General features: G+C 41.8%; 49 protein-coding genes and 2 tRNA genes (1 of these 51 running past the window's edge). 31 read left to right on the forward strand and 20 right to left on the reverse strand.

Annotated features, from left to right (window positions below):
• Positions 1–659: 659 nt before the first annotated feature.
• The 15 genes from KKC46_13970 to KKC46_14040 all read right to left on the reverse strand — a co-directional run bounded on the left by KKC46_13970 (position 660) and on the right by KKC46_14040 (position 13,987).
• Positions 660–989, reverse strand: coding sequence for a hypothetical protein (locus KKC46_13970; protein MBU1054915.1), 330 nt, complete (start codon positions 987–989; stop codon positions 660–662).
• Positions 982–1,206 (reverse strand): hypothetical protein, encoded by a 225-nt coding sequence (locus KKC46_13975; GenBank protein MBU1054916.1) that lies wholly within the window; start codon positions 1,204–1,206, stop codon positions 982–984. Before KKC46_13975 ends, KKC46_13970 begins: the two co-directional genes overlap by 8 nt.
• Positions 1,207–1,226: 20 nt before the next feature.
• Positions 1,227–1,607, reverse strand: coding sequence for a helix-turn-helix domain-containing protein (locus KKC46_13980; GenBank protein ID MBU1054917.1), 381 nt, complete (start codon positions 1,605–1,607; stop codon positions 1,227–1,229).
• Between the two features lie 619 nt (positions 1,608–2,226).
• Entirely contained in the window at positions 2,227–3,144 is a 918-nt protein-coding gene (locus KKC46_13985) for a diguanylate cyclase (protein MBU1054918.1), read from the reverse strand.
• Positions 3,145–3,168: 24 nt separating this feature from the next.
• Positions 3,169–5,871 carry a response regulator gene (locus tag KKC46_13990; GenBank protein ID MBU1054919.1) on the reverse strand — a complete coding sequence of 901 codons (2,703 nt, stop codon included), beginning with the start codon at positions 5,869–5,871 and terminating at the stop codon, positions 3,169–3,171.
• Positions 5,872–6,181: 310 nt separating this feature from the next.
• Complete coding sequence (locus KKC46_13995; GenBank protein ID MBU1054920.1) at positions 6,182–6,964, reverse strand: ATPase; 783 nt, start codon at positions 6,962–6,964, stop codon at positions 6,182–6,184.
• 24 nt (positions 6,965–6,988) lie between these two features.
• A complete protein-coding gene (locus KKC46_14000) occupies positions 6,989–7,933 on the reverse strand; it encodes a 2-dehydropantoate 2-reductase (protein MBU1054921.1) in 945 nt (314 codons plus the stop codon).
• A gap of 22 nt (positions 7,934–7,955) precedes the next feature.
• Positions 7,956–8,168: a hypothetical protein gene (locus KKC46_14005; protein ID MBU1054922.1), complete on the reverse strand. Its 213-nt coding sequence runs from the start codon at positions 8,166–8,168 to the stop codon at positions 7,956–7,958.
• A gap of 33 nt (positions 8,169–8,201) precedes the next feature.
• On the reverse strand, positions 8,202–9,329 hold the full coding sequence (locus KKC46_14010; GenBank protein ID MBU1054923.1) for a hypothetical protein: 1,128 nt from the start codon (positions 9,327–9,329) through the stop codon (positions 8,202–8,204).
• The gene (locus tag KKC46_14015) at positions 9,326–10,054 is read right to left on the reverse strand and encodes a CsgG/HfaB family protein (protein ID MBU1054924.1); all 729 of its coding nucleotides are present in this window, start codon (positions 10,052–10,054) and stop codon (positions 9,326–9,328) included. Before KKC46_14015 ends, KKC46_14010 begins: the two co-directional genes overlap by 4 nt.
• 64 nt (positions 10,055–10,118) lie before the next feature.
• Entirely contained in the window at positions 10,119–11,507 is a 1,389-nt protein-coding gene (locus tag KKC46_14020) for a tetratricopeptide repeat protein (protein ID MBU1054925.1), read from the reverse strand.
• A gap of 163 nt (positions 11,508–11,670) precedes the next feature.
• On the reverse strand, positions 11,671–11,862 hold the full coding sequence (locus tag KKC46_14025) for a hypothetical protein (protein ID MBU1054926.1): 192 nt from the start codon (positions 11,860–11,862) through the stop codon (positions 11,671–11,673).
• Positions 11,859–12,137 (reverse strand): hypothetical protein, encoded by a 279-nt coding sequence (locus KKC46_14030; protein ID MBU1054927.1) that lies wholly within the window; start codon positions 12,135–12,137, stop codon positions 11,859–11,861. The genes KKC46_14025 and KKC46_14030 overlap by 4 nt, the downstream gene beginning before the upstream one ends.
• 14 nt (positions 12,138–12,151) lie before the next feature.
• A complete protein-coding gene (gene mltF / locus KKC46_14035) occupies positions 12,152–13,567 on the reverse strand; it encodes a membrane-bound lytic murein transglycosylase MltF (GenBank protein MBU1054928.1) in 1,416 nt (471 codons plus the stop codon).
• A gap of 30 nt (positions 13,568–13,597) precedes the next feature.
• On the reverse strand, positions 13,598–13,987 hold the full coding sequence (locus tag KKC46_14040; protein MBU1054929.1) for a hypothetical protein: 390 nt from the start codon (positions 13,985–13,987) through the stop codon (positions 13,598–13,600).
• Positions 13,988–14,397: 410 nt separating this feature from the next.
• On the opposite strand from KKC46_14040, the gene KKC46_14045 reads away from it, so the two are divergent.
• Positions 14,398–15,831: a M48 family metalloprotease gene (locus KKC46_14045; protein MBU1054930.1), complete on the forward strand. Its 1,434-nt coding sequence runs from the start codon at positions 14,398–14,400 to the stop codon at positions 15,829–15,831.
• A 147-nt stretch (positions 15,832–15,978) separates the two neighbouring features.
• Here KKC46_14045 and KKC46_14050 read toward each other — a convergent pair whose 3' ends face one another.
• The gene (locus tag KKC46_14050; protein ID MBU1054931.1) at positions 15,979–16,569 is read right to left on the reverse strand and encodes a nucleoside deaminase; all 591 of its coding nucleotides are present in this window, start codon (positions 16,567–16,569) and stop codon (positions 15,979–15,981) included.
• A gap of 312 nt (positions 16,570–16,881) precedes the next feature.
• Between KKC46_14050 and KKC46_14055 the strand changes: the two genes are divergently transcribed.
• The 17 genes from KKC46_14055 to KKC46_14135 all read left to right on the forward strand — a co-directional run bounded on the left by KKC46_14055 (position 16,882) and on the right by KKC46_14135 (position 41,722).
• Entirely contained in the window at positions 16,882–18,582 is a 1,701-nt protein-coding gene (locus KKC46_14055; GenBank protein ID MBU1054932.1) for a hypothetical protein, read from the forward strand.
• A 14-nt stretch (positions 18,583–18,596) separates the two neighbouring features.
• Complete coding sequence (locus KKC46_14060; GenBank protein MBU1054933.1) at positions 18,597–18,980, forward strand: hypothetical protein; 384 nt, start codon at positions 18,597–18,599, stop codon at positions 18,978–18,980.
• A gap of 18 nt (positions 18,981–18,998) precedes the next feature.
• Positions 18,999–20,804 carry a hypothetical protein gene (locus tag KKC46_14065; protein ID MBU1054934.1) on the forward strand — a complete coding sequence of 602 codons (1,806 nt, stop codon included), beginning with the start codon at positions 18,999–19,001 and terminating at the stop codon, positions 20,802–20,804.
• Positions 20,801–21,469, forward strand: a complete 669-nt coding sequence (locus KKC46_14070) for a hypothetical protein (protein MBU1054935.1) — start codon at positions 20,801–20,803, stop codon at positions 21,467–21,469. Before KKC46_14065 ends, KKC46_14070 begins: the two co-directional genes overlap by 4 nt.
• Positions 21,466–22,467: a hypothetical protein gene (locus KKC46_14075; protein MBU1054936.1), complete on the forward strand. Its 1,002-nt coding sequence runs from the start codon at positions 21,466–21,468 to the stop codon at positions 22,465–22,467. Before KKC46_14070 ends, KKC46_14075 begins: the two co-directional genes overlap by 4 nt.
• Positions 22,464–23,123, forward strand: a complete 660-nt coding sequence (locus tag KKC46_14080; GenBank protein ID MBU1054937.1) for a hypothetical protein — start codon at positions 22,464–22,466, stop codon at positions 23,121–23,123. Before KKC46_14075 ends, KKC46_14080 begins: the two co-directional genes overlap by 4 nt.
• Positions 23,123–23,521 (forward strand): hypothetical protein, encoded by a 399-nt coding sequence (locus KKC46_14085; GenBank protein ID MBU1054938.1) that lies wholly within the window; start codon positions 23,123–23,125, stop codon positions 23,519–23,521. The genes KKC46_14080 and KKC46_14085 overlap by 1 nt, the downstream gene beginning before the upstream one ends.
• A gap of 2 nt (positions 23,522–23,523) precedes the next feature.
• The gene (locus KKC46_14090; protein ID MBU1054939.1) at positions 23,524–23,967 is read left to right on the forward strand and encodes a GPW/gp25 family protein; all 444 of its coding nucleotides are present in this window, start codon (positions 23,524–23,526) and stop codon (positions 23,965–23,967) included.
• On the forward strand, positions 23,964–25,676 hold the full coding sequence (locus KKC46_14095; protein MBU1054940.1) for a baseplate J/gp47 family protein: 1,713 nt from the start codon (positions 23,964–23,966) through the stop codon (positions 25,674–25,676). The genes KKC46_14090 and KKC46_14095 overlap by 4 nt, the downstream gene beginning before the upstream one ends.
• Before the next feature lie 5 nt (positions 25,677–25,681).
• The gene (locus KKC46_14100; GenBank protein MBU1054941.1) at positions 25,682–26,974 is read left to right on the forward strand and encodes a hypothetical protein; all 1,293 of its coding nucleotides are present in this window, start codon (positions 25,682–25,684) and stop codon (positions 26,972–26,974) included.
• 15 nt (positions 26,975–26,989) lie between these two features.
• Positions 26,990–27,490: a hypothetical protein gene (locus KKC46_14105; protein ID MBU1054942.1), complete on the forward strand. Its 501-nt coding sequence runs from the start codon at positions 26,990–26,992 to the stop codon at positions 27,488–27,490.
• A gap of 79 nt (positions 27,491–27,569) precedes the next feature.
• Entirely contained in the window at positions 27,570–28,541 is a 972-nt protein-coding gene (locus KKC46_14110) for a hypothetical protein (protein MBU1054943.1), read from the forward strand.
• The gene (locus tag KKC46_14115) at positions 28,541–29,770 is read left to right on the forward strand and encodes a hypothetical protein (protein ID MBU1054944.1); all 1,230 of its coding nucleotides are present in this window, start codon (positions 28,541–28,543) and stop codon (positions 29,768–29,770) included. Before KKC46_14110 ends, KKC46_14115 begins: the two co-directional genes overlap by 1 nt.
• 1 nt (position 29,771) lies before the next feature.
• Positions 29,772–30,314 carry a hypothetical protein gene (locus KKC46_14120; GenBank protein ID MBU1054945.1) on the forward strand — a complete coding sequence of 181 codons (543 nt, stop codon included), beginning with the start codon at positions 29,772–29,774 and terminating at the stop codon, positions 30,312–30,314.
• 8 nt (positions 30,315–30,322) lie between these two features.
• Positions 30,323–31,885: a hypothetical protein gene (locus KKC46_14125; GenBank protein MBU1054946.1), complete on the forward strand. Its 1,563-nt coding sequence runs from the start codon at positions 30,323–30,325 to the stop codon at positions 31,883–31,885.
• A complete protein-coding gene (locus KKC46_14130; protein MBU1054947.1) occupies positions 31,882–35,121 on the forward strand; it encodes an LXG domain-containing protein in 3,240 nt (1,079 codons plus the stop codon). Before KKC46_14125 ends, KKC46_14130 begins: the two co-directional genes overlap by 4 nt.
• Before the next feature lie 37 nt (positions 35,122–35,158).
• Positions 35,159–41,722 (forward strand): hypothetical protein, encoded by a 6,564-nt coding sequence (locus KKC46_14135; GenBank protein ID MBU1054948.1) that lies wholly within the window; start codon positions 35,159–35,161, stop codon positions 41,720–41,722.
• Between the two features lie 97 nt (positions 41,723–41,819).
• Here KKC46_14135 and KKC46_14140 read toward each other — a convergent pair whose 3' ends face one another.
• Together KKC46_14140 and KKC46_14145 are read right to left on the reverse strand one after the other, a co-directional pair.
• The gene (locus KKC46_14140; protein MBU1054949.1) at positions 41,820–42,965 is read right to left on the reverse strand and encodes a PAS domain-containing protein; all 1,146 of its coding nucleotides are present in this window, start codon (positions 42,963–42,965) and stop codon (positions 41,820–41,822) included.
• A 12-nt stretch (positions 42,966–42,977) separates the two neighbouring features.
• Positions 42,978–46,028, reverse strand: coding sequence for a PAS domain-containing protein (locus tag KKC46_14145; protein ID MBU1054950.1), 3,051 nt, complete (start codon positions 46,026–46,028; stop codon positions 42,978–42,980).
• 579 nt (positions 46,029–46,607) lie between these two features.
• Between KKC46_14145 and KKC46_14150 the strand changes: the two genes are divergently transcribed.
• The 6 genes from KKC46_14150 (at position 46,608) to KKC46_14175 (ending at position 51,990) form a co-directional block, all read left to right on the forward strand.
• The gene (locus KKC46_14150) at positions 46,608–46,820 is read left to right on the forward strand and encodes a hypothetical protein (GenBank protein ID MBU1054951.1); all 213 of its coding nucleotides are present in this window, start codon (positions 46,608–46,610) and stop codon (positions 46,818–46,820) included.
• 145 nt (positions 46,821–46,965) lie between these two features.
• Positions 46,966–48,756, forward strand: coding sequence for a hypothetical protein (locus KKC46_14155; GenBank protein MBU1054952.1), 1,791 nt, complete (start codon positions 46,966–46,968; stop codon positions 48,754–48,756).
• Positions 48,757–48,769: 13 nt separating this feature from the next.
• Entirely contained in the window at positions 48,770–49,594 is an 825-nt protein-coding gene (locus tag KKC46_14160) for a hypothetical protein (protein MBU1054953.1), read from the forward strand.
• Positions 49,595–49,658: 64 nt separating this feature from the next.
• Positions 49,659–51,080, forward strand: a complete 1,422-nt coding sequence (locus KKC46_14165) for a hypothetical protein (protein ID MBU1054954.1) — start codon at positions 49,659–49,661, stop codon at positions 51,078–51,080.
• Positions 51,081–51,220: 140 nt separating this feature from the next.
• The gene (locus KKC46_14170; protein ID MBU1054955.1) at positions 51,221–51,694 is read left to right on the forward strand and encodes a DUF1499 domain-containing protein; all 474 of its coding nucleotides are present in this window, start codon (positions 51,221–51,223) and stop codon (positions 51,692–51,694) included.
• Positions 51,691–51,990, forward strand: a complete 300-nt coding sequence (locus KKC46_14175; protein ID MBU1054956.1) for a hypothetical protein — start codon at positions 51,691–51,693, stop codon at positions 51,988–51,990. Before KKC46_14170 ends, KKC46_14175 begins: the two co-directional genes overlap by 4 nt.
• Before the next feature lie 112 nt (positions 51,991–52,102).
• On the opposite strand, the gene KKC46_14180 is transcribed toward KKC46_14175, so the two are convergent.
• Both KKC46_14180 and KKC46_14185 read right to left on the reverse strand, forming a co-directional pair.
• Positions 52,103–52,176: transfer RNA gene (locus KKC46_14180), tRNA-Arg, on the reverse strand.
• Between the two features lie 9 nt (positions 52,177–52,185).
• A tRNA-His gene (locus tag KKC46_14185) sits at positions 52,186–52,261 on the reverse strand.
• Between the two features lie 179 nt (positions 52,262–52,440).
• Here KKC46_14185 and rpsF point away from each other — a divergent pair.
• The 7 genes from rpsF to icd all read left to right on the forward strand — a co-directional run.
• The gene (gene rpsF, locus KKC46_14190) at positions 52,441–52,890 is read left to right on the forward strand and encodes a 30S ribosomal protein S6 (GenBank protein MBU1054957.1); all 450 of its coding nucleotides are present in this window, start codon (positions 52,441–52,443) and stop codon (positions 52,888–52,890) included.
• Between the two features lie 3 nt (positions 52,891–52,893).
• Entirely contained in the window at positions 52,894–53,175 is a 282-nt protein-coding gene (gene rpsR / locus KKC46_14195) for a 30S ribosomal protein S18 (protein MBU1054958.1), read from the forward strand.
• A gap of 47 nt (positions 53,176–53,222) precedes the next feature.
• Positions 53,223–54,173, forward strand: a complete 951-nt coding sequence (locus KKC46_14200; GenBank protein ID MBU1054959.1) for a YybS family protein — start codon at positions 53,223–53,225, stop codon at positions 54,171–54,173.
• A gap of 117 nt (positions 54,174–54,290) precedes the next feature.
• Positions 54,291–54,734 (forward strand): 50S ribosomal protein L9, encoded by a 444-nt coding sequence (gene rplI / locus KKC46_14205; GenBank protein ID MBU1054960.1) that lies wholly within the window; start codon positions 54,291–54,293, stop codon positions 54,732–54,734.
• A 21-nt stretch (positions 54,735–54,755) separates the two neighbouring features.
• Positions 54,756–56,141: a replicative DNA helicase gene (dnaB, locus tag KKC46_14210; protein ID MBU1054961.1), complete on the forward strand. Its 1,386-nt coding sequence runs from the start codon at positions 54,756–54,758 to the stop codon at positions 56,139–56,141.
• Positions 56,142–56,156: 15 nt separating this feature from the next.
• Positions 56,157–56,444 carry a hypothetical protein gene (locus KKC46_14215; GenBank protein MBU1054962.1) on the forward strand — a complete coding sequence of 96 codons (288 nt, stop codon included), beginning with the start codon at positions 56,157–56,159 and terminating at the stop codon, positions 56,442–56,444.
• A gap of 40 nt (positions 56,445–56,484) precedes the next feature.
• Positions 56,485–57,671: the 5' portion of an isocitrate dehydrogenase (NADP(+)) gene (gene icd / locus KKC46_14220; protein ID MBU1054963.1), read on the forward strand. The gene runs 40 nt beyond the window's last position; the window shows 1,187 of its 1,227 coding nt (coding positions 1–1,187); the start codon lies at positions 56,485–56,487; its stop codon lies beyond the right edge, outside the window.

Genomic DNA, 57,671 nt, shown 5'->3' on the forward strand with positions numbered 1-57,671 from the left:
AAATAGCGCAAGCACGGTTCTGAGAGGGGTTAGCGCCAACTGATGTATGGTTGAAATATTGTGGCACCGCCGGGAAACCAGGCGGAAACGGAGAACACAAACATCGACCTGTAGCATCAGAAGAAACTAATCTACTCGACTTTGTGACTAATAGGATAATTGTTGTCAGGTCTACTCTTAGCTCTTGTTGAAAGATTGATGGAACTTAATTGCCATGGCGGGGTGTGGGATATAAAGCCCATTTGAAAGAAAGAAGAATATCGAATATCGAACAAGGAATAATGAATGTCGAAGGAAGATAAATCTCGGCGGGGTGTGGGAAATAGAACGCATTTGAAGGAAAGAAGGATATTGAATAAGGAAACAACCCCCCTTAATCTCCCTTTATAAGGGGAATTGGAGGATGAGCACTTTTTTGAGGGGGAATGAATATCGAAGAGAAAAGTAGCGGTTGGTAGAATGAAAAAATCAGCCAGCCGCTAACCTTTATATTCAAGCCCAGCCTGGCGTGGCAAATGACTTTTTACATAATCTCGTCTTATCGGATGTGCGCTACCATTTAGAATAGGACCGACAGCGCATGCACGATAACGGCCAATTATGTAATGCTGTGCTTTGGCATGACAGGCTGGGCGTTAAGATGATAGCGGCTACCTTTTTCATTTTATGGCATAAGCCTTGTCATGAGGGCCTACCGTTAAAAAGATAACTGTCTTGTCTTCCAGCCCTTCACAAAGGCAATATGCGCAAGCCGGTATCTTCCGGCATTCTTCGCAGATCGTAAATATGACGCGGAAGTTTCTATCAATGCGAGTGCTGCGGCATCCACGCAAGTTGAGCTTCCCGGAGGTATCTGTAAGCTTTTCGGCATTATGATACGGATCGGCCAGGACTCTTTCAACACGGCGCTTTATTTGCTCCCGCATGGCACTGTACCGTTTTAGATTAGTGACAAACCTTTGCTCATAAACGGCTTGGTAATTACTCACCCCATACCTCGTCGTGGGAATGCAACTTGATCTTATTATGTTTTTTGCGTTTGCCTATTTCTTCCATGTCTTTATAAAGAGGCATTTCCGGCGTGAGTTGGAAAACATCCATGTTCTTTTTTAAGATTTTTGATAATTCTTCCCTGACAACCCGCCTGATCATGGGTTCCAGGGTGCTGGCCAGTTCTTTTATGTTTATGTTTTCTGCATGAGACATAGGGTCTTTTCTCCTTAATATTAGGAACGCTGTGCTTTCTGTTTCAGTTGTTCCTTCTCAATAAAAGAATCCAGCAACTGGATAACTTGACGTTTCTCTTTGATATCCAGCTTTTCAATCTGACTAAACCGTCGCCATAGGCGCATATCTTTGTTTTTGCCTTCCCTCTCAATCTTCTCTATCCCGAACAATTGATCTATAGAGATATCCAGCGCTTTTGCAAGCACCGGCATGACATGGGCAGGAGGATTTTGAGCCTGTTTTTCATAATAAGCGATCATCCTGTGAGATATCCCCGTTTCTTTTCCAAGGCTCCTCTGGGAATACCCTCTTTCAATTCTAAGCCTGGCTAACCGTTGTCCGGATGTTTCTTCTTTGTTCACTTTTTTAATCTCTGACATGGTATTCCTTTACAGTAAATAGCTATCCCAAGGAGCCAGTTTCAAAACGCCCCATTTTGGCCGATCTCAGCGTTGGGCTCAAATTGTAATCCTCGAAATACTCCATGTATTCCTGCGGTTAAAATTTTCGCCCGCCTTGACCTTGACCAAACTGAAACGTTTTGAAAGTGGCTCCAAGCATTATGCACCAGATATTTAGTTGTCATTGGTGGCCTCAATAAAATGATTGTTATTCAGCTACAAATCTTGTAGCAATATATGCAACAAATATCAACTGATAATTTTTTGAGAACGGCATTATATTTTTCTTGAAAGGCGAAGTATTGGGGATGGGGTAAATTTTTAAACTTAGGGTAGTATTTAGTGTCAGTTCAGCTTTAGTCACTTATTGAAAAATTAAGGATCTTAATTGCAATGGCTGGGTGTGGGGTATAGAACGCATTTGAAAGAAAGAAGAATATTGAATAAGGAAACAACCCCCTTAATCTCCTTTTTGCCATATGGCACAATTATAAAAGGGGGAAGTGGAGGATAAGCAATTTTTTGAGGACGAATGAATATTGGTTTGCTTTTCTGATTATAAGTTAACAGGAACATGTAATGTGACAGATAGTATTTATTAAAGCGTTTTCCCTTTAACCTGATTGCGGCCCTGGCTTTTGGCTTCATAAAGCATTTTATCTGTAGTATTTATGAATTCAGCCGGTTCCAAACCATCTTTAGGAGAAGTGGTTGCTACTCCTAAAGAGATTGTTATACAATCTGCCACATCGGAGTATGCATGTATAATTTGTAATGATTCGATATGATTTCGAAGTTTTTCCGCCAGTTTCTGAGCATCATCCTGGCTTACGCCCGGCAAAATTGCTGCAAATTCTTCGCCTCCGTAACGGGCAATGATTTCACCGGATCTTTTTATGCATTGTTTTAATTCTTGAGCTACAAGCTTTAAACACTCATCACCTGCCGGATGCCCGTAATTGTCATTGAATTTTTTAAAATAATCTATATCAAGTATTACTAGTGAAACAAGTGAACCTGAGCGTTTAGCCCTATTCCATTCGGATTCAAATACCTTGTCAAAGTGTCGGCGGTTTGGTATTTCGGTAAGAGAATCTATCGCTAACATATGTTCCAGCATGTCGCTTTTTCTTTTTAGCTCAAGATGTGTATTCACTCTGGCTTTTACTATGGGCATATGAAAAGGCTTTGTAATATAATCCGCTGCTCCTGATTCCAACCCTTTAGTCTCATCTTCAACTTCACCTTTAGCTGTAACAAATACAATAGGAATATTTTGAGTTTTTATATTTTGTTTTAAAATACTACAAACTTCATAGCCGTCCATTCCCGGCATCATGATATCAAGCAAAATTAAATCCGGAGGATTTTCAGACTTGCAGATTTCAATAGCCTTTTTCCCATCGGTTGCAATTTTAATATGGTAATCTGATTTTAGACCTCTTGCCATAACCTGTATATTTATCGGCATGTCATCTACAATCAATATAGTTTGTTTAGATTCATCAAGGAGCATAATTTTCCTTTATTTATAAGAGAGCTATTCAAGGCTCTCCAAAGAAATACCCATATATTCACTCATATTGGATAAAACGGATAGTGCATTTTGATAATCGAATTTATCAAGATATTCTTCAAAAGTTTTTATATTGTTTTCATACCGGGACCCTGAAACTTGTTTTTGCAATGACTCTAACAATTCATCCTCTACAAGATCATTTCTTTTCAAAAGCTGCTGGAGCCTGGAAAATATAGGTGAAAGTGTTTCAATATCAGGAGATGATTCGGGAAAGTTTATAATTTGTAAAGCGTCCATTTTTTTAAGTTGTTTTATTGATGTCAGTACCTGATGCAAAGTATTATCGAAATCACTTAAGAGGCTGACAAAATTTCCACTGTCGCTTTGTTTAAAAGCGGCCTCAAGCTTTATAGAAGCTGATTGCAGATCATAGGCAGAAATGTTGCCGGATACTCCCTTTATATTATGAACCAAAGCTTCTCCCTCTTCAATATCCCCCTTGCGGATTATATCCCGCATCTTTTCCGAAGCGTCATTAAATTCTGATATAAACTGAAGCAGTATTTTTTTATAAAGTTTTTTATTGCCTTCAAATCTTTTTAATCCGGTCTTAATATCAATACCATGTAATGTCTCCGGCAAACAAATATCTTCTTGCTTTTCAGATTTTTTCGATGTCATAAGAGGCAAAATTTTTTCTGCCCCTTCAGGTTTGATCCACTTAGCGAGAGTTGACAACAGCAGGTCATTATCAATCGGTTTTGACAAGTATTCAGTCATGCCTGCCTTAAGGCATTTCTCTTTGTCGCCTTTTCTATCATATGCAGTCATGGCAATAACTGGCAGACCTTTGAAACGCTTTTCTTTTCGTATTAAACAGACAGCTTCGTATCCATCCATTTTCGGCATTTGGATATCCATTAATACGGCATCAACCATTAATACTTCCAAAGCTTTAAGGGCCTCTTTGCCGTTATTTGCAATGGTTACGCGAACACCGGCATTTTCCAGTATTTCTTGCACTATTAGCTGATTTAGTAAATTGTCTTCAACAAGAAGAATATGTGTGCCGGCAATTTTTTGTAAATCCGCTTTATTTAAAATATTTGTTATAGATACTTTCATATCCGAACAACCTGCCGGAGATTGTACGCAGGGGTCTATTTTGTTTTTACTGATTTTAAAATATACCGTAAAATAAAATGTGCTGCCTTTTCCCGGATTGCTTTCAACCCAGATGTGGCCCCCCATCATATTTACAAGACGTTTACATATAGCAAGACCTAATCCCATTCCGCCATATTTGCGGGACGAGGCTCCGTCTGCCTGGGTAAAAGCACCAAACAATATTGGAACAATAAAAGGATCCATGCCTATTCCTGTATCACTGACTGAAAATTGTATATTAACTCCATCGTCATTCTCATTAAGAAGTTTAGCATGTATTGTAATTTCACCGCTTTTGGTAAATTTAACGGCATTATTTGCCAGATTGACAAGAATCTGCTCTAAACGCAAATGATCGCCAATAAGAGTCTGCGGAACATTTGGTTCAATCTCAACAGTAAAATTTATGTCCTTTTTTGCGCATTCATCACCTATAAGGCTTGTAAGATGCTTTACTACATCATCCAATTGAAATTTAGCGGATTTAATGTCGAGTTTTCCTGCTTCAATTTTAGAAAAATCCAGGATATCATTAATAATTACCAAAAGCGATTGAGATGAAATGCTTATTTTTTCCAAATAATTCTCGAGTGTTGGCGTTAACTCGTTTTTTAACGCAAGATCTGTTAATCCTATAATAGCATTTAACGGAGTTTTGAATTCATGGCTGATGTTTGCTATAAATTCGCTTTTTGCCTTGTTTGCCGATTCTGTTTTTATTTTCGTTTTTTCAAGCTCTTCCACCGTTTCGCGAAGATGCTTGTTGAGATGTGCCCTTTCTATATGAGCTGTAAGCCTGGCCAGTAATTCTTCCCTTACAAAGGGTTTGGTAATATAGTCAGTTACGCCTGATTTAAACATTTCCAAAAGCTTTGATTGATCACTTGACCCTGTGAGCAGAATAAAAGGAAGATCATGCAAAAAAAGCTCATTTCTTATTTTTTTGCATAACTCATCTCCATTCAGTTGAGGCATAGATAAATCGCTTATTACCATATCTATTTCTTCTTTTCTGGCATAAAGAATTGTATAAGCTTCAAAACCGTCTCCGGCTTCAATAACACTCACACCTTCCCTTGCCAAAGTAGATGATACTATACTTCTTAATGTCGGGCTGTCATCCACTACCAGCGCCGTTAACTTCATTAAACGGTTTTCAGGTTTTAGAATTTTATTTGCGGCTGATAGTATATCGCCTTTTGAAAATGGTTTTGTGATAAAGTCCGCAGCTCCAAGTTGAAATCCTTTGTTCCTGTCTTTAAGGTTATCGTTTCCGGTTACAAATATAACGGGTACCTGGCATTTCTTTGAATGTTTGAAAATGCCGGAATTTTGCTTGTTTTGAAGTTTCTTGAAAGTTTCAAAGCCATCAAGTGTCGGCATTTCGATATCAAGGGTGATCAAATCCGGCATATATTCACTAAATATTGCAAGAGCTGTTTTTCCGTCACAGGCTTCCTCTAATATATATCCGCCTTCTGATAGTTCTCTTTTTAATATCTTTCTGGTTATAGGACTATCATCCACGACAAGAATTTTTTTTTGATTTTCCGGCATATCACTTATTATCTTTTAATATGGTGCTTTATGTTAAGTGGTTATTGAAAAAATTTAATATAGAGATATTTCTCCCCGGACAGGACCGGTAATATAAATACCTGTTATCTCATCTATCGGCATGATAAAATAAAATCTTTAATTGTATCGGAGATACAGGTAAAGATACTTTCGGTTATGATCTGAAGATTTTGAATTATTTTTGTCAAATATATTGGGATAATAGGGATTATGATCAGCAGGGTAATCTAAAGATTTCGGAAGGAAATTTTTACTTCTTATTTGAGTTGATAGAAATTTGGATTATACCTTAGGGTGTTGTTTCGATTGCGTAAAGAGCTGCTCCGATAGCGCCTGTAAGTTGAGGGTATTCGGGCAGCAAAATCTTTCTTCCTATAATTTTTTCCATCATTTTGACAAGGAAAGGATTATAAGCAACAACCCCTCCCGTCATTACGACATTATCGCCAAGTGAGTCCATTTCAAGCACCCTTTTTATTACGGATAAAAAAAGTCCTTTAATTATATCCGGGACATTTTTCCCCTGCCGGATTTTTCCTAATACTTCCGTAGCTGAAAAAACAGTGCAGTAGCTTCCAAGTTCAACCGTATCAACAGATTGTCTGGCAAGAATGTCCATGTTTTCAAGAGGTATATCAAGGCGTGCAGACATTTCTTCAAGAAAAGCTCCGGTTCCGGCTGCGCATTTTCTGTTCATCACAAAATTTAGCCTTCGGCCATCTTTATCAAGTTTTATAATTTTGTTATCCTGGCCGCCGATATCAATAATTGAAATTTGTCTTGGAAAACAGTGGAAAGATCCTTTCCCATGGCAACTTATCTCCGTTTTTGTTTCATTGGAAAAAGAAACATTTTTCCTCCCATATCCGGTTGCAATGATACGGCTTACATTGTTATTAGATGATTTAGATGCGGCAAGGGATAGATCGAAGCATTTTTTTGCGGTTGCCAAAAAATCTGTTCCCGATTTTTCTACTGCATATCCGACCAGATTTTTACAGGAATCAATTACGGCAACTTTTGTTCTGGATGCTCCAACATCGATTCCAACATACAAAGGATTTGTCTTCATAACGGTAAAGCTGTAAAAAGCTTATTATTTTGGCTCAAGAGCTTTAATAAGAGCCCTTAAGGTTTTATTGTAAGGTGTTTCCATTCCGGTCTGCCTGCCATATTCCACAAATTTTCCGTTCATAAATTCAATTTCAGTTCTGCGGTTGTTTTCAATATCTGTAAGCATGGAAGGTTTGTGATCACCGGCATTTCCCATATATTCTAATGCATAGGGATAAAAATCCCAGCCAAGATCTATTCCGTTTGCCCTGGCAACGGCAACACATTCTTTTACAAGAGAATCTATAATCTGAAATACAAAAGGATCGTTCATGGCCTGGGACATCGTTAGTCCGGTTACTGCGCAAACCGGATTCATGCAGGAATTAAGAATTGCTTTTCGCCATATCATGGAATTTATTTCATCGGTATGTTTGGTATGAAGACCGCATTTTGTCAATATTTCAGCAATTTCAATTGCAGCCTTAGTTGATGTTTTATCAAGTTCCTGTAAATAATGCGGGGGGTGATTAAAAGACATGCGGACATGACATGGTCCGATTAGCTCACATCCGTAATTTACAACCGCTCTCATAACTGGTTTTTTACCGAGAGTTTTTGCTATTTCGGATTCAGTATCTATCCCGTTCTGCCAGCTTATAACATACATACCTTCTTTGTAAAATGCTTCTATGGCAGAGGAAACGAGTGAAAGCGTGTTTGCTTTTATAGCAAGAATTATTACATCAGGTACTTTTTCGCAAAGATCTTCTACGCTTGTACATGTGCGGGATACACTCTGCTGTATATTTTCTGCTCCTTCAATGATAATGCCCGGATTTATGGCCGGTTTCACCAGCTCCGGAACCACATCACATAAGGTTACTTCATATCCGTTTTTTGATAGTAATGCCGAGACAATACATCCAACCGGGCCAGCTCCTATAACTGCGAAATGCTGTGGCTGAAAATTAGATTTATTTTCCATATTATGAGAATTTTTTTGATTCTTAAGATTTTTTACGCGTATAGATTGTTTGGTATTTTTGTGGCGAAGCTTTCATGCATTCAGCACAACCAGACTCTGCATCAGCATCAAAGGGTTCCAAAAGCACTTCAAAGCCTATTTCTTTATACATTTCTAACATTTCTGAAAGGCGTGGATCATCATAAGTTGCTCGCTTTTCCCATCCTTCAAGTGTTAACTGTTCAGAACGTTTCATTTTGTTAGTCTCCAATTTTATGGTTTAAAAAATTTATTTCAGATTACAGTCAAGCCTTTCGGGTGCAACATCGATAACTTCAAGCTTTCCGTCACCGACTTTTTTACCGTCAATCACTTCAGCCAGTTCCTCGCTTGTTCCTTTGTAGAGCAGGCCGAGTTCCAGGATACCGCCAGCTTTACTCCATCCTTCTTTCTTGCTACTTGCAACTTTTTCTGTTTCTTCTATTGCTCCGATAACCAATCTTGATTTCTGAAAAGAGTCCACGCCGGTGACATGCAGTTTAAGGGGAGTGCCATTATTTAAAAAATCCTGGAAGGAATTGGTAATTGCATTTACCAGATATTCATCAACAGCTTTTTTTGCACACATCTGGATTGCTGTCGTTGCCCCGGTAAGAGGACTTATATGGGCAGAGACACCGGTTTTAACTACCGAGCCTAAGACGAGACCTGTCTGAGTCTGAATAACCTTTAATTGAAGGCTTGCCTGTATTGATTTTAACCCTGAACCTGGATAAGCCTCTCCGGCATCCTGAGCGACAGCTTTTCCCACGACAACATACTGTGCTCCGAATTTCAGCCCTAATGCCTTAGCTGCGTTTGTGTTTCCGGCAAGAGCCTGCCTTCCCTGATTATTATTTATTATTGCATCAACCTGAGACTTATCAACAAGTTCAAATCCTTTGGCGCCAAGCAAAGAAGCCATTTCTGTTGAGGCAATTCCCATTCCCAGATTGTCCATACTCTTATAATCCTCTTCGATAAGAATCATCAGTTTTGGATGTTCCATGCTTGCAAGAAGTATCTTCATAGCAATAAGGTCATCTTTGATTTTATCAAGAGAAACCGTTGCTTTTATGATTATTTTAAACAGGTCTTCTTCTTTACTTTCTTTTAGTATCGAAAATCTTTTGATATAGCCCTTGGTTCTTGAAAAAATCTTATCTTTTTTGAGTTCAAAATTTTCTACTTCGGTCTGAGACTGAATAAAAATTCCAACCCCCTGCTCAACAGCCGAACGCTGAGCCTGGCGTATTGCATCTTCTCTTGATATGGTACTTACCCCTTCAGCCTCAATTGTTTTATCTTCTGCAAAAGAATTGCTGTTAAAAATCATAAAAACCGCAAATGCAAACATGAATAATACTGTTTTTTTCATTTGGTTAAACCTTTCACATTATCAACCTGCACCTTATATGCAGGGTCAAGTTTTATACAATTTAAAAATAACCTGTTAGCTTCTTCTTTATTCCCCTTGTCAAGCGCATCAAGCCCCTGTGAAAAATAAATTGCCGCATCCGGATTGCCGGTACTCTTTACTTTAACAGGATTAAACGCAACTTTCATTGATTTTGCAATCTTTGCAGCAAGGTCAACAGCTATATTTATAAATCCGCCGATGTCTCCTGTTATAAATTCAGCCATCAGGACTTCTCCGGTCTCGACATTTATTATTCTGGCATCTATGCGTACATTGTTTCCAAGCACCATAAAAGATCCGAAAACAATGGATTGCGCTCCAAGCAATTTTCCGGCCTTTACTGCGGTCGACTGATCCACGCTGCCACTCTGGCCAAGAGCGATTTCTTTTAAGATCGCCTGAATTTTTTCACGCTCAATGATCTGAAGAGTCGTATTGCTGTTTTTAAGATCAGTAGTCAGCATGGCAGAAAGCCCCTTGCTTAAAGGAGCATATTTTTCAGGCTCAGTAACCGAGTTGTTTTCAAAAGGCAATACAGCCATTGTTTCAGGTACTTGATATACAGCTGCATCAGATGGTTTTTCATCCTCTTGGATAATTTCTTTTGAAACACCGGCACATCCGCAAAAAAGCAAAAAAAGTATAAGTGTTGTAATAACATGGGTATTAAAATTTTTCATCATATGATCCCTTTTTTGTCCAGATATATTGACAAACCTGTGCATTATTGCAGATAGGGCCAAACAATTACGGATAAGTTCCGCCTGTCGTTGGAAACTGCCCGCCGGTAGTTGGAAGTTGCCCCCCAGTAGGTGGTTGGTGTTCAATATTCTCTTCCCCTAACGTTTCTTCCCCTACTCCGGTTATTCCAAGATCTCCAATATCTATTCCCAAAATATCCGTTCCGGTATAATCACTGTTAATCAGAGAGTCAACTGCGGTCGAAGTATCCATTATCAGTTTGCTTTCTTCAGAACTCATTAAAGATTCAATAGCTGTGGATATTTTAGAACCCTTTAAATTTATCAGGTTATTTATATTCGGATAATTTGCCTCCGGGCAACTGTAAGCCGCTTCTTTTGCAAGGTCAAAATTTGGATCTTCTTTAAGGGCCATATCGAAATAACTCTTTGCCTCTTGCCATTTACCGGCATCTAAGGCATCTAAGGCATTACCATAATGAACCAAAGCATTGTAAACCTTTGTATGAACAACTCCGATAGCTTTTTTTTCTTTATCTGCCAGCTTTATTCCCATGATTTTTGCTATATCTTTTATAATTATCGCAGGAAGTTCAAAAAACTTATCCTTTTCAACAGATGCAGATTCACTGCCTTTGATATTTTCAGTTTCGGTTGAAGCTAAGGTGGTTATGGCTTTAATACTGCCAATCGAAAGATTGCCGAGAACAATATTACGAGCGCCAAGAAGTTTACCAACCTTAGGTGCTGTACCCTGTTTAACAAGGCCTGTTTGCCCCAGCTTCATTTCTTCCAGAAGAGCCTGCAATCTGATTCTTTCTACAACTTGTATTGACTTTATTTTTGAAAGATCTGAAATAATCATTGCCGCAAGGCCTTTTCTGAACGCATGGAGGCTTTTATCAGGTGAAAGATCCTCATAATAGCAAACGGCAACTGTGTTGGAAGCGGGTTGTGTTGCCATTAGTGTTTTTTCCTGAGCAAGAGCTTTTGTTGCAAGCTTACGGCTTTGGGCAATCCTTAACAAAGTGATTTGACGTGATATTGCTTCTTCCAAAATAGGGTTATCTTTATTTTTGTAACCCTGCCAAATCTGTATAGCCTTATTGAAATTTCCCTTACCAAGATAAGCAAGCCCATTATAATAGGTAGCAAATGGTTCTCCGGGTTCTTTTGCCAGGGTAGCCTCAAATCCGGAGATTGCTTTATCGAAACGGCCAGTTTTTAAATACCAAACTCCAAGCTTATTTCCTGATTTAACTGAATCCGGATTTTCTCCGATATATCCCTCATAAACAGGTAAAGCGCCATCATCTGTTGCAAATCCACTCAGTTGTTTGTTGTTTGAAGGCCTGTCAACTCCCCCGCAACCTTGAGTTATTGCTATAGCAATGATAAAAAATAACATTATGAAAATATTTTGCTTGATACGCATGGTTTTACACTACCCTGTTTTTAGTTGATTTATTCCTTTTTCTACACTCTTATGCAACTATTATCAAGTGAAAAAAAATAGTTATATTTATTTGCAAAACCCTCTTTCATAAAGATACTTCCCGGATTTGCATAATCCAAGGGTACAAGCTTTACGGGAGTTTTCACATAAGCGCGAAATTTTCAACAACTGTAAGTGATTCGAGAAAAGTGCCCGCCTTTTCAAGTACCTCGGTTTTCCCTTTGGCAATAGCCGCGACCTTTGCATCATCCGGCGACTGGTTGCCTGCAAATGGTTGGTCTACGGAGCCAGTTTCAAAACGCCCCATTTTGGCCGATCTCAGCGTTGGGCTCAAATTTCAATCCTCGAAATACTCAATGTATTCCAGTGGTTGAAATTTTCTCCCGCCTTGAGCTTGACCAAACTGAAACGTTTTGAAAGTGGTTCTACGGTATAGGAAAATGTTTGAACTTCATTTGTTTTCGGCAAGTCATCGAGACAAAAGGCCATAAAAGCTGAAATCGGAAGGCCGATTATAACTTCTCTGCTAAATCTCAAAAGCGGACGATAGATTTTTTCTGCTTGATACACAGCATGGTTTTTATATTTTGGTATTTCAGAATATACCATGCATAAAACTTTTTCTAAAACATTTCATTTTGATTGTTTTTTGCATGGGACTTCTTCATTTTACGTCTTATAGCATCTTTTTTTAAAATTTCATAATAATGCATAATCTGGTTTACATAATTAACGGCTTCCGAGCCTCTGCAATATCCAAACTTTGCCTTGGAATAATACTTTTGTTCACTCAATAAAGGTAGTACTTTTGAAATAGATGCCCATCTATATGGATTTATTTTCATTTGTATTGCAAGATCCATAGCATCTGAAATATGGCCTTGGCCTATATTATATGCTGCCAGAGAAATAAACAGTCTGTCCTGTTTTGATTTTAATCGATAGTATTTGTGTAATTTCTTTAGATGTCGAACCCCTGCATGGATATTTTGTTCAGGGTCGAATATGTTGCCCAATCCCAGGCTGAATGCTGTTTCGGGAGTTATCTGCATGAATCCGTAAGCACCTGCATAGCTTTGCGCGAAAGGATCAAACCTTGATTCCTGGTATGCCATGGCTGTTATCAACCTCCAGTCAAAACCATAAGTGCTTGAGGCTTCTTTGATAAACTGGCTGTATATGGGAAACCTTGTTCTCAACATTACATAAAATACTATTATATCCGTGCTGTCAAAAGAATCAATTCCTGAATAATATCTGTTGCGGATTGCGGCATATTTTCCATTTTTATTTATAATTTTAAAGAAATCATTTATACGCAATAAAAGAGTTTTGTCATTAAGTTTAACCGCCCATCCTACAGGTTCAAAGTCACTGATTGCTCCGGCAATTACAACCTGCGGATTATATCTTCTGTTAAGATTGGCTATATTTGAGTATGCAATAGTAATCTTAATTTTTTTCATTGCAACATTTTCTATCAATTCTTCGTCATAGGTATTTTCACTGGAAACTATTTTAAGATTAATTCCCTGCTCTTTTAATTTCTTTAGCTGATCTTCATAAGGGGAGCCTTTTCTGACATGAACATACCGGTCTGTAAGATCCTTTTTGGTTTTTATAAGCCATGCTTTATTTTTTCTAATAATAATATGCTGCCGAACATTCATATAGCTATCTGAAAAGGCTACCTCTTTTATCCTTTCCGGAGTAATTGTAATATTTGCAGCGATAAAAGAATTTTTGGTTTTTTTCAAAGCAGGTATCAAGTCTTCCGGTTTTTCTACTACATGTACATTAAGTTTTACACCAAGATATTCTGCAAAAGCCTTTGCCAGTTCATATTCAAAACCCAAAGGCTGATCTTTATAAAAATAGTAACAATGAGCGTTGTTTAATGTAATTACATTTATTTGCCCGCTTTTTAGAATATTATTGAGGCTTGCATTTTCAGAGTTCTTTACCCATACAATGAATACGCAAAAAGCAAGATACAAGAATACGACAAATAAATTGTAATAACGGGGTTTTTTCTTCATAAAATTATCATTGATAGTTTGATAGAGTCGTTAAAAGGCTCCAAGCTGGCACTCTTTTATTTTTATTCCAAGAGATTCGCATGCGCAACTAACTGAAAATTTTGTAATATTTAAAGTGCCGGCTATTTCCCATGCTTTGATGCATAAAAGTTTGCCATCATAAAGACTGTTGCGAATGGCGGCTTCAAGCTCCTTTGATACAAAATCTTCGGCGATTACAATTTTTTTATCAGGTTTATAACCAAACAATCCAAGTTGGCACCGTGCAAGTTTGAGCTTAAGACGGTCTGCAGCAGCTCCTATATCACAAGCCGGAACTTGCAATCTCCGAGCAATCTCAAATGCATCGGTGCATGAAAGTTCGTTATCTGCCACAAGGCTCATAATTTCATTTTCAAGATCACTTTCTTTTATAGCCATTACAATATCCCTTTTTGTTGTACGACAATGATTTATTTATTTTAATAATTACTAATAATACGCTCATGTTTTGACTTTTTGAGTGTTAATTATTATTATAAAACAATTGTAAAAAATTACATCTACAGAGCCACTTTCAAAACGTTTCAGTTTGGTCAAGGCGGGTGAAAATTTTAACCGCAGGAATACATAGAGTATTTCGAGGATTAAAAATTTCACCCAACGCAGAGATCGGCCAAAATGGGACGTTTTGAAACTGGCCCTACAGCTAAATTGCGGATACATCTCTGTTTATAATAACCGCTAAACTATATACGAAACATCATATCAAATCAAATCGAATGTGAAGTAACTATTTGATAAATAAATATAGTGTTTTGCCATTAACGGAAAAGGGGTTTTAAAATATAATGAAACATATAAAATTCTCGATGAAAATCCTTTTAATATATAGCATAATATTTTTTTTTGGAACTTCTTTTGGATTTCAAAAGGCTTATTGCCTGACAGTGAAAGAGGAAGAAAAACTTGCCGTTGAATTTCTTAAAGCTGTTGCAGAACATTATGAAATTGTTGATGACCCTGTTTTGGTAAAGTATATTAACGATATAGGGGGCAAGATATTGGCTGCTGCTCCACCCCAGCCTTTTACCTACCGGTTTAATATAATAAAAGATGAAAATTTTAATGCATTTGCAGGACCTGCGGGAAATGTATTTTTTCACAGCGGATTAATTGAGGCTATGGACAATGAAGAAGAACTTGCAGGCATAATGGCTCATGAAATTACACATGTAGTATGCCGCCATCTTTCCGACCGGTTTGAAAAATCAAAAAAAATTGAAATCGCAACTCTTGCAGGAATGGCTGCCGGCATACTCCTTGGAGCTGGTGGGGCAGGAGATGCCGGGAATGCACTGCTTATGGGCACAGCTGCTATGGGGCAGTCGCTTTCTCTTGCTTACAGCCGCGAAGATGAAATACAGGCCGATCAGATAGGTTTGAATTACCTTAGAAAAGCAGGATACACAGGTGACGGAACATTAAGTATGTTAAAGAAAATACGTGACAAACGCTGGTATGACCCTAATGATATTCCTGTTTATCTATCAACTCACCCTGCAGTTGAAGACCGTATAAACTATCTTAGCAACCGAATAGAAGAAAATGCCGGGGCTTCAAACAAGAAATCGGTTTTAAACAATGATAATTTTGAAAAAGCACATACAAGGCTTCTCGTCATGTACGGCAATAAGGAAAATGTTTTAAAAATGTTTAAAGAGGATGTGAACAAGCATCCAAAAGATATCATGGCCCAATATAAATATGCCCTGATTTTATCTCAAAACGGGAATAGATTGGATGCGGTGGAATATTTTAAAAAAGCTCTTGAGAAGAATCCTTTTGACCCCGAAATTTTAAGAGATCTTGGGAAAACATATTTTCAGGATGGACGATATCCTGAAGCGCAAAAAACCCTTGAAGGAGCGATAAGCCTTGCTCCGGATGACCCTGAGACGCAATTCTTTTTGGGACGTATTAAAGCGGAAACCGGAAAATTGAAAGAAGCCAGAGATTTGTTTTTAAACATAACCGGCAAATATCCATTTTACAATATGGCATTATATTATCTTGGTGAAACAAGCGGGAAAATGGATAATATGGCTGATGCCCATTACTATTTGGGTTTGTTTTATATAAACAAAAAAGATGATAAAAATGCCCGCTTTCATTTTGAAAAGGCATTGGAAAAAACAGAGGATAAAAACAGAAAATCTGAAATTGAAGATTTTCTTGAAAAATATAAGAAAAAGGGCAAAAAAGCCCCTAAAGAAAAATCTTGATTAACTGAGCCACTTTCAAAACGTTTCAGTTTGGTCAAGCTCAAGGCGGGCGAAGATTTCAACCGCAGGAATACATTGAGTATTTCGAGGATTGAAATTTGAGACCAACGCTTAAGATCGGCCAAAATGGGGCGTTTTGAAACTGGCTCAACCGGCTTCACGCGAGTTATAGATTTTTCCACCTTGCAAGGAATAATTTAGAAGAACTTTTGCTGCTTTTTCCCGTTTGACATCGGATATGACTACAATACCTCTCTTCTCAAGTTCGGTTTTCCACTCCTTAATTTTCGGTCCTTCATCAAATCCGATTTTTCTTGCATCATAATCACTAGCGCCTGTTATGACTTTTCGTACTCCGGACCAGACAATCGCACCCAGACACATAGCACATGGTTCCGTACTTGCTACAAGCTCATGAGCAGGCAAACCCTGACCTCCAAGGTCGTAGGTGCCGGCTTTTTTCTGCGCAAGCGCAAAAGCCACAATTTCCGCATGCAGAACAGACAAGGCTTCTAAAGTAACCAGGTTTACGCCAAGAGAAATCAATTTCCCTGATTCAGACTCAAAGATTGCAGCAGCAAAAGGGCCTCCGGTGCCATTGGAAACATTAAGTTGTGAGGCTTCGATAACAAAAGACATGCGATCCTCAACGGATAACATATAAGCAGGCTGGTTGCTTATGAAAGTATTAATCCAATCCGGAAGCTTTATTTCTATAACTCTTTCTTGAAATGACATAGTGATTCACCTGTATGATCTTAATATGATGTCCGGCATAAAGCACAGCAGCATTTTTTGCAATTGCTCTTAAAGCCATTTGTAATAATTATAGCAATTATCATGACCAAATAAAACCTAATTTATGATATTTGCTATAAATAAAAAATATGATCCGGCTTTATAATTATATATCGATATTTGTTTTGATTATGTTTTTATTATTGACAAAGCACCAATATAATGCCAAAAAAACAAACTTAGAAGTAGTTTTGTCTTTTTACCTTAACCCACTATTTTAATCCACTACCCTAAACACATTAAGGAGGTAGTATGTCCACTCTTGTTGTTCCCGGTGTCCGTGTTGAGGCACATTTTGATGTCCTTCCACCCTTACCCGCACCGTCCGGTATTATCGGTATTGTCGGGGTTGTAGACCGTCCACCCGAAGCTACCCGTCTTATCGGTGTATCAAAGGTATCCGAACTCAAGCAGCTAGTTGGGCCGGGAACCTTATACAGCATGAAAGAGGCGGTTCACGCCCTTTCAAACGGTGCAAGTGAAGTTGTTGTTTCGGCAGTAAGTGGCGGCAGTGCTGCAATTCTTACCCTTTTGAACGAAGATTCGGTTGCGGCTGTAATTCTTAAATGCCGGTTTAATCGCCGATGGGCGGATAAGTTTTCAGCCGAAGTCCGCACAATTCTTGATGCAACAGGTAATATTGTCAGAGTTGCATTATATCTTTTAATTAATGGTTCCGTTGTCGAAACATTTCCCGATTTGCGAGTGGCACCGGGGCAGGTGGATGACCTTTTTGATACTATTAATACCAAATCGAATCTGGTCGTTGCTCTTGATGCAGGTTTTCAGGATGCATTGCCAACCGGAGGTACTTACATTTTCGATTCTCTTGGTACACCTATTGATGTTCTTGTTGACGGCGATACATCTGCTCTTTTTCAACTTCTTCCCAAAGACGATGTTGAACCTGATGGACTTCGTGTGATTCTATCGGTATCAAGTACTACTTCTGAAATAAATATAAAAATTTACCGCGGAGCTGCATTGCAGGAGGAATTATCCGGCCTTACAATGAATCCGGATAGTGACTTGTATCTGCCTTTTGTGCTTCTTGCAAAAAGCAGCCTGATTCAGATACGTGCCGCCAGTTCACTTGATGTTGGAAAGCGTCTTCCTGTTGCAACAAATGGCCCGGTTATGTTTACCGATGGTACGTCACCTAGTGTAAATGACTATAAAAGCGCTATAGATTTATTGACCGAAGACCCGCGAATAGACCTGATCTGTTCATCAATTGAGCCGGCGCGTTCCGATAATGAAGTCATGCAGATCCATCAAGCGCTTGTTGCCCACGCGGTTAAAATGGCTGATGATGGCTCACCCTGCATAGCCTTCGGTTCGGTAACACCGGCAGAGGCTGCCAGTCTTGATAAAATTAAGGATCATGCATCGGCTGTACGCAACCGTCGTTTTGTTTTAATTGCACCAAGCCGTGCAGATGGAGCAGTTGCCGGAATGGTCGGTCGAATGAATCCCAAAGAATCGCCAACTTTCAAAACGTTGCCTTTGCACGATATTGCTCCGTCAACTTATCGGGAAAGTGAATTAAACCGCCTTTTGGGTTCAACAACCAATCTTTTGGTGGTCCAGGAAAGAGCCGGGCGTGGCATTGTAGTTCTAAGAGCATTGAATACTATTGGTGATCAGATTTCGGTAACACGCGTAGCAGATAAAGCCATTCGTGAGACCAAGGCTATTTCGGAAAATTTTATCGGTCAGCTTAATTCCGAAGATGCCCGAACAGCTCTAAAACAGCAGATTTTTGCAACGCTTACCAGAATGGAGCGTGAAGGAGCCCTTGTGCCCTCAACCGATGGTACGGACCCGGCATTTATTGTTGATGTATATTCAACTCAGCAGGATTTTGCTCAGGGCATTGTAAGGATCGATGTGGCCATAAGGCCGGTAAGAGCCATTGATTACATCTATGCTACAATTCGTGTTAAAAATTAGAACAGGAGGATAACGTGCCTACTATATTTGCCGCAAATGAAAGCAGTGTTTTGATCAACGGGGAGCCTATAGAAGGAGTCCAGTCGGTCGAATACCGCAACCGCCAGGAACGTGACAACGTTTATGCCTTGGGAAGTGCTGAACGTATCGGCATGATTTCCGGTCCACAGTATGTTGATGGACGTATTTCCGTTAATTCAACCAGTCCGGGATTGGACCAGATTGTTGGTGAATCCATGTTCCAGATTACTTCTCAACTGCGCCACGGTGAAACGCAAATGACAGTATCTTTCGATGATTGTTATTTAACTGAAAAAACTTTTAAACTTGATGTAGGTGGCGTTGGTTCGGCAGTTTATATGTTTACTGCTACGCGTGTTCGCGAAGAACTTGGATAACAGGCTGCTGTTAATAACATGACATTGAGAATCGATACCAACCGGGGCGAAGCGATTATAGGCCCTGTCCGGGTTGAAGTATGCGCCATTGGGGATGAAAATCATCTTCGCATTGGCGGAGAAGATGGGCCGGTACTCAGGCAGATTACATTCGGTGAACGTACTGCGGCATACCTTAATTGCCGGCATGCCGCAAAATATGCCGACTTCCTGAGTGCTATAATAGCGCATACTGCAACGGTTAGCCCCGGTATTGGTGAACGTGATATAATAGAAATAATTGCGCTGCATTTGGCAGGAGCGGAAAATGATGCTCCGACTTTTGTCGAAACTGCAAACAAGGTTTCAAAGGCTACAGGTTGGTCTGCCGAACTAATAGACAGCCGCCCGGCTGTCTATATCGATTCCTTGTTTATGCAAATATCGGGTATTACCAATCCATGGCGTACTATTCTTCTGGCACCTTCAACTGAGGAACCATTGCTATCAATCAAACATCACCTCGCAATGTCCATTTTAAAAAGAGGAAACGGTTCTTCAGAGTTGAATGAGCCGGATAAGGATATAGAAGAAAACAATGCGGAAGAAACCGAAAAAATTGATTATGAGGCGTCTTCTGATTATTTTGAACAAAGTACTTTATTGATGCCGAAAAATATCCGTCCGGAAATTGATCCCTCCAAAAACACAAGCGTTCGAAATAAACAAAAAACGCCTTCAAAATTGCTGAATAAAAAATTGCCGGATCATAAAGAAGAATCTTCTGCTGTGCCGGAGCTTTTCGAAAAAGAAACCCTCTTGTTAAACCTTGCAAAGCCTGAAGGCGATTTACTAAAGAGTAACCAGCACAAAAAACCGGCGGAGCCTGCCAAACAAAAGGTTTATGAGAAAGAAATATTTGAATTTAGCAGTAAAACAAATAGAATAAACCAAAAAGCTGATAATGTAGAAAATAAAGAATCTGATTTATTATGCAGCATACCTTCCGCTCATACTTTGTCATCTTCTGTCTTTTATGGATATGCAGAAAATAATTCTATAATTGATAAAGAAAATTTTTCACAAAACAGTCAATTTCAAAAAGCTGAAACTTTAATTCAAAACAAATCCGGCAGTATTATTGAAACATCAGAAATAAAAGTAAAATCACCGGATGTTGTAAATGCTGAAAGCGAAAACAAAGACAGCAAATCAGTCAATGCAGTTCAAAGCTATGCATTATATGATAAACAAGATGAATCGATAAAAACCGATCGGGATGAGAAAAACAAATATAAAGCTGTTTTAAAACCTGATGAAGCAACACCATCTATAAAACCAACCAGGGTATTTCCTTTTCTTGCAATATCGCTTGAAAAAGAAAGGGCTCCTGTGATTTCTTCTATGAAGACTATCATGAAGCCAAATCAAACTGGTTTCGGGCAGACCAATAATGAAAAAACCGCTTCTTTAAAGCGTAAAGAATTCTTTGCAAATAAAGATTATCATCAAATATCAGGGGCAAATTTTTTTGAACCTGTTATGCAAAAAAAATCAGACTTTGTATGGGAGAAATCAAATAATCGTTCAGATGTATTTGCATCTTCTTCTGGTTTAACAAAAGATGGTGAAAAGAACCTTGATCCGATAAATGTAATGGCAGAAAAACCCCTACTACCGGAAAATACGCGCTTTTTATACCGGCAAGCTGATGTCAAGATGCCTGAGTCAGATTTGCCGATGACTAAAGCTTTATATAAGAACTCAAATTCATATCTTAATCCTGCAGATCAAATTGCTTCTCTTTTACATCAGGAAGCCGATATGAGAGGTATTGATCGATGAGTAACGGCGATTCAACCAGGCCAATTCCGCTGTTAGGCGATATATCCTTGGAATATGTCGGTTCCATAAGGCATAGCATAGAAGGAGGTTTTGTTTCATCCCGCATTCCCGGTTTTGACGGTGAAGTTCACCAGCGAAACGGCCGCCCTTCACACAGGATATTTATTGAAGGCATTCTTTTCGGAGAAGAAGTATCCGAAAATCTTGAAACACTTCAAGAAGCAGCACAGATTGGAGAAGAACTGACCTTTTCAGCAGATATTACTACTGCTCTTGATATACAGCATGTTGTAATAGATCATTTTCAGGTTCAGGAAACAGCGGGGCTCCCAAATCATTATACATATTCGCTAAGCCTGATAGAAAGTCCGCCTCTTCCTCCTCCTGCCGAAATATCCGGGTTTGGCGGTCTGGATGATTTCGGTTTTGGTGATCTGGGATTTGATACGGATATTATGGGTGATCTTACTGACTTGGCAGGCGATATAGCAGGTGCGCTTGATGATGCAATGAATCTGATGGACCAGTTGGGAGCGCTGGCCGATCTGGATGGCCTTTCGGTAGACGGGCTTTTACAGCCTTTGCAGGATGTTGCGGATAACTTAAGTCCGATCGGTGACCAGCTTAGTGCCGGATTATCAAATCTGACGGGGCTTTTTTCATGAGTATCCGCAATATAATTATAGAAGCTCAGCTTGGAAATTACCTGTATGATGTTCATATTATTTCTGTAAATATAACACTTACGCTTTTGCCGGCAGTTAACCGTGCAGAAATTATATTGCCTGCATCAGTTGCCATGGATGCTTCACATGGTGATGATGCAGTAATAAGAATAGATGGGGGAGACGGTATGGAAACTGTGCTTACCGGCAAAATCTATTCTGTGCATCGAAGCATATATGAAACCAGAATTGATGTTGCAGATGCCGGATTAATGTTAAATGCCGTTCGCCCTGCAAAAACCTTTGATAAACAGGATGCAGCTACCGTTATAAAGGATCTCGCAGCCGACTGCGGTGTGGATATAGACCGGTGTGACATTGATATTAAACCGGCATTTTATGTTGCACACCAAAACCGCACAAGCGCCGAACATATTGCTTATCTGGCAAAACATGCGGGAGGATATGCGGCAGTATCAGCGGAAGGTACGCTCACAGCTTCAACCTGGCCTTCCGGTCCGGATAAAAACCTGACCTTCGGACGGGAAATCAGAGAATATTGTACTAAAGATCGTATTCCGGTTTCATATCAAATCGTTCCCACAGGCAGCGGACCTGCCGGAACAACCGATGCTTACGATGCTAAGCGGCCAACGATAAAGCCGATTCCTACAGACGCTCCCGAACCGGGTAATGATGCCCGCTGGATTCCAACACAAATGCTAAGAACACCAGATGCCGTAAGCATTGCGCAGGAAGGTCTCAACCGTCATAACGCCGCTTATGCAAGCATGATGGAAGCCGAAACTCTAGTTATGCCGGCCTTTCGGCCCGGTGACTGTTTTAGTGCGGAGCAGATGCCGGATAGCCTTTCAGGAGGTCCCTGGTATTGTATCAGATTGACTCATCAGCTTAGTTCGAAAAGCTTTAGCGCGACACTGATTGAAGCCATCACTGCCGATAGCGGCGATTCTTTTTCTGCGGGAGGGCTTTTTTGACTTCATCATTGTTTGAGAGCATCAGCCGAATAGCAAGACATGAAGCCAAATCCCAGGCGATTGCCGGTATTGGTATTGTAGTTGAATCGTTTCCTGCAGGAGATGAAGAGCCGGATTATGCAGTCAGCGTGAAAATGCGTGATACGGGACTTGTTCTTCCCAGGGTGCCGATTGCAACCGGGGCAATGGGATTTGCCGCTATGCCTGCGGCAGATGATGTAGTTGTGGTGGTTTTCATGGATGGTGATTATCATGCGCCTGTTGTTATCGGGCAACTTTATACTCCATCAAAAGAACCTCCTGAACATAATGATGACAATATTGTTCTTAGGCTTCCGGCAGGCAGTGATGAACCGAAATTAAATATCGAAATTACACGAGCTAAACCTTCCTGCACATTAACTTTGTCTGAAGATGTGAGTCTTGAGATCCTTAAGGATTCAGTTGCGGTAAAAGTCGGGGATATAAATCTGACACTCACAACGGCAGGCGGAGGCAGAGCAGAGATAGGAGCCGGAGGCTCAACTATAGTTATGAAAAAAGACGGAAATATTACTGTGACTGCTAAAACCAAACTGGTTCTGGAAGCCCAGGAAATTGAAATTAACGGTCAATCACAGGTAAAAATCTCCGGAGCAAAGGTGGATATTAACTGATGGGAATGCCGGCTGCCACGCAAAATTGTACTGTTACCGGAATTGATACCCATATTGTCATGGTTCCCACGGGCGGAGGGCCGGTACCTACACCTTTGCCGCATCCTTTCAACGGCTTAATTGATGGAGGATGCATACAAACGGTTAAAATCGGCGGTATGGCTGCCGCGGTTGTCGATTCCACTGCTTCAAACAAGCCGGCGCATATGCCCACTCCGCCAGGAACTTCTTTCCAGAAACCACCTGCAAATAAGGGTACTGTGATGATGGGAAGTATGACGGTTAAAATAGGGGGCAAAGCCGCCGCGCGGCAGGCTGACCCGGTAAAAACCTGCAATGATCCGGCTGATGCGCCTGTTGGCCAGATAATTGCCGCAGGAACGGTTTTCATAGGATAGTTATGGCACAAAACTATGGCAGTGATCTTTTTGTTGTTCCCTGGTTGACGGCACATGATGCTGCCGAGATTGATATTGTTACCAAACGTAAAGGAAGAACAACACAAGTTGTTGATCCGGATACCGCCACAGACCGTGTATTGATTGCACAGGCATTGATATTAAGACTCTTGACTCCTCGCGGGACATTAGAATCTTTAGGGCATTTGAGCTACGGTTCCCGTTTGCACGAACTTATTGGCCGTCGTAAAACGGAAGCACTTCGAAATCTGTGCCGCTTGTATGTTCTTGAAACTGTGGCACAGGAACCAAGGGTTGAAGCAAAGGCTGTTCGTGTTATTTTTGACCGAAAATCCGAAACTCCTTCAAGCTTTGTGTTTACGCTGGAAGTACGTCCTGTTAATGAACAAGAAACCTTAACACTCTCTTTAGAGGTCAGTATATGAGTTTTACCCCTCGAATTTACGAAGAAATTGTACGAGATTTGCTTACTACCATGACCGGTGGTACGGTTCGGGAAACTTTATCCGTTGAGGCAGGTGTTAAAGATGCGATTGTTTTACGTAAACTTTCCAAACGTCCCGTCAGACGCATATCTCATATAGAAGAAATCAGAAGAGATCCGGAAGGCAAAGAAACTAAAATCCGTTATACGCCCAATGACTATGAATTGATAGCCTCCGGAAATGATGGTCCGGATTCCATTAGATTCCGGAAAGATAGCAATATGCCCCTTATCGGCTCAACTCTGGTTGTTAATTATTATCCGGTAGAAACAGAACCGACTCCTCTTACGGATGTTACAGTTGGATCTGTTGCCAGAACTATGATGGAAACTTTCGGTCGCGAACTGGCCACTACCGAACAGCAGTTGGATTTTGTATACAAATCGGCATATCTTGAAACCGCAACAAATAATGCCCTTGATAAAGTCGTGGCGCTTGTAGGAGTAAAACGAATGCCGGCAGGCCATCCGGTGGTTAGTTTGAAGTTCTCCCGCATACCGCAAACTGCTGGACGCATAACAATACCGGTTGATACAGTGGTTAGTGACGGTAATAACAACAGATACTTAACTCTTGGTTCGCTTATCCTGGAACCATATGAGCAGTCACGGGAAGTGCTGGCCGGAGGAGAAGGCCCGGGCACAAAGGAAGTTGAAGAAAATACTTTAACCCGTTTGGAAGTACTTATTGCCGGAATAGGAGAAGTGACAAATCCAAAACCGGCCAGGCGCATGTCTGTTCGTGAATCAGATGAAGATTTGAGGAAGAGAACTTCCGGTGCTTTGCATGGCGTTTTGCATGGTACGCTTGATGCCATCAAATTCGGTCTTTTGTCGATAGAAGGTGTCCAAAGTGTTTCAATTACTGAATTTCCAAATGATATTCCGGGTGAACTTAAAGTAGAAATAGCTTACAGCAACAAAACCGATGATGTGTTTGAAGAAGTTCAGCAGAGATTAAAAGAGCTCAGACCCGCAGGCGTCCGTATCATACAGGGTGTAGCGCTTCATAAATCAGTTTCGGTCTCAATATCTCTTACCCTTGCAGGAAGAGGATTGCCGGAAGAAGAAACAGAGCTTCTTAAAAATGAGATTACGCAAAAAATTAAAGATCATCTGTCGGCAATTCCGGCAGGAGGTTCGGTTCGACAGGCCAAACTGGGGGCGATAGTGCTGGAAAACCCGGCAGTGGTTGACTGTGCAGTATCGTTGATATGTGAAGGAAGTTCTCCGGCAGACAGCCTAACACTGGCGACAAATGAGATAATCGAAGTAAAGGAGCCTTTCGAATTTCCTCTGATTCAGCCTGAAGATGCTACAGCACCTGTCGCACAAACCATCACGGTAAGCGCATTCCTTCCGGTTTATCTTGAACCAGCAGTTACACAGCAGGAAGTTGATGAAAGCATAACCATGGCTTTTGATGGTTTTCTTGCAACAAGAAGCCCTCAGGTTCCGCTTACTGTCGATGCAATGGCTGCGGCCATACGTGATGACAGCAGATTTGTATTGGTTCGTGATGAAGCCTTGATTACCGTTGAAGTAGAAGAAAGCTTTTTCCAGCTCTCAGACGGCCTTGGAGAATATGTTCCTGGTATAGATGATGTTTTCCAAAGTGATGAAATCACAATAGAAGTCAGAGAAGGTTAATATATATGGCTCATATCGAAGATATGCTTTCCCGTTTGCCTTTACTTTACCGTGAAGGGGATCTGGTTGGCCGGATTCTGGCGCTTCCGGGTCTCCAGGTGGAAATATCAGATGAGCTTATGCTTTTTGTTCAGCAGGCGCACTGGTTTGACAGCACGGTAGAAATATCAGAGGCAAGAAAGCTTGCAGCTATATTGGGTATTGAGCACGAAAGCTGGCAGAGTCTGGGAGAATTCCGGGCATGGGTTCATGCACTGCGAAATAGCTGGCTGATAAACGGCACAACAACCGTCCATGGCCTTAAGTCATTTGTTGAAGAGTATACAAACCGTTATCAAGATGCTATCGATACGGTTTTTATTCCGCCTGTACGCAGTTGGCAGGAAAATGACGGCATTCAAAAAAATACCGGAGAAGATGCTGCCAGTTTTATTGAAAACCCGAAAATTAAAAAATACTTATATATTCCTGAAACTGGAGGTATTGAACCGCTTCATCAGTTTGCAATCTTTCAGCGGGGAATAGATGATACGTATCTTCATATGCTTTATACCGGTATGGTATCCACACCCGAATATGTTCCTGTTTGTGCAAATATCACAACAGGTCAGGCGTTAATCTATCTTGGTGAAATACCGCCCGGTAAACGTCTTTGGATAACAGCCAATGAATCGGGGCTTGCATCTGCATCACTTGAAGGAGTTGATGTTACCGCAAAGCTTCGTTCAATTGAAGGCTATCAGGCCGGTGTAGCATGGAATAATGACCAGTACATTGAACCGGCCCGGGCAATCAAACTTGTCAGGGGAGAAAACCGGCTCTGGTTTCTGCCTCTTGCGCACTATGATCAGAAAGGGCTTGATCGGTTTCTTCTTTCTTTTGCAGGGACTGATACCCAACAAGGCCGTATGGATGAAACCTGTTTTGATAAATCATTATTTTATCAGCAACCTCTTATTAAACTTGCTGTCGCCTGGTACGAAGCTGTTCCGGCATCTTTTGCCGTCACTCTTAGTGGTGGTATAATGAGGTTTCGTAAAGGCGGAGAAGATGCCGCCAATACAAAGCGCAAGCGGCTGGTCTATTCATTGCAAAACGGTATTAACAAACTGAAAGCCGCAGGAATAAAGGCAGAAGTCAGCCTGGCTCCTTTTACCGAAGTTCAGCATCAACGTGATAATTTGTGCGATATTTCACCAAAAACTTTTAGCTCATACGGCCCGACCGGGTCCGATGCGGTGCCGAAAACCGGAGCAATATTTGGGAAATCGGAATTTGAAAATGTTAAATTTAGTTAAAATAAAGGAATTACCATGAAAGGACGTCTATTAATCGAGCTTCGTAACTCAAATGGTGAAGTTATTGACCGGCGCACAGCTGATAATGCCGTAATGCAGGGAGGTGGTGAACTGGTTGCCCGTCTGTTTTCAGGGCAGGGATTTCCGATCAGCCATATGGGAGTCGGAACATCCGATATGCCCGAGTCCGATGATTTCAGCACCGCAGCACTGGTTAATGATCCGGACGGTGAATATGAACCGTTGAAAGGTGAAACCGAAACGATATTGCCGCCGGAATCATTTAGCATTGAGCATAATCCCGAAAAACGGGTTTATACCGTTAAAGTGCGTGGTACACTTCCTGCCGCAGCTGCCGTGGGTACTATTCGAGAAGCCGGCCTTATATCAAAAAACGAGAGCATATCGGCATTGTACAATAGAGTGATTTTTTCCCCGATGTCAAAAGGAGATGATCATGAAATGACGATGTTCTGGGAAGTATCATTTCCTTATGGAGATTTGCAGTGGTATTAAGTCTGATTGCAGCCGGTTTGGCAGATATGAAACTGGCTCTGATGTAACATTTGAATTATAAAACCAGGAGGCGTTAGTTATGCCATCATTTAATTTTAAAATGCGCGGATTTGCCGCTGCAAATCGTGATGCGGTATTTGAACTGGTAGAAGAAAGTACAGGTACTAAACTGGAAAGAAAACCATTTCGTGACGGATCATTGACCATTCGTGATCTCAACCCCGGATTTTATCAGCTAAAAGTTAAGCATCCAAACCTGATAAATCCTATTGATCAGCGAAGGATAAGGCTTTATCCGCAAAAGCAGCCGACAGTAGTCCATGTTCCGATACCTGAAGATCTGTTCAAAGATTCGCCTATAAGAGATATTCCCGATGCTGACTTAACGCCTGTACAGCAAGCGGCAACCGAGGCTGCCGAAAAGGTCGCACCTCTTAGTCCCAAAGCTCCTGGAGAAGTTATTAAAAGCAATGACTGGAACGTATTGGTAGATGCAGTTTCCGACTTGTCAAAGGCGGTTTTGGAACTTACCAACCTGATTTCTCCCCGTGGCCATGATCATCCGGAAATAGCTGAAAAAATTGGCGAGGTCCAGGGTAATCTTATGCGCTTTTCGGAGGCTTATGGCAAAAGTCTTCTTGAACTGCAAAGAGAAATCGAGATAGCTAATCTAAAAAGAAACGTAGAAGAAACTCTCGATGCAGCAGATGCAACAAACGCAATAAGAGAAAGTGTTTTAGCACGAGTGAAGGATATGGAAGATATAGCTCAGGCAAATACTATCCATTTTACCCAGAAACTTGCATCAACAGGCAGTTTTCTGCTGACAAAGATAAACGAAATGGCAGTAGCCAAAGGAGATCATGCAGATACGTTTATTAATAACAAATCGGTCCAAAAAGCCATGCAGCTGGCCAATCTCTATGCCGAAACCGGCCCTGTAGTATCTGCCGATCAGGAAATAAACACATACAGGAAAAGCTCCACAGCAACCGGCGGTTTGAAATTTAACAGCGCCGTTGGCAAGGCAACAAGTACAGGAGGTAAATAATGGCAACGCCGGCTGATCTGGAAAGGCTGCAAAAACTTATGGAAAGATTGCAACCCCTTGCCCAAATGGAAACAGGTGATCCGGTTCAGGCACAGGACTGGAATACACTGGCAAAGGCTTTGATCTTTTTAGCTCAGACAATCCTTGCCAAAGAAAGTGAATCCGGAGTTTTGCCGCATACTCATCCGGAGCAGGTAGCGCTTTCATGGTTGACCCCACAGCTTAGAAAACATATGGAACAGGGTCCGCTTGGCGAACCCGCTGTTGAAGCCAGAATTGCAAAAATAGAGTTAAACTCAAAAAGAATTTCCGGCCGCATCGATTTGATGACAAGCGATGTGGGAACTGTCAGAAACCAGGTCGCAGATGTTGAGTTAAAAGATCTTGTCCGCGAATCTTCCGTTACAACCATTAGTCGGAAAATAGACAGTATGGCCGACGGACGTGATGATGTATTGCAACTTCGCACCTCCCTGAATAGTATCAAGAAAGAACTTGCCTCGGTGATGGAAGCATCGGATGCCTTTAAAATAGACGGCAAAATCGCCGATATGACCGGAATAAACGACCGTATAAAAAGTGTTGAAGTACTTCGGAAAAGACTTGAAAATTCTTCAGGTGAATTGCTGGATGCATCCAAACTGGAAATACGGCTTGCAGATATGGAAAACACACTGGTAACGGAAGAAGAACTTGATGCGGCGATAAAAAACCTGATTGATGCAACTACAAAGGGCCTTTTAGAAAAGGTTCATGAAGAAAGCAATGATGCTTTAAAGGAGATAATTGAAAAGCAGGCAGAAAAGATCGCAGCTCCAATCAGAGAAGAAATTCTGAGAAAAGTCCCGGAGCCCAAAGATCTTATCGAGGATATGGTGAAAGATCAACTGGGTGCTATAATTGAAGAAAAAACTACATTACTAAGTGGTGATTTGGACAAAAAACTTTCGCAAATGAAAGATTCCATATTAAAAACAGTGTTTGACAAGATTCCTTCCGACCCCGGCGATACGAGCTACGAAATTAATGATCTTACAAAAATATTTGGAATAGGTACCACCTTTGCGATACGCCTTAATGAAGCGCATGTTAAATCCTACAAAGAACTCGCAGCACTTTCTCATGAAGAGCTTGCTGAAATTCTTCACGTATCTTCCGATCGCATTAAAAAATACCAGTTTATTGAGCAGGCAAAGGAGCTGGTAGTCAAGACGGAAAGGGTTGGCTGATATGATAACCGAATTTCAAAGCGGCCTGGCGGATCTTTTGAATACGCGTCTACAGGCACCGTTTAGCGGAACTGTTATCGTATCAGATGGCAGCAAGATTACTACCTCTAATCAAGTTGTTATTTCTCTTGGTGTAATTTCTGTTAAGCCGGGTGAAGCCGACATGGGAAACAGGCGTCCGCTAATTGTTCCGGGAAATGATGATCCTCGTGCAGTATTGTATTTAAGCTGCATGGTTTCTTTATTGTGCTACCCGTCAAACTCCGGCGCCCGCGCCCAATGCGTGCAGGGTATTGAATCAATGCTTTACGTGTTGAATGCTTTTGAGGTAAAAAACGGCAGCTCCTTTCCACAAGATGCCGATCCGGGTTATCTGATACAAAACCTTTTACCCAAAGAAGCAACCTTGCCATCTGTAACGCTTACCGATCGTGAATACGGAGAAATAAAGATTGAAGCTCTGGGATGGTTCTGGCCGGTTGGAACACCTGGAATAACCGGTGAACCGATTAAGCAAATTCCCATCACTGCAACAATTGATTGATGGTACTTATGGCAATCGCAAGTCCAATAGTTGAAAGCAGTACTGATTACAAAGCATCAGCCGGACAATTTTCTCTTCAGGCTCTTTCGTTTTCCGAAGTAAATATTAATCCGGATGGTTATGCTGTTGAGATATCATGGCAAAATACCGATGGACTTACAAAAGCTATTGTATCCGGCGCTTTGTTTTATATCAAAAGCGTGTCCCGGGAACTCCAGCTTGGAGAAGTTTTTCATAGTTTCAGCGAATCAAACCTTGATTGCATAATAACATTTGATTCTATGACCCGCTTGAAAAAGCTTGCGATAGCCGATCTTGAGGTATTTACCGGCATAGACAGCAACGATGGCTATGAATCGGTAGCTTCCAGAAACGACCTGTCTTCACGCGGCCTTAAGATCGTATTGTCTATTCCTGACGGCAGAGGAGGTTTTACTCCCATATATTCGTCGCCCGCACCGCCGGCGCGGGCAGTACTTCCCAGCGCATTGATTGAATGTTCCTTTTCAAACGGCGTTTTATCCGTGGCGGATATCTTTGTTGAAACCGTTAGGTTAAATATTGTAAAAAAAGATCAGCCGGAAGATTTTGAGCCGGTACTATTTCGCTGTTCCACAATCACAGGAGTTGCCGCTAATTTGCCTGCAGATGTCAAGCTTGTTGCACCCAATGGAGAAACAATCTGGACATTCCCCAATGAATTCGAGCAGGCAGCACCGGTTATGATTGACTTTCGGCTGCCCCTTCAGGCTGCATTAAATGAGGCTCTGGGAAATAATCAGGAACTTAATATAGTATTTTTACTGAAAAGCTCAAACGAGGCTGCGGTTAAAATTACCCAGCCTATTATTTCCGGTGAACTTTGTCATATTATAGACGGAGTAAATCGTACCGAGCTTTGCGGAGAAGCACTTGAGGTTTCACTTGAAAAAGTGCTGCCTTTTGAAACTCCGGACGAAGCAAATGCTGATCTTAGTGTTACATATAACGGTATCAGAATACTTGAACAGGCATCGGATGATATTCCCTTGAAAACAGGCGATTTTTCGGGAAAGATACTTGATTCAAATGCTTTTTTATATAAACTTCCTCCTGTGTGTTCAAACGGTTTTCCGATTGCCCGCATTGCCGTAATCGGTCGTGCGCCGGTACCTTGCGAGCTGGAGATACAGCCCGGAACACTTAGCGGACAAACGCTGTTTACACCATCTTGTCCGGGAGTAGTTTTGAAAATAGAACCGGCACAGAAATTACATGCAATCTGGGCGGATTTTGCGGGTGTTACACTTAGCCCATGTCCTGATGCCTTGTCTGTAAAGGCTTTAAGCGGTCGCTTTTTCTGGGTTTTCGATCCGCATCCTTTGATACGTGTGGCTGTGTTTGATCCCGATCCGAAAGGCAGCCCTCTTTTTGTAGATGATATTCAGATTCTGGCAATTGAGGAAACAACAATACATTTACCGGCAACTTCACTTCCAAAGGGTCCTTTTTGCAAAACAAATCCTGTGCTGTATAGCAGTCTGTTTTGTACTGTAGACCTTTCAGATATAAAATTAAGGTATAATCGATGAGCTTACTCGATGATTTAAAAAGTCTGGACATATCAGCTATTCTTTCAGCAAGGGAGTCAATATCTCTTTCTATTAATTCGGATGATATCCAAAATGTCCTTGAGCGCGGAGCAGCAGATGCTGCTCTGTCAGCTCTCGGTGAGCTATTAAATCAGCTTAGGGAAGAATTCGACTCACCTGAAAAACTGCTTCTGCCTTTAGTGGATGCTGTGGGCTCAATTGGTGATGTTATAGATACCGATTATCTTCCTATTGCACAATATCTTGAAGCAATACAAAGCGGTGCTCAAATTATTGCTACTCTGATAGAGGGCCTTGGCGATGATCCAACAAAACTTGGAAAAGTACTCGGCCTTTCGTTAGGCGATATTCTTGATACCGCATCATCGGTTATGAATGTACAAAGCTTTGTTCATCCCGATCTTCCAAGATTTAAACAAATTATAGAAATTGTAGATACCGGACGTCCCACAGATCCCCGGCAGATTGCTGAACTGGCACTTGAAATACTTAATCCTTTCCCGATAGATTCCCTTTCTGTAATCCGATCGGGAGTTTCGGGTATTTTGGACGGTATAGCGGATATATCTTTGCCGTCCGGCAGAACAGACGGATTAATAATTGCTTTAAATGACGTCACGGTATCAGCTTCAGCAGGTGATTCAACGCAATTAACGGCAGCGCTTGCTCAACTGGAAACTGTAAGGGCCCAAACAATTACTTCTTTAAACAATGACCTTATGCAGGTAGCCACCCGGATCGGCCAACTTCCTGTAAGCCGGATTATTGATTCTGTTTCCGGGGTTTCCGGGGTGTTCAACAAGGCTGAAGTAAATGTGCTTGAACAACTTGAATCATGGCGAAAGCAAATGGAAAAGATCAGGCTGTTTATAGAAAATCTGCCTCCTGAGATACTTGGAGATATTCTCACACAGTTGATCGAAACTCTTGAAGAATATGTAAACACATACCTTGTCGAGCCTATTGAAAAACAAGTAGTAAAGCTTGAAAACTGGATACGTTCTCTTTTAAGAGAACTTCCTTTAAGAGAGTATAGAAACCAGCTGCGTGATTTTCTTTTTTCCATAGCACGGGCTATCCGTGATGCAAATCTGGACGGGCCTGTAAAAATGGTCAAGGATCTCTTAAACGGTATAGAAGAAAAGCTTGACCCCGAAGCGCTTACGGCGGATATTCAGGCGGCATTGCAGGGTGTTGAAGATGTAATCGGCGGTGTATTGGATCAGATAACCGGATTTATAGAGACAATCGGCGGAGAAATAAATGCACTTTCTTCACAGGCAGTCGGGTATCTGGAACAAGCCGCACAAGCTTTGGCAGACTTCAAATCCCTTATAGATTCCGTAACCGCAGCTATTGATCAGCTTGGCATAGAACAGGCTGCCGATCAGGTGAAAGACGCACTGGTTGATTTGCGTGAAACCGCTGAAACGCTGCTTACCATAATGCCGCTTCCTGATTCGCTCAGACCGCTTATAGAACAACTGATATCATCCATTGAAGGTATAGACTTTGATGTTGTTATACAGCCGCTTCGTCAGGCCGCCTCTAAAATGGAAATACCGGAGGAAGTCGGAACAACCATCAACGAAAGCTTGCAGACTGTTGCAGATCTGATAACGAATCTTATCCCTGATGAACTTATAACATCTCTTGAAAATGAGATAAAAGAGGCGCTTGATACTTTAAGAAATTTTGATCTTTCCACTCTTTTGGGAGATCTTGACAATATAGTGGAAGAAGCTGCTTCGTTTATAGGAACACTTGATCCACGGCCTGTTGCAGATAGCATCAGGGGACCCTATCAGGCTGTCCTTGATGCAGTAGATGCGGTTGCTCCTGCAAGGTTGATGGCTCCTCTTATAGAAGCATATGATTCTCTTCTTGGTTCCATACCTATGCCGACGCCTGAAAATGCGGTACGAGGTGTTGCAAACGCTGTTAACGAAGTTGGGCAACAGGCAGCGCAAGCTATCACAGCTCCTTTAGCGGAGATGGTGCCGGGAGCAAGCATTCGGGAAAGTTCCGATGAGCGCGTTCCTGTTGAGGCGCCAACTGACGAACCCGAAGTGAGGGCGGGTGATATAGTGCGCCTTTTAGGATATCTTCCGAACAAGCTGCGAGAAATCCTTAATGACCTGGAAGAAGGAGCCATCGGAGATGTTCTTGGCTATATTGATAATCTGTGCGGCGGTCTGGCAAGAGATATACGCAGCCTAAGTTCCGCCATGTTGGAAATTGATCGCAGGGTATACCAGTGGATGGAAGATCTTTTGCAGCCGCTTTCAAGAGCCCAGCTTTCGGCACAGGCGGCAATTTCAGTCAATATATCGGCAGGTGAAATAGATATAAACGCTTCAATGCATATGGTGGCTCTTGCCGGGCCTGCTTCCATGCGCAGAAAACTTGGCGACTCGCGTGGCCTGGTGAAAAATGCTGTTAAGGGCGGGGCAAAAACAGCAGCAGGAGTAATGGGCTCCCATCTTGAAAAAATAGCCCTTTCTTTGGAAAAAACCAGCCTTTCCCGACTTTGCAGGGATGCAGATTCTTTTCTGGCAGCCCTTGATCCTGAACCTATAGCAGCGGAACTTGATGCGCTGGTTACTACGGTCATGCAAAAAACTCCCCAGTTTCTTGATGCAGGCGAAGATGCGCTAAGAGACTTTATAAACAGATTTACAAAGCTTGTGCAGACATTTAATCCTGGTGTACTGGCCCATCGCTTCTTAAGAGTTACAACGGTTTTAAAAGAGGAAATCGATATTTTAAATCCGCGAAGATTAGCCGCAGAACTTGGAGAAATTCACGGAGCAATAAAACAAACCATTATGGCATACGATCCTGCCGTTTTGGCGGAAGAAATATGGGAGACTATATCTGCACTTAGCTTGGCTTTACAAGCGCTTAAGCCGAGTGAGCTTTTAAGTGAGTTGTCTCCTATAGGCCCTGAGTTTTTTGAAAAGATTGAAAATGCAATGCCAACAAAGGCGCTTAAAGATATTGACAGATCGCTGGATCATATCGGCGCACAGCTTAAAACATTAGATCCTTCACAATTACTCGAATCGGTTAATGAACTGGGGCCACGGGTGGTAGATGAATTTGAACGTGGCATTGAAATTATCCGTTCCGAAATTCTTGCTCTGCTTAATGCAATCCGGTATGCAACCGGTTCCGGATCGGCACAAGTATCGGTTAGTGTTTCAACAGGATAGATCAATCTCAAACTCAGTTTTTTTAAGGAATAAAACAATGAGTCGCTCTAAAACAGAATCTTTTACTATACCCGGAACTTCGGAAAAACTTGTTTATACACGGGATGAAAAAGAACGGTTAACCGGACTTTTCTGCAATGAACGCACATATCTATATTGTTCCGGGTCGGTGTATCACTACGACGAAGATATTGCCATAGTGGACGAAATACTCTGCGGCCAGGGATTACTTCGCTCTGTTAAGACAATACATGGAAGCTGGGTTGAAAAATATTTGTGGGATAAAAACGGGCGTCCTTATCATATAGACGGAACTGAAATTATCCGGGATAAAGATAATAGAATCACACTATGCCGCACAAATAAAGGAGACTGGCAGTATACATATCAGGGGCATAATTGTGTGCGAATAGATTCGCCGCTTGGTACACGACATATAGCACATGACCTTATCGGTCGCCCTGTGAAGATGCAGGAAAACGATCTGGTAGAACATATATCTTATGATGCAAACAATAAAAGAAAAGATATACCGCAACTGCCTGAAACATGGCATCGCGATAATCTTGGAAGACTCTGGACTGTAAAGGATAAAAGCGGCAATATCCTGTTTACATGGCTTTGGGACGGATTTCGATGTATCGGAAGAATAAACGGTAAACCCGGACAAAAACTTTTTGCCCTGTTTTGCACCGATCCGGGCGGCACACCCACACGAATTATTACACGCCAAAATGCTGAGCAGATACCAAGAGATGCATGCGGGGAATCGCTTTTGTATCAAAATGGCGTTCCGGGCCTTTTCGGCGGCTGTATTTACAAAGGATTTATGCACTACCGTTCGCGTATTCTTGATGTGCGAACAGCAAGCTATAATGCTCCTGATCCTTTTGATGGATCGCAAAACGATCCACGCAGAAAAGAAGGATATCAGGGCACTCTTGCAGTGGATGCTCAGCCTGCTGGTGTTTATGCACTATGCTATAATGATCCTGTAACATATGCCGATCCCACCGGAGAAGTAAACGGATGGATGGTTTTAAGTGATCTTACCTGGTCTTTACAAAACAATATTGTCGGATGGCTGGGCTTTGAGCCTGTAATAAACCTGTGGGGAAGTATTTTTGCCGGAAAGACAAAAGAATTTGGTGAATCCAAATATATAGAAAGCGAACGCACCGGAAGTTTCGGAACAATAAGAAACGGCTGTATTGCAAATGAACGCGCAAAAACCTTCCAGCATATGATACTCGGTCAGGTAGAGGAATTTTTAAAGCTTGAAGATGCCCATGTATTTGTTCCTGATACGCGTTTTACTCCGACTCTTTGCGGAACACTTTTGCACTGTATTCCCGACCACGGAACTCAATTTTTACTTCGCGGATCTCGAAATCCCGGCAATGTAGATACGGCAGAACGCGCAAGAGGCTGGACACGGTCCGGTGGAGCTGCCGAACAAGTCATACCTTTTTCTCCTGTACCCTGGTTTCCGGAAGGAGGCCTGCACTTTGATGGCCCGATTTTGGGTTTGAGAAAAGGAGAAGATGATGATAATTTTCCATGCAGATGCACGGAAATTGAACCGTTTGGCCCTGTTGGTATGGGAACAATCAGCAATCGAAGTTTAATTATTGTGCCAACAGCTCCGATCCCGGTTGTAGATTCGGATTTTATCCTGATAACGGATGCTCAGTTGCGGGCATTTATAACAACTGCTGTTTCCGAAGCACAAGTTAACGGACAAACCCATATTGTATTGGAGCATGACTTAACCGGCATTGTAGATCAGGCCGGTCTTGATTTACAGCGTCTTGGTGCACCGATAGCGCCTGCCGACGTATTTGCCGCTCCTGTGTCCGATACCGAGTTTGATGCGATTGGTTCAACAGGCGCTTATGTGCGAAGTGAGCCTGTTCGTCTTATTCAAAACAATGAAACGGTCGGCGCCACTTTTATAAGCCGGTTTACAGCTCAAATTGCAATAGATGAAGAATTGCCTGATACAATGGTGCAACCTTTAACAGTAACCACACTTGAGCCTGGACCTGACGGAGCTCAAGGTGCGGAATGCACCGCAGATGTCAATAAACTCCATTTTGAAGCAGCTGATCCAAAACCTGCAACAGGTGAAATTATAATTGTAACGGGAAACGGTAATACCATAGTAACCATAGTTACCGGGGTTGAGGGTGACGACCGTGTTGTAGACAGAGAACTTGGCGATGTGGGAGGTGATGGTGATCCTGTTACCTGGGAAAAATATCAGGAAACAGAGCTTGTTGGAACACGAAATGAGGATGTAGAAGCCAATCCGCAGATTACATATGAAGCAAATGATGTAAGAAAAGCCCCTTCGACAGGCTATGTTCTAATAGATGACGCTTCAGGCAATCAGGCAACAAGAACCGTAACAGGTCTTAATTACGACCGCATAGAAGTTTCCCCGCCATTGGCGGGAGATACAACACAGCAATACGAAGCAGAACGTTTTTCGGGTTTGCCTGCAGCGCAGCAGTTTACCGGCAGTGATTGCTCGTTTACGGTCGAGAACCTTTTGGATCTAAATTCGGATCCGGATCTGGAAAATACCAAAGCTTTTTTGCTTCACCGGATAAACGGTACGGCCCTGCAAACACCTATAGGTGCTGCGCTTACGGATATTTCCGGGCTTAATGTTGCAAACGCCGCAAATGCTGCCGGGAACTGGCTTGCAACGGCTACTATGGGGGCAGGCTGGGTTGTTCCCGGAGATTTTTCTGCGGGCCAGATTGCAGTTATAGACGATAATGCCGATTTTGCACCCGTATGTATAAAATCCATTAGTATGAGTTTTCAATTCGACCGGCTTCTTGAATTAAATACTTCAGGGCTTTCAATTGTTCCGCTTGAACCGGACGGCCCGGCCTACAATGCTGTATTTGCCGATGCCGTCACTGTAACGGCGTTGCCATATGTAGATATTGGCGGAATCGATACGCGTGTTCAGATGCCACGGTTTGTAGAAGGAGAGATGGTCGAAATAACCTGGAATGCGGCAGGCGCTCCGGTCAGTATGGCTTACCGCATAGTATCCATTGACGGAACAACCATGACTGTAGATGGTCAGGGAAACCTTCCTGCACCCGCTGTATTAAACGGAACCATAAGACGTCTGATACCGGTTGATCCGGCAACCGGCAGCCCAATAGCCGGAATCAAAGGGCAAACCGTAAACGGCAATCCGATTGCCGGAACCGGCAAGGAAGATGCGGATACGGTATCTTTTAATATATGGGAAAATGCTCCTTTTGCAGCACATAATTATTTTGCAATAGTCGATGAGCAGGCGGCTTTTCCTGTTTCATTTGATAACACTCATACACCTGATCTTGAAATAGAATTCGGCGATGATCCGGGCATATACGGCAATGCCTGCCGTATCACCGCACCGCAGAATTGCGACGAAACACGATATTGCGCTTCTTTTACAACAGAAGCTCAAACCATTCGTATTATGGCTTTTGATCCGCCTGAGGCAGGTTCTTTCGGAGGCAATCCTGATGATTGCATACTGGCAATGGCTTTTCGTGATACTTTAACTCAAACGGAAGGGGAACTTTCCGGAGGTACAACCTATGTTCCGCAGGATATAGGCTATGAATTAACCCGTTATGAGGCTTTACGGGATCACGAACTTATTCATACCCGCCAGTGTACCCAGTGGGGACCTTTGCTGGTTGCTTTTTTCCCTGTATGGCTTCTGGAAATGATACTTGAGCTTACAACCGATATAGAAGAACCTGAATTCTCTCCTTATGTTGGTGGTGAAATTGTAAGATCAAACGGTATACGCGTTTTGCACATACCCGATTTTCAGGGCATTGATTTTGAGGAAGGTGATTCGGTACAGGTAACAAACGGAGGGGCTCAGGTTGTGATGGAACTTGGTGATCCGCTCGCAGAAGATGAACGTAAATTTCGTATAACCAATACAACCCTTTCAGGAAATGTTCAGCTTCGCAGATGCATAGGCACAGGAGCAAAAACTGCTCAATGGTTTGTAAACATTATTCAACTCTTTACTCACGGTTCCGTAATGAACAATCTTGTAGGAGCAACCTACGGCGGAATCTTTTACGGCCTGTATCGTCTTATATATGCTGCGGTTCGGGGGATCGGCGGTTCCGGTGATGTTTACCAGGCGGAAGTGGAAAACGATGGCGCTCAGATAAGATTGTATAATGAAGCTGATACAGTGCATTTTAGCGGTGCTGCCCGGATTATCGTTCAATCCGGGGAATCCAGCCTTGTTCGCTCAGTTGGTCGCCCTGCCCCGGAAGAAGGGGAAGAAGCATTGCCTGAGCCTGATCCGGCAGTAATTTTTGTTCGTACGCCTTTGTCTTTTACAGGTACGGTTCAGGTTGCTCCTTATTCAACACATACTCCCGGTTCCTGCTGGGATTCAAACTCCTATTATCCGGCAACAATTGCAGACACGAATCGACCTGCTGCAATACAGGTATTTGCTGTGGGTGATGATTCGCTCACACTTGCACGCCATGACAGAGTGGTTGTTACATCCGGTACTCAATCAATTCGCACTAATGTTAGTAATGTTACTTCCGACGGTATTGTTGAACTTGAGGATATTCCTCCTCTTCCGACAGGCGAGACTAATTTTAGGATTGCAAAAATAGGCACGCATGATCCAATGGGATGGCTTGATAGCTGGCTCATAGATGAAATGGAACTGGGATGGACTGAAATACTTTTTGATCCATGGGGCAGGTTAAATCTTTCCATTGATATGGAACGAGGTTCTTTCTGGGATGTTTTGACAAGGATTGGGCGATATCTTTTCGGAACACAATCTTACTCACTTCTTCCTGCTCTTGGTTATTTCTTCTGGGACAATGCATTTAAACAGTCGGCAGGCGAAGGCTTTTTGTCTGAAATGGAACAGGAAGCCTCTGAGGAAAGTGGTGATCTTTACAGCCCGCTGGGACGTCTTCATAATTATACACGAAGACGCTTGCCATCTGTGCCTCCGGGACAACCGGAAGATTTCAGCCGCGAGGTGGATGATGATGAAGATCCGAATTTTCCTTATGTGGGTGACATTGGCAGATACTGGTTTTTCCCATGGAAATTTGGCACAACAGAACCAAGTGGCTATGTAATAGAAGGGCGTCATGGTATGACCGTTATTACCGAAGGTTTGCAGGATGCTCCCGGAACTCATATAAATAATATAGATTCAGCACGCCTTTTGCCCTCAGTAACCGATACTGCTGCAGCTTCCGCCGATCCAAACGGAGCAGCCGAAACTCCGGCAGGAACCGGGTTGGAAGTTGCCGATATATTCGTGCAAAAAAATGCAGCTGATCCGCTTAATCCGCTGACTACTGCTATAGACCCTGTAAGCTTTACGCTTTCAAATCAGGGGCGAATACCTTTGCCTCCAAGGCTTGAAAGAGTGACAGGCGCATATATTGCTTTTTGCCGTCCGTCAAACGACCAGAATCTGATTACGGTTCCAAACGACATAGATATGGCGGATCGCGTTGTCCGCACATCAGACGGACTGCAAAGAACCTTTTACCGGGTAACTGTACACGATGTAACCGTATCGGTATTTGGTAACCCCATAGAAAACGATCAAACACTAACCCTTTTTGCAACACAGCGCGTTCATATAAATGTCGAACCCACAGGAAACCGCAGCTATGCCATTACACTTCCTGAAGGCAATGGGGGTAATATTTTACATAGCAATGGAGAAGATGAAATTACAGCACAAACTACTCTAAGCACCGATCCGGTTCCTGTTGAAATCAGCCGTATATACAGATATGATAACGGTGCTTTTGTTGATGAAGCGCTGACGGCACATGGTGTGAATGCTTTTTCAGATATTCATATTCCGGTCAGGATGATTGATGTTGAAGTTACGGATGAACTTTTATTAAGAAGCGGTATCCCTTCAGTTTCAGATCTGTTTTCAAACTGGGAAATAAATAAAGTAGATGAACTTCGACCCGGAAATTCCGGTTTCTATCTTGTGCCGGTTCCATGCATAACAGTATTTACAACAGCTTTTAATTACAATCCTGTTGCACCTCCCGCAGATCATGTTGATCCTGTGGTCAATCCCGATCCTGATGTAGAAATAGAGCCTGCAATGCAGGCATATATCGGTGACGGCGGTATTTTTGAAGTAAATCTTGGGGCAAATGATCCGCCCGAAGAAGAAGTAGATGTAACTTTCAGTATAGATGTTGGTGAAGTAGACGATAACCCCGATCCCGCAAACCCTCCTGTTACAACTACATTAACGTCAACGATAAAACTAAAACCGCATTTTCGCTTAACTGCCCCTTCTTATGATGTCGCAGCCGGTGATACAATTACTCTCACTTTAACAACAGAGCCAGGCGATCCCGCTGTAACGGCAGGAAGTGTTGTAGTAACACCATCTGCCGATGTGGAATTTGAAATAGTAACTCCTTCTACTGTTGATATAACATTTGATTCCGCAGATGCAGGTGCCATAAGGCGGGTTCTTGTAACCGATGGAAATGATGAAAACAGGATTGCAAGACGAACGATACGGATTGTATAGCGAAAGCCCTGGTGGGAACATTATTTTGCCGGAGTATTGATTTTTTAGTTTTGTACTGCTTTGGCTCTTAGAACAAAATTTTTATGAAACTCTGTACTTAGGAATCCGCCGGACTGTCTTCCTGGCTATGGTAGCGAATAGGCTCGTTTATGCGGCGGCAGAGTTCATTGACCTCATGCTTAAGTTCCATTACACGGCCCTCACGCCCAATCATAACAGCCTGCCATCTGCGCAGTTCCTCCAGTTGCTTCCTGATTTTTTCATCGGCCTGTTTGCGTTTGGTGATGTCACTTACAATATGAACAGTACCGGTATGCTGGCCGGCTTTGTTTATTATAGGATCGGTGATGACTTGAAACCAACCATTGCCGATCTGTAGTTCCATGTCCTCACGTTGCAGGCTCTGGCGTGACCGGAGGAAAGGACATTCAGGGATCGGATGCGATGTTTTATGCACAACTTCAAAACAGTGTTTGCCGATCAAATCCTGGCAGGTATGATGAAAGAACTTTTCTGCGGCCTTGTTTAACCGCAAAATCCGCTGATCATTGTCTAAAATCCAGAAGATATCGTTAGAAGCGTTAAAGGTAGACTCCCACTCCAGCGCTAACATTGTTGCATCTTCTTCCGCTTGTTTGAGTCTGGTAATATCGTTTATCGTGATACGGCACACAGGGGTACAGTCGGCATTATGTGAAATGGTAACGGTAAGATGCGCCCAAAATTTTGTATTATCATTTTTTTCCATCTGCAGTTCATAAGCCTGCGGTTCGGTATCTTGTTCTTTATTTGCGGAATAGGCCTCAAAAAGCTTTTTACGATGCAGATAGTAGATGTCCTGATTTTCTTTCAGGATAAATCTGGAAAAAAGCTGTTTGATCATCTCGCCATGAGTTATACCAAGCAGGTTGGCGGCAGTAAGATTCGCCTCCAGAATCACCCCCTTTTCGCTAATGGTAACATAACCCACCGGCGCAAGATCGTACAAATCGAAATAGCGGGCTCCGGCAGCTCCAAGTTCTACCTGTACCCGGCGCAGCTCATCATTTTGCATTTCAAGCTCGATCTGATGCACAAGCAGTTCGTGGAGTATTTGCTGCGTTTCTTCAGCCGACAGGGTTTTAAGAAAATCCGGCGATCGGGCTGCTCTTTCCCGCAAAAATTTTTCGGCATCCTGGCGTAAAGACAGCACCTGGCTTGTTGCAGGCCCGGATTGTCCTGAACGGTTGTCATTGCTGCTCATTATGGGGCTCCTTTATTTTTTTCGTCCGGTTTCCATTTCCGTTGTTGCAACCGCATATATACGCCCTGATTCATTCACTAAAGCAGTGGAAGTTATCTGGACTTCAACTATAGTTTCGTTTTTAGCGATCCGCTGCGTATGATACGGTTCTATGATTTTAGCCTGACCAAGCTGCTGTAGTCTGGCCAATGCTTCTTCCTGCAGCTTGGAAGGAATAAGGTTACGGATGTTCATCTTCAGTGCATCAGACTCACTCCAACCATACATCCTGACTGCTCCGGGATTCCATGCCAGTATATGTCCATCAAGGTCATATACTGTAATTGCATCGTATGCATCGCGTACTACTACCGCCAGACGTACCAGGTCTTGGGATTTTAGAAGTGCCTCCTTTGCCTGCTTCATCTCGGTTATTTCAACAAAGGTGATAACTGCACCCTCAATTATGTTGTCCAGCGTACGGTATGGAAGGATGCGCATCATGTACCATTTGCCGTCCGTTGCCTGAACTTCTACTTCCTTGGGAACCAGTGTGTCCAGCACGGTCTGCACGTCTGTCACAAGGCTGTCATAGTCTATAAGATTAGATACTATGTGGCCGACTGGTCTTCCTAAGTCGCCTGGTATAAGGTTAATAATCCTGGAGGCATTTGGAGTAAAGCGAAGGATGTGCAGTTGATGGTTCACAAAGATAGTGCCGATACCGGTGCCGGCCAGCAGATTGTTCATGTCGTTATTAGCCTGGGTAAGGTCGGCCATTTTTGTTTGCAGCTCGGTATTTACAGTCGCCAGCTCTTCATTAACAGATTGCAGCTCCTCTTTGGAAGTTTCAAGCTCCTCATTGGTTGATTGCAATTCTTCGTTCACAGACTGCATTTCCTCATTGGAGGATTTTAGCTCTTCGTTGGAGGTTTCCAGCTCCTCATTGGCGCTCCGCAGATATTCTTCCTTGACACACAGTTCCTGCTTAAGCGCATCTATACTAGTATTTGCGATAAGCCCGTCTGATCCATAACCGGTCGGCAGCTGATCACTGATTAATGCAGGATGATTACTGCTACCCGGTTCCGGTTGCGGCGCTTCCTCTATTATTACTATATAAAGGGGCGCCTCAGATAACGCTAAGGGGTTTTTCGGCACCGGACGTACGGTCAGGTTAACCGTAGTCTTGTCGCCGTTGGTTTTGACGCGCAGGCCGTAGCAGCGTATGACCTCTTTTGTTGCCACGGCTTTGTGGATGGCAATAGTCAGATCGTGCCGCAACCCTTCGCGGGCCATTTTATGGATATTATTAACAGCAACCTCTCCGGGGGTAGGTTCAAGATACATTCCGGTACGGCCGTGCAGATAAAGTATATCCCCTTTTCCGTCTACAAGTGCTGCGGCCGGGGCGATTTGCTGCAAAATAGATTGTTCAGCCAGTTCGCGAAGCGGCAGTTTTTTTTTACCGACCGTATTTCCTGCTGTATGCGAAACAGTAACCTCTCTTGCCGTTATGGGAGGAAGAAACCGCCCTATAGCCTGGCGTTGAAAGCTGTGAAAATATTCTTTGCGCTGATACAGCTTTGATTTACGATCTATTACAGCAAACAGATCGTCAAACCCGCCAATAGTTTCGGAAGTACCCAGAAAGAGCATGCCTTCCGGTTTCAACGCATAGTGGAACAAGGGGATCAGCTTTTTCTGCAGCTCTCCGTTTAAATAGATCATGAGATTACGGCAACTGATAAGGTCAAGTTTGGAAAATGGCGGATCTTTAATTAAATCCTGCTCCGAAAAAACCAGTATGTCCCGGATGCCTTTATTGATACGATAAGTGGTGTCACCAGTCTCGGTTGAAAAAAAGCGTGCCAGCCTTTCCGGTGAGATGTCGGCCGCAATGCTTGACGGATAGAGGCCGGCACGGGCTTTGCTGATAGCATTACTGTCAATATCGGTGGCGAATATCTGCAACTTGTAGTTTCGCTTCAGGGCTTCCATGTGTTCCTGAAGGAGGATGGCGATGGAATATGCCTCTTCGCCTGTTGAGCATCCCGGTACCCAGATGCGAACCATGCTATCTGCAGGCTTGCCGGCAAAAAGCTCGGGGATGATCTTTTTTTCGAGAACATCGAAGGCTTCAGGATCACGGAAGAAATTTGTAACACCGATAAGAAGGTCACGAAACAGAGCCTCAACTTCGACCTGATTCTGTTGCAGAAATTTGACATATCTGTCAAGCGTTTCTATCTGATGAAGTGCCATACGCCGTTCGATGCGACGGTTGATGCTGCTCGGCTTATACCGGGAAAAGTCGTGGCCGGTCTGAGCGCGCAACAGTATGAAGATCTTCTTAAGTATATTCTCAGATTGGGGCGGCGAAGCAAAAGCCGTTCCGGGAGAGTTCCCGAAAGCGTGGGCAACATAGGCAATGAGTTGAGCAGCCATCTCGCCCGGGAAAAGCTCATAGTCCACCATGCCGGTAGCGATGGCGCTGCGTGGCATGCCGTCGTATTCGGTTGAGGTTGGGTTTTGGGCCATGGCCATGCCACCCTCGCCCTTGATGGCCCGCACTCCCAGAGCACCGTCGCTGCCGGTGCCCGAAAGCACGATGCAAATGGCCCGTTCCCGCTGGTCATGGGCCAGCGAACGGAAGAAAAAGTCAATAGGAAGACGCTGGCCTCGCGGGGCGGAGGGCTCCAGCAATTGGAGGCTACCGTTTATAAAGGCCATATCACGGTTGGGCGGAATTATATAGGCACAGTTTGGCTCTATAACCATCCCGTCTTCGACCTCAAAAACCTGCATACGGGTGTAGCGACGGATTAGTTCGGTTAAGATGCTCTTATGATCCGGTGCCAGATGCTGGACCAGAACAAAAGCCATACCCGGATCGGTGTCTGCGGGCATACCTGAAAAAAATGCCTCAAAGGCTGCCAGGCCTCCGGCTGATGCGCCGATGCCGACAACGGGAAAGGGCATGTCAGCGCCTATGCTTTCAATTGCTTGCTCAGGTGATGTTTCTTCCGGTATAATTTTGGCCCGTTTTTTCTTCTGGGGTTCAGGCCTGGGTTTGTTTTTCATGCTTATTATTTCTCCTGATTATCCGTACAGACGACCACCGGTTTTATTATAGACAGCTATAAGGTAAAATAGTATGCCTTGGGGTCACGGGAAGTTGAGTAATAGGCGTTTTGCCTTTTTTATAAAATAGTTAAGTTATAAAAAATATATATTCCGGATATAGATTTATCTGTATAATATCCGGGCCTGATGAAATATTAAGTGGATCTATGAATCATTTGATTTTATTTTAATTAATAGGTATTTTAAATACTATTATTAAATTCAATAAAGTCAATATAATTGTCAGAATGTACCTGCTTGTTATTTAGTGATTTATTGAGAACAAAAAACAGTAGAAATTGGCTTTTATGTTCTGTCGGCACGAATAGTTTTGCAGATACATAAGATATCAGATTCCGTTAATATTCTGATACTTTATATTGACATATAAGCCATAACATGCTTTATTCAAAACGAATTTAATCTGCTTATTTTCAATGGTCAATTATTTTTTCGGCCATTATTTTACTATCTTCAGAGCCAATTTCAAAACGTTTAAACAAACAATTTAACAGAATAAAATGAAAAGGAGAATTAATGGAACCTGAAAAAATAATAGATGGTTTGTCAAAAGAATTAGTTTCTGCATTAAAATCAATGTCAAAAGCAAAGGATGTTAATGAGAAAGAAGTTCATAGTCGAATTGTGAAAAATTTATGTGAGTCTTTGGGTGTTTTTTTTGATTTGGCAAATGAAATGATGCCTTTTGATTTTGAAGATGATTCAGATAAAGAAGACATTCCATTTTGAAGGTACATGTGTTCATCTGAAATGTCGCAAACTATACTCCAGCAGCGAATCAGTCGCAAAAGCGGTGCCGTGAATTAAAGGGGCATTTTGAACGATACTGCTTTTGCGACAGCATAGTTAGCTTGATATAAAAGGAGGTGACTACATGACAGGTATGGCTGAGCTGATACTCTTCGGAATTAAGGCGGGTATCAGACTTGCTCAACAGGGCAAGAGAATTTATATTGAAACAACAATAGAGCGCGACCTTACGTTGCCTCTGCCAAACTTCGATATTAAACCTTCAATAGGTACTGCTGACGGGTATTTCCATGGTGCGGGGCAGATCTATGTAGACGAAAACCCGGATCTGAAAGAGCTTTACGATATCTCAATGAAGCAGACAAGAGAGATGACGAAGGATGAAAAACGCAGGTACATGGCATTTTATGTTGATTACCAGCGTGATGGCAATATCAGAGCCGGTGAAGTAGATGGAGATGATATCGGTCTTAGTAAAGAAGCGCTTTTGTCCATTGTAAGCGTTCGTCAATGGGCTAACCGGAAGAGTCCATTCCCGTCTCCGTTTCAGCGGATTGCCGGCACTCTGATCGAGGTCGGCATCGACTACTTTGCAAATATTCCCGGAGCAGTAGATGAGAAATCTTCCACAGGCAGAGTTTTGAAAGGATTTTTAAAATCGATCGATAATATCGATTTTGCCGAGGAGAAGGTTGATGTACTTATAAGAGACTTATTTATTGCAGTAATTGAAACCATAGGGGATAATCCGGCTCTTTTAAATGCTGACAAGAAAACTGAAAAGCTGGTTGAGGCTGTTGCAACGGGTCTTATTAAGGATGCAAAAGAGCGAATAGAAAAACTTGGGGGCCAAGATCTTGATAAGCGGGAGAATGTGCAGGATTGGACACAACTTGTGCTTCGCAGCGTACTTGCCAACGCCGGTGAAGTAATATACGCCAGTCCCGGCTTTTATTTAGAGATTGACGACCCGGTAAATCAGGTGCTTGTTGGTTCAGTGGGCAAATCAGTACTTGATGTAATCATTGATTCAGATACTGTTGATCTGTCAAAACTCATCAGTCGGGAAGGTCTTGATACAATAGTTAGAGCTGCTTTAAAAACGGTTTCTGAAAATCCGGAATTGATAGGAATCGATCATAAAGGTTTAACAAATATCTTAAGCCAGATAGCCATTGAACTTGCAGACTCATCCAGGGTTCTCGGTCCTGATATTATTCCGGAAGTTATGAGATTAGTTCTTGAAAAAACTGCCGGTAATGTCGAATTTCTCTGGCCGGATGAATTTAGAAATGATCCGGCAAAACATTTGCTGATAACAGCATCAAGTCAATTGCTCAATCTGCTTTCAAAGACACCTGGAGAAGGGCAATGGGCGCTTCGGCTTTCAAAAAGTCAGGTTGTTGAATTACTCAATGCAGTGTTAGATGAAGTGGTTGAAAATCCGGGCTGGCTTATCAGGGTTGCAGGAAAAGAGAGTTCCACACTTGCAACTGCCATAGAAGCCGCACTTGCAGTATTACGCAATATTCCGCCCGGACGCATCAGTCCTGAAACATTACTGAATGTAATTGAAGCTACGATTACGGCTGTGGCACTAAGGAGGGATCTGATATATGAGATACCCCTTTTCGGCAAGCAGCAAATGGCGATACTGGCTGTATTGGAAGTGGTCATTGACACGATCATGCCTGTTAATGCAAAACCCGATGTGCTGTGGATTTTGGGCCGCACTGAAATTTTTGTTGAGATAGTATCAACTGTACTGTCAAGGATATCAGAAACCGGTGTTTCCGAGGAGATTCTTTTAAAAATAAGAAAAGCCCTTAATGAAACCGTGGAGGTTATTGCCGCAGGCAAACAGTTTTCATTAGAGCCATTGCTGATAACCATAGAAAATATAAGCATGGTATAAATAGGAGGTGCCCATGTTACCAGCTATTTACAGGATAAATATAAATAAATTAATCCGCGTTTTTCTTGTACTTGCACTATTGTCTGTTATATCGGGTTGTGTATCTCATATCAAAGAACTAAGAGAGGCTCAAAATCATTTCAATTCCGCAGCAATGCTTGAAAACCAGTTGAAAACTGACCCTTTATCGGGTGATGCACTTGTGATCAGTGCCCAGGCAAATGCTTCATACCATCTTTCATCAAAAATACTTGCAAATCTTATAGATGAAAAGGAGCAAAAGCTTAGAAAAGATAATCTTCTTGGTACGGCATATACGCTCAAGGCTCTTGCCCAGTGGAGAATAGGACAATACGATGATGCAATAAACACTGTTGGCATGGCCAAAAGTGATAAAGAGATTAAACTCTTTCCCAGAGATCGCGCATTGATGAACGCACTGAGCGGTCTTATAAAAAACGATCAGGCACACGGACACATGGCGGCAAAAGATTACGATTATGACGGCATAAAGAGACTTTTGCTTTCTTCGATAGAAGATATCAACAGCCAGATTCGCGGTACTGACAGCCTTGGGTTATATCTTGTAATAGCAAGACTGTCAGTGTTAAAGAACTGGGCTGATCTAAGAGGAACACCAAAGGCTTTCACAAAAGATAAAATCATTCCTTCAGATTTTGACAAAGGGGTGGAAATCAAACAATGGTGCGTTTATGCCATTCCGGCCTGGAATGAATTCAGAGATGCTCTAAATAACGTCCAACCGGACAGGGCAGATTCAATATCAGGCTTTTGGGGTAAAAGGCTGGGAATGCCTGAGGCATGTCCGAATAATTAGAAACATTAATGCTATCCGGGCTGCTTCAAACCATATGATGATGAAATAAACAAGGAGATGAAACATGAATGAAACCATATCGGTTCTGATTGCGTTTGTCGGCATTCTGATTCTCCTCTCGACAGTCGTTCAATCAATTCAGGAGGCGTTAAAAAATATTCTGAAACTGCGGGTAGGTGTTTGGGAACGTTTTTTCATTGATCTGTATTCAAAAGAAACTGAGCTGCATTTATCTAAAGAATCATTTGCGGCACTTTTAAAGATATATCTTAGACGAATCAAGATGTATTTTAAACGAATCTGGAGCGGTAATTTTATCGGTGAGTTCGATAAGAGATTTGCCCGTCTGAAAGAAAAACTTATAAGCGCAGACAACACATTTAAAATGCTCAAAAAAAACTTGCGGACGATTATTGATCTTAATCCCAAGTCTACTGATACTCCAAAACTGATTATTAATCAGCTCCAGCCTCTTATAGAAGCAATTGAGCAGGCAAATGAACTATCATTATCCAAGTTCTTAAATATTCATGAGAAACTACTCAAAAACGAAGACTTTAAAAAGCTTGATGAAACAATTAAAAACTTTAAGATACAGTGCAATCAAATTGAGCAGTACCGGCAGTCTTCAATAGTATATAATACTGTTACAAATTTCCAGTCAGCATGCAGGAATCTTTTGGGAGCTATAGAAGCTGTTGAAGACAAAATATCGAAATATCGGTTTCATACGGAACAGAATATTGACTCATGGATAGGCCGTATAAATGAAGAATATCGCCAAAACATGCTTAAATGGACTTTAGTCATATGTCTTATTTTTGTGTTTAGTTTTAATGTTGATACATTTACAATTTATAAGTACTTGCAGTCTGATACCAAAGTACAGGATGAAATCGCTGAAAAAGTAAAAGAGATAAAACTCGTAAACCAAACTGCCGATCCGGATGATTTAAACAGTATCCATAAATTCTTACAAGAAAATAATTTACCGGAAACCAAAAAATACTCGAAGGACTTTCTGACCAGACTTGAAAGTGATTATCGCACAGTTGGTGCTAATGACGAAGCTGACAAAATAAAACAACTAAAGGATTCTGTTAACGAGATTGCTACCGGTAATAATAATGAAAGTGATAATAAACTGAAAGAGGAGAGCAAGAGAAAACTTGAAGAGAGCTACGCTAAAATCGTTGATTTTAATGTCCGGTTGCCTAAAGTAGTAATCGAAAAACATATTGGCGAACTGAGCGAGCTTGAACTTCCACTGGGATGGTCATCGGATAGACAGAAACTCAAAACATTGGAAGCCAAAAAAGACGCGACAGGTGCTTCAGAAGAAGCTTCTAATAAATACTGGGGGTTCATACTAAAAAAAATCGGCGGCCTTTTGTTGATGGCAATACTGATCACGTTTGGAGCTCCTTTTTGGAATGATATCCTGAAGTCTCTTGCGGGCATAAAGAACATTGCACAGAGAAAGTGAGATACCAAAGAGCCAGTTTCAAAACGCCCCATTTTGGCCGATCTCTGCGTTGGGCTTGACCAAACTGAAACGTTTTGAAAGTGGCTCCAAAGAGCAGATTTATAACTATTGTTATATAGCCTTAAAAAAAGAGAGAGCACATGAAAAAAATTGCATTTGTTTTCATAATTATATTCGTAGCTATTGATATCCTTTTTATAGTACTTGGCTATTTTTCCAAATCAGGAGAACCTGCCGGACTGGCTGATGGAGTATTGGCAAAATGCCCTGCAAAACCGAATTGTGTTTGCAGCGAGAAAATAAATGATGCCGTCCATTATATTGATCCTATCATAATCAGTCAAAAAAGTTCTGACGAAACTATGAAAATTATAAAAGATACTATTAAAGAATTGGGAGGTACAATTCAAACCGAAACCGGCCTCTATCTTGCTGCAACTTTTTCTTCAGCTATATTTGGGTTTATAGATGATATAGAAATCAGGATTGATTCAACAAATAATTTAATCCATATTCGCTCAGCATCCAGAGTTGGGTATGGTGATTTAGGTGCAAATAAAAAACGAACAGAATTAATTAAAGATTTGTATAATAAGAAGATAAAAAGTATTTGAATCTTAAATGGGTGCGCCCGGAACAAGACGATAGTGGCGGATATATGTTTGTTAAATATACCGTAAGCCAGGAATCGTTTGGTATCGCATTTATGGATAATGATGTTGTCGGGCAGGCTATAAATGACGGCTTGCTTAAAGGTGTGGTAAAAAAAGAAAAATGGTCTTCATCGGTTTGTATAACGGAAGAACAGCAGAAACTTCAAAAGTTTATCCTTAAAAAAGATAAAGAATTATTTAGGGAGATGAAGCATTTCCCGAAGTTAATATTGCCGGATAAAAAACCGAACGGGTAGCTGATAGGGGTACAATATTTGGATTTTATCTTATAGACTCGGGATAATTTAACTCCAAATGCGGTTACCCTGGGAAAGCTAATAGCCCGTCTTGATTTTCTGATATCACAGGCGCGCCCGGCAGGATTCGAACCTGCGGCCTACGGATTCGAAGTCCGACGCTCTATCCAGCTGAGCTACGGGCGCAAAAAAAAATGGGGTGAGTGAAGGGGATTGAACCCTCGACAACCGGGGCCACAACCCGGTGCTCTGCCAACTGAGCTACACCCACCATGTCAATTAAGTCTATTTAGCAAACTATGTAATCCGTTTCAAGATATAATTTACTATTTTTTAAAAATCTTGACACATATATTTTTGAAATGGTAAAAGAACAACGTTAATTGCATAATAAAATGCAATATAATCCTTGCTCCGGTAACCGGGGCTTTATATCCACGAGGAGGTTTTATGAGAAGGTACGAGACAACTGTTATTATCAATCCTGATGTTCCACCTGAAAACAGGGCCCCCCTTTTAGAAAAAATTAATGAAACTATCACTCAGAAAGACGGATTTCTTGTTAAGCTCAACGAATGGGGAGCCCAGAAACTTGCCTACGAAATAAAGAAGAAAAATCGCGGCTATTATGTCCATATTGATTTTTGCGGGACAGGCGTGCTTGTAAGTGAGATGGAACGTTTCTTCCGTATAGACGATCGGGTTCTTAAATTCATGACCATATTGCTTGAAAAAGATGCGGATATCGAAAAGATAAAAGCAAGAATGGCTGAAATTGAAGCAGAAGCTGCTTCATCCGCCCAAGAGGACAAGTCGGAAAATGCTGAAACTCCTGCTGATGAGAACAAACCGGCACCGGAAGAGGCAAAAACAGAAAACGATAGCAGCGAAAAGGAGTAGAAGATGGCTTACGATAATCAGGGCAGAGGACAACAGGTTGATGGGGATAAAAAGAAAAAAAGAGTATTTCACAGACGCAAAGTTTGCCGTTTTTGCGCGGATTCAACTATTGTAATTGACTACAAAGATTTTAAATCACTCAGATATTTTACCACTGAAAGAGGAAAGATTATCCCAAGGCGCATTTCAGGTACATGTGCAAAACACCAGAGAGTCTTAACGCATGCTATAAAGCGTGCAAGGACAATAGCTCTTTTGCCTTACGTGGGGACTTTGGATTTTTAGCTATATATCTTATATAAGATAGGGCTTTTTGAGCGGAGGCTGGGATAGTGGCATATGCCGAAGGAGAGATATTTAAAGACACGTTGAAAGGGATTTCCATAGCGAGTCTTTTGTGTTTGGCATGTTTATCTATTCCGCTAATAGGTATTTTATGCGCCCTGCTTGTTCCCTTGCCGATACTGTTTTATAGTTCCAAATTAGGCAGAAGGTCAGGGCTTAAGATATTTGGCGCAACTATTTTTGTAATTATATGTGTGTTACGCTCTGTATCAATAGACCTTGTGTTTTTTGCCGAACTTCTATTCTTGGGATTTATATTCAGCGAATTTTTTCGGGTTGACCTATCTATAGAAAAAACTATTGGATATGCATGTTTCAGCATTCTGGCGACAGGAACAATTGCTCTGGTCATATTTGGCAACATTCACGGTTCGGGAATTTATGATATAATTTCAGAGTATGTTGCAATAAATTTGAAGCAATCCATTGAGTTATATAAACAAATGGGCATACCTGAAGAAAACATACGAATGCTTTTAGACAATATAGAGCTTGTTCAGTATATTTTTATAAGGATAATCCCATCGCTTGCAATTGCCTCAACTCTGTTTTTAAGCTGGGTAACTTTGTTGATAGCAAAACCTTTGTTTGCCAAAAAGAAACTTTTTTATCCTGATTTTGGCACACTGAATTTGTGGAAAGCACCTGAGCAGCTTGTATGGGTTGTGATAGGAGCTTTTCTGATGCTTTTGGTCCCTGACAAAGCCATTATGATGTTCGGGGCAAATATTTTGCTTGTTATGATGCCGATATACTTTTTTCAGGGTATAGCCATTGTATCTTATTATTTTGCAAAAAAGCAGCTCCCCAAAGGGCTAAGAGTTTTATTATACAGCGTAATTGCTTTACAATATATTGCGGCTGTGCTTATAACAGGTCTTGGTTTTTTTGATATCTGGCTTAATGTCAGAAAAACAGAAAACCCTCAAAAAAGTTGATGTACTTGCTATAGGACAAGACGATTAACTTTGAATATATAAATTTTGAAATTTGACGGCTTAATTATGCTGCTTTCATGGCAGCACAAAAAGCCCGCTTTTATTTGGAGGTTAATAATGGAAGTAATATTGAAAGAAACTATTGAATCACTTGGCATTATCGGCTCTATCGTAAATGTTAAGGATGGGTATGCAAGAAACTATCTTTTACCCCAGAAAAAGGCTGTGCCAAACACCTTGCACAACCTTAAGCTGCTTGAGCGTGAAAAAGTCAAAGTAGAAGTTCTTATAGCAAAAGAAAAAGGTCTTGCAGAAGAAGTAGCTAAAAAAATCGATGGGGTAGTCTGTAAGTTAACAGCAAAGGTCAGCGAGGGAGACCGCCTGTATGGATCGGTTTCTGCAAGAGAGATAGTTGATGCACTGGAAGCACAGGGCATTGTTGTTGAGAAAAATATGGTGTTGCTTGATGAACCCATAAAAACATTAGGCACTTTTTCCATACCTGTTCGGGTATATAAGGGAGTTAAACCGACAATAACTGTCGAAGTTGCGCCTGAGTAAATTATTATTATATCAAATTCAATGACAAGGACTAAACAACAAGGCGCAAAAGATACATCTTTGCTAAGGGTTCCTCCCCAGAGTATCGAGGCCGAGGAATCTTTGCTAAGCGCTATTTTGTTCGATAATAACACATTACTTGACATTGTAGAGATTCTCTCTCCTGATGATTTTTATAAGTCTGTTCATCAGATAATTTATTCGGCTGTGTTGGAGCTTTTTAACAAAAGTGAACCGGTTGATCTTGTTACATTATCCAATGCCCTAAAAGAACAGGGCAAGATTGAACAAATTGGCGGAGCAACATATTTAGCCAGGCTTTTAGATATTCCTCTTGCAACAAATGCATCGCATTACGCCAGAATAGTATACGAAAAAGCATGTTTAAGAAGACTTATCGAACAGGCGAATAACATTGTAAGAAAATGTTTTGAAGATGGCGGGAATCTTGATGAGATACTCGATTATTCCCAAAGCTCAATCTTTGAAATATCCGAAAAGAAAATAAAGCAGGCCTTTTATCCTTTAAAAGACTTAATAAATGTTAATATTGATGCTCTTGAGGAAAGACAGGGGAAAAGAGCCCTTGTTACCGGTGTAGAGACAGGCTTTACCGATCTTGATAAGATGACATCGGGTTTTCAGAAATCAGATCTTATAATTATTGCTGCGCGTCCCGGTATGGGCAAGACCGCGTTTGCCTTAAATATTGCCAGAAATGCAGCCGTTAAATCAAATACCCCCGTTGCCGTTTTTTCGCTTGAAATGTCCAAGGAGCAGTTATCATTAAGAATGCTATGTTCAGAAGCAAAAGTGGATTCTTCGCGTGTAAGAAGCGGATTCTTAAGTAATGAAGACTGGAAAAGCCTTACGGATGCAGCAGGAATGTTATCCGAACAACCCATATTTATAGATGATTCTCCGGCTATATCCGTTATGGAAATTCGGGCTAAAGCCCGCAGGCTTACAATGAATAAAGGACTTGGACTTGTTATTGTAGATTATCTTCAACTCATGCGAAGTTCACTTCCTACTGAACGCAGGGATCTTGAAATTGCTGATATATCAAGGTCCTTAAAAGCTCTTGCAAAAGAGTTAAGTGTTCCTGTTATTGCGCTGTCCCAGCTAAACAGAAAACTTGAAGACCGGGCGGATAAAAGACCACAGCTTGCCGATTTGAGAGAGTCGGGAGCCCTTGAGCAGGATGCAGATGTGGTAGCCTTTATTTACAGGGACGAAGTATATAATAAGAGTGAAGATAATCCCCATAGAAACACCGCAGAAATTTTGCTTGAGAAACAAAGAAACGGGCCTACAGGTAAAATCACTTTGACTTTTATGAGCGCATTTACATTATTTAAGGATATGGCAATAGACAGATACAACACAGGAGAAGACCAACCATGATATAAGGGGGCCTGAATGCTTAGAACAATTAGAAAGTATATCTTAATTGGTATTGCGATTTGTGCCGTTTATTTCTTCCTGGATAATCATATAATCCTTGATGGAAAGAATATTCATCTTCTTAAGAAAAGTGAGTTGACCTTTGTTTACACATTTTATGAGCTTGAAGATAAGAGGCCGGAGACAATAATGAAAATTGATGATCTCAGATATGACGGTATCGGAGATCTTCTGGTGGAACTTGGGAAAATCTCTGAAAGAGAAAAAATCAGGCTTGAAAATAAATACGATGCCGAAAATTAAAATAACAGGTGCAATTTCCCTTAAAAGAAAGCTTATATAAATGACTGAAGCTAAGATTACCATAAATACTGACGGTACGTTAAATGTTCCCGATTTCCCAATTATCCCATTTATTAAAGGAGATGGTACAGGGCCTGATATCTGGAATGCGGCAAGCCAGGTGTTTGATAAAGCTGTGGCAAGCGCATACAAAGGCAAAAGAGAAATAAAATGGCTTGAAATACTGGCCGGTGAGAAGGCATTTAAAAATACAGGAAAATGGCTTCCCGAAGAAACCATTAATGCTATCAGAAACCATGTTGTTGCCATAAAAGGTCCTATGACTACACCTGTAGGAAAAGGCATAAGAAGTGTTAATGTTTCTTTAAGACAAAAACTTGATCTTTATTCTTGCATTCGTCCTGTGAAATATATCGATTCCGTTCCGAGCCCTATGAAAAATCCTGAAAAAGTCGATATGGTTATTTTCAGAGAAAATACCGAGGATTTATATGCAGGAATAGAATGGGAAGAAGGAAGTGAAGGCGCTTTTGAGATCAGAAACTTTCTGGCAAATAATATGGGAGTTTTTCTTCCCGAAGATGCAGGTATCGGAATTAAGCCGATCAGCAAAAAAAACAGCAAGCGTCTTGTTGCAAAAGCTATATCCTATGCGGTTTCTGAAGGACTTTCCAGTGTGACCCTGATGCACAAGGGCAATATCATGAAATTTACCGAAGGCGCTTTTGTAAAATGGGGTTACGAAGTTGCAAAGGAAATGTTTGGAGATAAAACGATAACCGAACAGGAGCTTTTTGATAAATATAACGGAAAAAGACCCGAAGGAAAAGTAATAATAAAAGACCGTATTGCAGATATGCTTTTTCAGCAGGTTCTGTTGAGGCCTGAAGAATATGATGTTATTGCTACTCCGAACTTAAACGGTGATTATATTTCTGATGCTCTTGCCGCCCAGGTTGGTGGTCTCGGCATGGCTCCTGGCGCGAATATCGGAGATTTTTGCGCTGTTTTTGAGGCAACTCACGGCACAGCGCCAAAGTATGCCGATAAAGATATAGTAAATCCCAGTTCCCTAATTCTTTCCGGTGCCATGATGTTTGATTATATGCAATGGGACGAAGTTTCCGAATTGATAAGATCCAGCCTGCAGGCAACCATTAATAATAAAATTGTGACATATGATCTTGCGCGCCAGATGGAAGGCGCTAAAAAGGTAAAATGTTCACA

This window comes from Pseudomonadota bacterium, from assembly GCA_018817425.1.
Classification (GTDB): domain Bacteria; phylum Desulfobacterota; class Desulfobacteria; order Desulfobacterales; family RPRI01; genus RPRI01.

What these genes read in the sequence shown, in the direction of transcription:
- KKC46_14040 (MBU1054929.1), bottom strand. Translation starts at nt 13,987, where the DNA reads ATGGCTATAAAAGAAAGTGATCTTGAAAATGAAATTATGAGCCTTGTG.
- KKC46_14120 (MBU1054945.1), top strand. Translation starts at nt 29,772, where the DNA reads ATGATAACCGAATTTCAAAGCGGCCTGGCGGATCTTTTGAATACGCGT.
- mltF (MBU1054928.1), bottom strand. Translation starts at nt 13,567, where the DNA reads ATGAAGAAAAAACCCCGTTATTACAATTTATTTGTCGTATTCTTGTAT.
- rplI (MBU1054960.1), top strand. Translation starts at nt 54,291, where the DNA reads ATGGAAGTAATATTGAAAGAAACTATTGAATCACTTGGCATTATCGGC.
- KKC46_14160 (MBU1054953.1), top strand. Translation starts at nt 48,770, where the DNA reads ATGTTACCAGCTATTTACAGGATAAATATAAATAAATTAATCCGCGTT.
- KKC46_14015 (MBU1054924.1), bottom strand. Translation starts at nt 10,054, where the DNA reads ATGATGAAAAATTTTAATACCCATGTTATTACAACACTTATACTTTTT.
- KKC46_14155 (MBU1054952.1), top strand. Translation starts at nt 46,966, where the DNA reads ATGACAGGTATGGCTGAGCTGATACTCTTCGGAATTAAGGCGGGTATC.
- rpsF (MBU1054957.1), top strand. Translation starts at nt 52,441, where the DNA reads ATGAGAAGGTACGAGACAACTGTTATTATCAATCCTGATGTTCCACCT.
- KKC46_14140 (MBU1054949.1), bottom strand. Translation starts at nt 42,965, where the DNA reads ATGAGCAGCAATGACAACCGTTCAGGACAATCCGGGCCTGCAACAAGC.
- KKC46_14145 (MBU1054950.1), bottom strand. Translation starts at nt 46,028, where the DNA reads ATGAAAAACAAACCCAGGCCTGAACCCCAGAAGAAAAAACGGGCCAAA.
- KKC46_14005 (MBU1054922.1), bottom strand. Translation starts at nt 8,168, where the DNA reads ATGAAACGTTCTGAACAGTTAACACTTGAAGGATGGGAAAAGCGAGCA.
- KKC46_13985 (MBU1054918.1), bottom strand. Translation starts at nt 3,144, where the DNA reads ATGCTCCTTGATGAATCTAAACAAACTATATTGATTGTAGATGACATG.
- KKC46_14215 (MBU1054962.1), top strand. Translation starts at nt 56,157, where the DNA reads ATGCTTAGAACAATTAGAAAGTATATCTTAATTGGTATTGCGATTTGT.
- KKC46_14165 (MBU1054954.1), top strand. Translation starts at nt 49,659, where the DNA reads ATGAATGAAACCATATCGGTTCTGATTGCGTTTGTCGGCATTCTGATT.
- KKC46_14000 (MBU1054921.1), bottom strand. Translation starts at nt 7,933, where the DNA reads ATGGAAAATAAATCTAATTTTCAGCCACAGCATTTCGCAGTTATAGGA.
- KKC46_14065 (MBU1054934.1), top strand. Translation starts at nt 18,999, where the DNA reads ATGACATTGAGAATCGATACCAACCGGGGCGAAGCGATTATAGGCCCT.
- dnaB (MBU1054961.1), top strand. Translation starts at nt 54,756, where the DNA reads ATGACAAGGACTAAACAACAAGGCGCAAAAGATACATCTTTGCTAAGG.
- KKC46_13995 (MBU1054920.1), bottom strand. Translation starts at nt 6,964, where the DNA reads ATGAAGACAAATCCTTTGTATGTTGGAATCGATGTTGGAGCATCCAGA.
- rpsR (MBU1054958.1), top strand. Translation starts at nt 52,894, where the DNA reads ATGGCTTACGATAATCAGGGCAGAGGACAACAGGTTGATGGGGATAAA.
- KKC46_13975 (MBU1054916.1), bottom strand. Translation starts at nt 1,206, where the DNA reads ATGTCTCATGCAGAAAACATAAACATAAAAGAACTGGCCAGCACCCTG.
- KKC46_14055 (MBU1054932.1), top strand. Translation starts at nt 16,882, where the DNA reads ATGTCCACTCTTGTTGTTCCCGGTGTCCGTGTTGAGGCACATTTTGAT.
- KKC46_14075 (MBU1054936.1), top strand. Translation starts at nt 21,466, where the DNA reads ATGAGTATCCGCAATATAATTATAGAAGCTCAGCTTGGAAATTACCTG.
- KKC46_14010 (MBU1054923.1), bottom strand. Translation starts at nt 9,329, where the DNA reads ATGAAAAAAACAGTATTATTCATGTTTGCATTTGCGGTTTTTATGATT.
- KKC46_14125 (MBU1054946.1), top strand. Translation starts at nt 30,323, where the DNA reads ATGGCAATCGCAAGTCCAATAGTTGAAAGCAGTACTGATTACAAAGCA.
- KKC46_14135 (MBU1054948.1), top strand. Translation starts at nt 35,159, where the DNA reads ATGAGTCGCTCTAAAACAGAATCTTTTACTATACCCGGAACTTCGGAA.
- KKC46_14085 (MBU1054938.1), top strand. Translation starts at nt 23,123, where the DNA reads ATGGGAATGCCGGCTGCCACGCAAAATTGTACTGTTACCGGAATTGAT.
- KKC46_14070 (MBU1054935.1), top strand. Translation starts at nt 20,801, where the DNA reads ATGAGTAACGGCGATTCAACCAGGCCAATTCCGCTGTTAGGCGATATA.
- KKC46_13980 (MBU1054917.1), bottom strand. Translation starts at nt 1,607, where the DNA reads ATGTCAGAGATTAAAAAAGTGAACAAAGAAGAAACATCCGGACAACGG.
- KKC46_14030 (MBU1054927.1), bottom strand. Translation starts at nt 12,137, where the DNA reads ATGGTATATTCTGAAATACCAAAATATAAAAACCATGCTGTGTATCAA.
- KKC46_14100 (MBU1054941.1), top strand. Translation starts at nt 25,682, where the DNA reads ATGGCTCATATCGAAGATATGCTTTCCCGTTTGCCTTTACTTTACCGT.
- KKC46_14115 (MBU1054944.1), top strand. Translation starts at nt 28,541, where the DNA reads ATGGCAACGCCGGCTGATCTGGAAAGGCTGCAAAAACTTATGGAAAGA.
- KKC46_14150 (MBU1054951.1), top strand. Translation starts at nt 46,608, where the DNA reads ATGGAACCTGAAAAAATAATAGATGGTTTGTCAAAAGAATTAGTTTCT.
- KKC46_14020 (MBU1054925.1), bottom strand. Translation starts at nt 11,507, where the DNA reads ATGCGTATCAAGCAAAATATTTTCATAATGTTATTTTTTATCATTGCT.
- KKC46_14095 (MBU1054940.1), top strand. Translation starts at nt 23,964, where the DNA reads ATGAGTTTTACCCCTCGAATTTACGAAGAAATTGTACGAGATTTGCTT.
- KKC46_14130 (MBU1054947.1), top strand. Translation starts at nt 31,882, where the DNA reads ATGAGCTTACTCGATGATTTAAAAAGTCTGGACATATCAGCTATTCTT.
- KKC46_14050 (MBU1054931.1), bottom strand. Translation starts at nt 16,569, where the DNA reads ATGTCATTTCAAGAAAGAGTTATAGAAATAAAGCTTCCGGATTGGATT.
- KKC46_14105 (MBU1054942.1), top strand. Translation starts at nt 26,990, where the DNA reads ATGAAAGGACGTCTATTAATCGAGCTTCGTAACTCAAATGGTGAAGTT.
- KKC46_14170 (MBU1054955.1), top strand. Translation starts at nt 51,221, where the DNA reads ATGAAAAAAATTGCATTTGTTTTCATAATTATATTCGTAGCTATTGAT.
- KKC46_14110 (MBU1054943.1), top strand. Translation starts at nt 27,570, where the DNA reads ATGCCATCATTTAATTTTAAAATGCGCGGATTTGCCGCTGCAAATCGT.
- KKC46_14090 (MBU1054939.1), top strand. Translation starts at nt 23,524, where the DNA reads ATGGCACAAAACTATGGCAGTGATCTTTTTGTTGTTCCCTGGTTGACG.
- KKC46_14045 (MBU1054930.1), top strand. Translation starts at nt 14,398, where the DNA reads ATGAAACATATAAAATTCTCGATGAAAATCCTTTTAATATATAGCATA.
- KKC46_13990 (MBU1054919.1), bottom strand. Translation starts at nt 5,871, where the DNA reads ATGCCGGAAAATCAAAAAAAAATTCTTGTCGTGGATGATAGTCCTATA.